Origin of the sequence: Plantimonas leprariae (genome assembly GCF_008802405.1) — a bacterium.
Classification (GTDB): domain Bacteria; phylum Pseudomonadota; class Alphaproteobacteria; order Rhizobiales; family Rhizobiaceae; genus Plantimonas; species Plantimonas leprariae.
Genome location: NZ_VZDO01000027.1, coordinates 1 through 43,772 on the forward strand (window position 1 = coordinate 1; position 43,772 = coordinate 43,772).

A 43,772-nucleotide genomic window follows, 5' to 3' on the forward strand; every position below is an offset into this window, starting at 1 on the left:
ACCTCGACCCCGGCATGCACGTCGTCACCAAACCCTTCACCATGCAAAACCTCAGCAGTAAAATCACCAACCTGATCAGGGGCGAATGAAGCGGCATGGGATCGGGCATGCCGGCGGGCACGAGGCGATGATGAGGGCCGCCGTGGAGCTGACATCGTGAGCGCTGCCGAGGCGGACGTCGCCGTGGTCGGCGCGGGCATCGTCGGGATCATGACGGCGCTCGCCCTGCAGGACGAGGGCCGCAGCGTCGTTTTGATCGACCGGGGCGGCGTCGCGGAAGGCGCGAGCTTCGGCAATGCCGGCGCCTTCGCCTTTTCCGACGTCCTGCCCCTCGCCTCGCCCGGCATCATGCGCCGCGCGCCGCGCTGGTTGCTCGACCCGCTGGGGCCGCTCACCGTGCGTCCCGCCTACGCGCACCGCATCGCGCCCTGGCTGTTCGGCTTCTGGCGGGCGAGCGGCCGGGCGGCCTTCGAGCGCTCGCTGAAAGCCCAGGCCGCGATGATGCGGCTCGCGCGCGCCGAAATGGAGAAAAGGATCGCCGCGGCGGGGCTAGGGAGCATGATCCGCTCGGACGGCTGCCTCGAAGTCTACGAGAGCGAGCGGGAGCTCGAATTCTCGAAAGCCAACTGGGAGCGGCGCGCCGCCGAGGGGATCGGCTTCCGGCACGTCGACCGGGGCGAGATCGACGCGCTGCAGCCGGGCCTCGATCTCCGCTTCGTCCGCGGCACCTTCGTGCCCGAATGGCAGACCGTCTCCGACCCGCACCGTTTCGCCGTGGCGCTGGCGGAAACCGTCTTCGCCCGCGGCGGCCGGCTCGTGAAGGCCGAGGTGCGGCGGATCGAGGCGGTGAACGGCGGCGGCGCGCGGATCGTCCTCGCCGACGGCTCGGCGATCGCGGCGCGCCAGGCGGTGCTCGCGGCCGGGGCCTGGTCGAAGGCGCTCGCCACCGGGCTCGGCGACCGGGTGCCGCTCGACACCGAGCGCGGCTACAACACGACGCTGCCGCCGGGGAGCTTCGATCTGCGCCGCCAGCTCGTCTTCGGCGGCCACGGCTTCGTGGTGACGCCGCTCGAGACCGGCCTCCGGGTCGGCGGCGCGGTGGAGTTCGGCGGCCTGGAACTCGCGCCCAACTTCCGGCGCTCGGAGGCGATGCTGGCGAAGGCGAAGCGCTTCATGCCGGCGCTCCGAACGGAAGGCGGCCGGCAGTGGATGGGCTTCCGCCCCTCGATGCCGGACTCGCTCCCCGTGATCGGGCGCTCGCATGCCGGCGCGACGATCGTCTACGCCTTCGGCCACGGGCATCTCGGCCTGACGCAGTCCGCCGCGACCGGCCGGCTCGTCGCCGACCTTCTGGCCGGGCGCGCGCCCGCGATCGACGCCCGGCCGTTCGACCCCAGACGATTCCGCGAAGGGAACTGACCCGATGGCGCGCCACAGCTTCTTCTGCCTCGACGGCCATACCTGCGGCAACCCGGTGCGGCTCGTCGCCGGCGGCGGCCCGCTGCTCGAAGGCGCGACCATGCTGGAGCGGCGGGCGCATTTCCTCTCCGACTTCGACTGGATCCGCACCGGGCTGATGTTCGAGCCGCGCGGCCACGACATGATGTCCGGCTCGATCCTCTATCCCCCAACAAGGGCGGACTGCGACGTCGGCGTCCTGTTCATCGAGACGAGCGGCTGTTTGCCGATGTGCGGCCACGGCACGATCGGCACGGTGACGATGGCGGTGGAGCACGGCCTGGTGCGGCCGAAGACCGAAGGCACGCTCAACCTCGACACGCCGGCCGGGCTGGTCGTCGCGACCTACGAGAGACAAGGCGAGCACGTCGAGGAGGTGCGGCTCGTCAACGTGCCGGCCTTCCTCCATTCGGAAGGGCTGGAGGTGGAGAGCCCGGCGCTGGGCACGCTCCACGTCGACGTCGCCTATGGCGGCAACTTCTACGCCATCGTCGACCCGCAGAAGAACTTCCGCGACATGGCGGACTTCACCGCCTCGCAACTCGTCCAGATGTCCGGCCAGCTCCGCACCGCCCTGAACCAGCGCTACGAGTTCGTGCATCCCGAGAAGCCGGACATCAGCGGCCTCAGCCACATCCTCTGGACCGGCGCGCCGACGGTGGAAGGTGCGACGGCCCGGAACGCCGTGTTCTACGGCGACAAGGCGATCGACCGCTCCCCTTGCGGCACCGGCACCTCGGCGCGGATCGCGCAATGGGCGGCGAAGGGCAAGCTCCAGCCCGGCGACGACTTCGTGCACGAATCGATCATCGGCTCGCTGTTCAAGGGCCGGGTCGAGCGCGAGGTCCGGGTCGGCGAGCGGAGCGGCGTCGTGCCCTCGATCGCCGGCTGGGCGCGGCTGACGGGCATCAACACGATCTTCATCGACGACCGCGACCCGTTCGCCCGCGGCTTCCAGGTGGTCTGAGGCTGGACGGGCGGTCCGGCGCCTCTAGGATGGGTGCGAGGGAGGGTTCGCAAGGATGACGGATCGGGTGAAGGGTCTCACGGCCGTGGTGACGGCCGCCGGCCAGGGCATGGGCCGCGCCGCGGCGATCGCGCTCGCCCGCGAAGGCGCGCTCGTCACGGCGACCGACCTCGATCCGGATAAGCTCGCCTCGCTGGCCGAGACGCCGAACATCCGGGCGCAAGCGCTCGATGTCCTCGACCGCGACGCGGTCGCGGGTTTCGCCGCGGGGCGGGACGCGCCCGACATCCTGTTCAACTGCGCCGGCTTCGTCCACGACGGCACGATCCTCGACTGCGACGAGGACGCCTTCGACTTCTCGGTCGATCTGAACGTGCGCGCCATGTACCGGATGATGCGGGCGTTCCTGCCCGGCATGGTCTCCCGCGGCGGCGGCACCATCGTCAACATGGCGTCCGTCGCCTCCAGCGTGATCGCCGCGCCGCGCCGCTTCGTCTACGGTGCGACCAAGGCGGCGGTGGTCGGCATGACGAAGTCGGTGGCGCTGGACTTCGTCGGACAAGGCATCCGCGCCAACGCCATCTGCCCCGGCACGGTGGACAGCCCGTCGCTGCACGACCGGATGCGCGCCGTCGGCGACTACGAGACGGCGCGCGCCGCCTTCATCGCCCGCCAGCCAATGGGCCGGCTCGGCACGCCGGAAGAGGTGGCCGAATTGGTGGTCTTCCTCGCTTCGCCAGAGTCCGCCTTCATGACCGGCCAGGCCATCGTCGTCGACGGCGGCTGGTCCAACGCCTGATCTCGACAAGGACAAACCGATGAAGCTCCTGCGCTACGGCCGGAAGGGCTCGGAGAAACCCGGCATCCTCGACGCCGCCGGCCGGGTGCGCGACCTGTCTGCCGAGGTTCCCGACCTTTCCGGTCGCTGGCTGACGCCGGAGGGCCTGGCCGAGATCGCCGCCCTCGACCTTGGCCTCCTGCCGGAAGTCGCCGAGCCGGGCCGCCTCGGGTCCTGCGTCGCCGGGGTCGGCAAGTTCATCTGCGTCGGGCTGAACTATGCCGACCACGCGGCCGAGACCGGCGCGCCGATCCCGCAGGAGCCGATCCTGTTCATGAAGGCGACGAGCGCGATCACCGGCCCGAACGATCCGGTGATCATCCCGCGCGGCTCGACGAAGACCGACTGGGAGGTCGAGCTCGGCGTCGTGATCGGCCGCGAGGCGCGCTACGTGACCCAAGCCGACGCGATGAACCACGTCGCCGGCTACTGCCTCGTCAACGACGTGTCGGAGCGCGCCTTCCAGACCGAGCGCGGCGGGCAATGGACGAAGGGCAAGTCGGCCGACAGCTTCGGCCCGATCGGCCCCTGGCTGGTGACGCGCGACGAGGTGGCCGACCCGCAGAATCTTTCGATGTGGCTGACGGTCGACGGCGTCCAGCGGCAGAACGGCTCGACGAAGACGATGATCTTCCCGGTCGACATGCTGGTTTCCTACATCTCGCAGTTCATGAGCCTGCAGCCGGGCGACGTCATCTCCACCGGCACGCCGCCCGGCGTCGGGATGGGGCTGAAGCCGGAGCCGCAATACCTGAAGCCCGGCCAGACCATCCGGCTCGGCATCGAAGGCCTCGGCGAGCAGACCCAAATCACCGAAGCCGCCGCCTGACTGAGGAAAGACCGCGGCGCGCCGCACTGGGAGAAGCGGCCGCCGGCGCTAGAAGTCTTGGGGGTTGAAGGCGGTGCGCGTCGCCGCCGGCATTCGGGAGGCATCAGCCATGCAATCGAGGACGTTCGGCCGGATCGGCCGCGAGGTGAGCGAGATCGGCTTCGGAGCCTGGGCCATCGGCGCGAGCTGGGGCCATGTCGAGGCCGACGACGCGAAAGCCGCGCTGCACGCCGCGCTGGACAGCGGCATGACCTTCATCGACACGGCCGACGTCTACGGCGACGGGCGCTCCGAGAAACTCATTGCCGAGGTCCTCGCGGAGCGCGGCGGCGAGAAACCCTTCGTCGCGACCAAGGCCGGCCGCCGGCTCAATCCGCACGTAGCGGACGGCTACACGCGTGCGAACCTCGAAGCCTTCATCGACCGGAGCCGGGAGAACCTTCGCACCGACACGCTCGACCTCGTCCAGCTCCACTGCCCGCCGACCGAGGTCTACGATCGCCCCGAGGTGTTCGGCGCGCTCGACGAGCTCGTCGCGGCCGGCAAGCTCAGGAACTACGGCGTCAGCGTCGAGACGGTGGACGAGGCGCTGCAGGCGATCGAGTACCCGAACGTCGCGAGCGTCCAGATCATCTACAACATCATGCGCCAGAAGCCGGCCGAGCGCTTTCTCGGCCTCGCGAAGGAGCGCGGCGTCGGCGTCATCGCCCGCGTGCCGCTGGCGAGCGGGCTCCTGACCGGCAAGTTCAAGCCGGACACCCGATTCGACGAGAGCGACCACCGGCAGTTCAACCGACACGGCGAGAAGTTCGACGTCGGCGAGACCTTCTCCGGCGTGCCCTACGAGACGGGGCTGGAAGCCGTCGAGAAGCTGCGTCCGCTGGTGAAGGGCGACGCCACGATGGCGCAGTTCGCGCTGCGCTGGATCCTGATGAACGACGGCATCACCGTCGCGATCCCCGGCGCGAAGAGTGCGAGCCAAGCCAAGGCGAATGCCGGGGCCGCCGACCTCCCCGCGCTCGACGCCGATACGATGCGCGAGATCGCGGCGATCTACGACACCGACATCGCCCCGCACGTCCATCACCGCTGGTAGGAGCCGCCCGTGACCGCGCCCGTCATCGATGCGCACCAGCACTTCTGGGACCCGGATCGCGGCGACTTCGGCTGGCTGGACGGCCCGTTCCAGCCGATCCGGCGCGTCTTCGGCGTGGCCTACCTCGAACCGCTGGCACGGGAAGCGGGCGTCGAGCGCACTGTCCTCGTGCAGGTGCAGAATGCGGCGGCCGAGACGCGCGAGTTCCTGGAGATCGCCGGGAGCCACGAGCTCGTCGCCGGGGTCGTCGGCTGGGCCGATCTCACCGATCCGGGCGTCGGCGACACGCTGGCCGAGCTCCGCGCGGGTCCGAACGGGCGCTGGCTGGTCGGCATCCGCCACCTGATCCACGAGGAGCCGGACGACGAATGGCTGCTGCGGGACGACGTCCGGCGCGGCCTCGCGGCGGTGGCCGATAGCGGTCTCGTTTTCGACCTCGTGCCGAAGGTGCGGCATCTGCCGGCGGTGCTGCGGACGGTCGCCGACTTCCCGAACCTCCGCTTCGTGCTCGACCACATCGCCAAGCCCGACATCGCGCATGGCGGCTTCGAACCCTGGGCGGCACCGATGCGGGAGTTCGCACCGCATCGCGACCATGTCTGGTGCAAGCTCTCCGGCATGGTGACGGAGGCGGACTGGGCGAACTGGCGGCTGGCCGACCTGAAACCCTATGTCGACGAGGCGCTCCGCATCTTCGGGGTGGAGCGCGCGATGTTCGGCACCGACTGGCCGGTCTGCCTCGTCGCGGCGAGCTATGCGCAAGTGAAGGCGGCGCTGGAGGAATGCCTCGCCGACCGGAGCGAGGCGGATCGCGAGCGCATCTTCGGCCGCAACGCCGTCGAGGCCTACCGCCTGCCGGGACTGGTCTCCGCCTAGAAGGCGTTCGTTTCCGCAGTACGTACCCGTCTACCGAACTCCTGCGTCCTCGGCCGTTGCGCAGGGCGGGACGGCTTCTAGCTCGGCTGGCAAGCACAACCGCGCCGCGCCGGCGCGAAGGGAGAAAACGCATGCGTTTGAAGCTTCTCGCACTTGGGCTCGCGGCCGGCGTCTCGATCGGCACGGGCGCGAACCCGGCCGCCGCGCAGGAAAAGGCCCGGCTCGAGAAGGTCGCCGAGTTCCCGCATCAGGTGACCGGCGTCACCGTCGCTGAGGACGGCCGCATCTTCGTGAATTTCCCGCGCTGGACGGAGGATTCACCGGTCTCCGTCGCGGAAGTCGCGAAGGACGGCTCGGTCAAGCCCTATCCGGACGCCGACTGGAACGCGTGGCGCAACGCGAAGAAGGACGAGCTGGCGCCGCAGCAGCATTTCGTCTGCGTCCAGAGCGTCGTCGCGGACGGACGCGGCAGCCTCTGGGTGCTCGATGCCGCCGCCCCGGCGCAGGCGCTGATCGTCGCCGGCGGCCCGAAGCTAGTGAAGGTGGACTTGAAGACCAACGAGGTGTCGAAGACCATCTCCTTCGACGAGACCGCCGCCCCGCAGGGCTCCTATCTCAACGACGTGCGCTTCTCGCGGGACGGCCGCCACGCCTTCATCACCGATTCCGGCGCGAAGGGCGCGCTCGTCGTGGTCGACCTCGAATCCGGCAAGGCTAGCCGAGTCCTCGACGGCCATCCCTCGACGCAGGTGGAGAAGGGCTTGAAGGTCACGGCGGACGGCAAGCCGGTGGTGCGGCCGGACGGGCGCGGCGTCGAGTTCTCGGCCGACGGCATCGCGCTGTCGAAGGACGGGCAGTACCTCTACTGGCAGGCGATCAAGGGCACGAAACTCTACCGCGTGCCGACGAAGGACCTCGTCGAGACCGGGTTGGGGAAGGGCATGGACGTCGCGGACAAGGTCGAGCCCTTCGGCGAGAACGGCGTCGCGGACGGCCTGCTGATCGGCAAGGAAAGCGGCGACATGTATGTCTCCTCGCCGGAGGACGATTCCGTCAAGCTGCGCGACCTCGACGCCGGGCCGTCGGGCAAGCTGGAGGTGCTGGTGAAGGACGAGCGGCTGAACTGGCCGGACACCTTTGCGGAAGGGCCGGACGGCACGGTCTACGTCACGACTTCGCACATCCCGGAGATGAGCTTCTTCAAGCCGGACGCGCCCGCGAGTCTCCCGACCGAACTTTGGCGCATCGCCCGCTAGCGCATACCGCCGCGACGGCTCGGCGGGCGGGGGAGCGATCTCTCGTCCGTTCGATTCGCGTTTTGCGGCAATAGGTTGCCGGGCAAGGAATAAACCGGGACGCCGCGCCGGATCGCGGAACGGACCCTCGCCTCCGCCCTTCCTCCGCGACGAAAGTCGAATTCCCGGAGGACCCGAATGAACCGCCCCATCCGATATGCGGCGCTGCTACTCGCCGCATCCGCACTGGCGACGCCGATGGCGAGCCCGACGCTGGCGCAGGAGGCGAAGAGCGCCGAAGCTCGAGACGCAAAGCCGAACAGCCAGATGCAGGCGGTGCTGACCGAGCTGAAGCGACTCGACGCCAAGCCCGTCGCGACCTTGAGCGTGCCGGAAGCGCGCATGCAGGCTTCACCCGCCGACGCCGCCGCCGCGGTGCAGCGCGAGAAGGGCGTCTCGCCGGATCCCGAAGCCAAGGTCGCGACCAAGGACTTCGCCATCCCGACCGAGGGTGGCAGCCTCCTTGCCCGGGCATACATGCCGAAGGGCCAAGGACCGTTCCCGCTGGTGGTCTACTATCACGGCGGCGGCTGGGTGATCGCCGACATCAACACCTACGACGCGACGCCCCGCGCCTTGGCGCTCGGCGCGAACGCGGTGGTCGTGTCGGTCGAGTACCGGCACGCGCCGGAGCACTAGTTCCCGGCCGCGCACGAGGACGCCTTCGCCGCCTACAAATGGCTGGTGGAGAACGGCGGGGCGCTCAACGCCGATTCGAAGCGTGTCGCGGTGGCGGGCGAGAGCGCCGGCGGCAACCTCGCCGCCAATGTCGCGCTGATGGCGAAGGAGGCCAAGATCACCACGCCGGTGCACCAGCTTCTGGTCTACCCGGTCGCCGGCAAGGATATGGACACGCCCTCCTATAAGGAAAACCCGAGCACCGTTCCCTTGAGCGCCAAGGATATGGCCTGGTTCTTCAAGGAGGTGCTGCCGGCGAAGTCCGCGGCCGCCGACAAGCGGCTCGACCTCGTGAACCGCGACGACCTCGCCGGCGTCGCGCCGGCGACGGTGATCCTGGCCCAGCTCGATCCGCTGCGCTCGGAAGGCGAGACCTATGCCGGAAAGCTGAAGAGCGCCGGCGTCGAGGTGAACGTGAAGACCTATCCGGGCGTGACGCACGAGTTCTTCGGCATGGGCAAGGTCGTGGACGAAGCGAAACAGGCCGAGGATCTGGCCGCGGCGGACCTCAAGAAGGCTTTCGGAGGCGGAATGTGATGCGGGCAGCAAGGGAGAAACGACCGATGAAGACGATCCATGCCGGCCTCTGCGCCGCCTTCCTCCTCTGCGGCGGCGCGGCAGGTGCCGGGGCGCAAAGCCTCGCCGACGCCAGCAAGGCCGACCCGGCGATGAAGGTTTCGACCGCCGACTTCGCCAAGGCGGCCGCGGCCTCCGACCAGTTCGAGATCCGCTCCAGCGAGATCGCGAAGGAGAAGGCGAAGAGCGCCGAGTTGAAGGAGTTCGCGAGCCAGATGATCGCGGACCACGAAAAGTCGACGAAGGGCCTCAAAGCGGCGCTCGGCGATAAGATGAAGATGGGCGCGAAGCTGAGCCCGAAGCAGGCGGCGATGCTGAAGCAGCTCGAAGCAGCGAAGGCCTCCGAGTTCGAGACGCTCTATGTCGACATGCAGGCGCATTCGCACATGGAAGCCGTCATGCTGTTCCGCACCTATTCCGGCAACGGCGACGACAGCAAGGTCAAGGCCTTCGCGCAGGAAACGCTGCCGGTGATCGAGATGCACGCGGACCACGCGCAAAAGCTCGTCGCCAGCATGTGACGTTGGCCATCGTCCGGCGCGGCGTCTCAGCCGCGCCGGACGAGATGGAGCGAGACCGGGCTGCCGATGCCCCCCTTTTCCGCCACCGGCGTCAGCGCGCCATTTCCCGGATCGATCGCGAAGACCACGATGCTGTCGCTGTCCTGATGGGCGGCGACGAGAAAGCGGCCGTCGTCGGTAAGGATGAAGTCGCGCGGCGTCCGGCCGCCCGACGGCCACCAGCCGAGCGTCCGCAGCGAACAGCCGTCCGCCGCCAGCTCGAAGCCGGCCAGGCTGTCGTGGCCGCGGTTGGAGACGTAGAGGAAGCGCCCGTTCGGATGGGCGCGAATGGCCGCAGCGGCGACCGGACCGGTCCAATCGGGCGGCAGCGTCGCGGCGCTGACGCGATGCTCCAGCCCGGTCCCGTCATAGCCGTAGAGCTCCACCGTTCCGCCGAGTTCCAGGACGACGGCGACAATCTTGCCATCGCCGAGAAAGGCGAGGTGCCGCGGCAGGCCGCCGGGTGGGGTCTGCACGACGAGATCGGGTTCCGGCGCGACGGTCGATCCCGTCAGCGGAAAGCGCGCGATCTCGTCCGCGCCGAGGTCGGCGACGAGGACGTGCCGGCCGTCCGGCGTCGGGACGCCCTGGTGGATGTGCGAGCCTTCCTGCCGCGCCCGGTTCGGGCCGCTGCCGACGCGCCGGATGCGATGCCCCTCGCCGGCCGCCAAGCCGTCGGGTCGCAGCGGATAGGTGATGAAAGTGCCGGCCGCATAGTTGGACACGAACAGGCGGCGCTCGTCACCGTCGAGCGCGACATGGCACGGCGCGCCGCCGAGGGCCGGCAGGCGTTCCAGCAGCGTCAGGGTGGGTGCGGCAGCGTCGAGCCGGTAGATGTCGGCGCTCGCTCCCTCCGCTTCGCCGATCTCCTCCACGGCGTAGAGCCGCGTACCGGCCCGGTTGGCGGTCAGGTAGGTCGGGTTGCGTGAGCCGGGCACCGCCGGTCCGTCGGTGATCGCGCCGGTCCGTCGGTCGAAGCCGAGGAGATGGATGCCGGTGCCACGCGCGGTCACGTGCGGCATCGTCTCGGTATAGGTGCCGACCGCGAGGAGATCGCTCATGCGCCGGCTTACCTATCCAGTCCGAGGAACCGCGCCGTCTCCGGATCGACCGGGATGCCGTCCCGCTCGCGCTCCCGTTCGGTGCGCCATTCCCGGTCGCCCGGCGCCATCACGCTCTCGCCCGGCCGCGCCGGCGCGCCGCGAAGCGCGGCGAGGTAGCTCCGCATACCCGCTTCGAACACGGCCGCGCCGCCGAAGCAGGCGGGATCGATCGCCAGCACGAAATGCCCCATGCCGCGCGGCGTCCGCTTGTCGACCGCCTCGCCGGCCATCGGCAGCATCGCGGGGTCGATCGCCATGCCCTGCAGCACCGCCGAGAGCACAGTCGCGACGCCGGCGAGCCCGGCGCCCTTGAAGCCGAATTCCGGGCCGCCGGCCGGCAGCAGCATCTCCGTCGCCCTGGCGTCCCGCGTCGGCGCGCCATCCCCGTCCGCCGCGACCCCTTCGGGGAGTTCGAGCCCGAGCGTCCGGTAGAGGAAGACGCGGTTGAACGGGATCGAGGAGGTCGCCATGTCGAGGAGCCAGGGCCGCTCCCCGCCGCTGGGAGCGGCGAAGGCGAGCGGGTTCGTGCCGTGGAACGGCGCCGCGCCGCCGAAGAGGGCGACCGCCGAGTCACTGTTGGTGGTGGCGAAACCGACCATGCCCGCATCGGCGACGGCTTTCGCATAGGCCCCCGCCGCGCCGAAATGCGACGAGCGCACGACGCCGACCGCTCCGACGCCCGCTTCCTTCGCCAGGTCCACGGCTTCCCGCGCGGCGCGATAGGCGGCGAAGTGGCCGAGCCCATCGTCGCCGTCGACCACCGCCGTCGCGGCCCCCGTGCGTGTGACGCGAAGCTGCGGGTCGCCGTTCACCCGCCCTTCGCGCAGCACTTCGGCGTAATGGACGACGAGCCGCGCGCCGTGGCTGTCGACGCCGAGCCGCGAGGCGTGCAGGAGCGCCGCGACGCATGCGCCGCGCGAGGCTTCCGAAGCGCCGGCCTCGGCGAGGCAGAGATCGAGCCGCCGGGCGAGATCGGCAGCGGAGGCGCGGATGGTCGCGGCGGCGTTCGACATGGGCGGCTGGCTCCGGTCGCGGTTGCGCTGGCTTGGCTCCTGGAGCATCACAGCCGATATCCGCCGTCAACCGCTCGGGCCGCTCAGTCCGGCCGGCGAGAAGCGGCACCGGCCACCGAAGAAGGCGTCGACCCATGCTGCAGCGCGATCTCCATCCCGGCGACGGCGTGGCCGCCCTCGTCTCGCGGCTGAAGCAACTCCTCGGCGACCGCTGCTCGACCTCGGCCTCGGACCGCGAGCACCACGGCCGGGGCGAGTCCTACCATCCGGCCGCGCTGCCGGACGCGGTCTGCTACCCGCTGACGACGGAAGAGGTCGCCGCGATCGTCCGTCTCTGCAACGAGCACCGGGTGCCGATCGTCGCCTTCGGGGCCGGCACCTCGCTCGAAGGCCATGTCGCGGCGCTGCGCGGCGGCATCTCGCTCGACATGCGCCGGATGGACGCAGTTCTCGCCGTGCACCCGGAAGACCTCGACGCGACGGTGCAGGCCGGCGTCACCCGGAAGGCCCTCAACACGCATCTGCGCGACACCGGCTTGTTCTTCGCGATCGATCCCGGCGCCGACGCGACGCTCGGCGGCATGGCGGCGACGCGCGCTTCCGGCACCGCGGCGGTGCGCTACGGCACGATGCGCGACAACGTCGTCTCCCTCGCCGTCGTCCTTGCCGACGGGCGGATCGTGCGCACCGCGACGCGGGCGAAGAAGTCGTCGGCCGGCTACGATCTGACGCGGCTCTTCGTTGGCTCGGAAGGCACGCTCGGCGTCATCACCGAAGTGACCGTGCGCCTCCACGGCGTGCCGGAGGCGGTGTCCGCCGCGGTCTGCGCCTTTCCGGACATTTCGAGCGCGCTCCGCACCGCGATCGAGACCGTGCAGTGTGGCGTCACGGTCGGGCGGATGGAGTTCCTCGACGCCCGCGCCATCGCCGCCGTGAACCGGCACAGCGGCCTCGGCCTCGCCGAACGTCCGACGCTGTTCTTCGAGTTCGCCGGCAGCCCGGCGGCGCTGGCCGAACAGGCGGAAACGGTGGCGGACCTCGCGAAGACGAACGGCGGCGAGGGCTGGGACCGGGCGACCGGCGCGGAAGACCGGGCGCGGCTCTGGCACGCCCGCCACGAGTTCCACTACGCGATGCTGGCGCTCCGCCCCGGCGCGACCGTCTGGGCGACGGATGCCTGCGTACCGGTGTCGCGCATGGCCGAATGCATCAAGGCCTCGCTGGCGGATGCGGCCGAAGCACCCTTCCCGGTCGCGGCGGTCGGCCATGTCGGCGACGGCAACTTCCACATGAGCTACGTCATCGACACCGCGGACCCGGCCGAGATGGCGGCGGTCGAGCGGCTGAACGCGCGGCTGATCGAGCGAACGCTCGCCCTCGGCGGCACCTGCACGGGCGAGCACGGCGTCGGCTACGGCAAGTCGAAATACCTCGTTGCCGAGCACGGGGCCGAGGCGGTGGAAGTGATGCAGGCGATCAAGGCAGTGCTCGACCCGAACGGCATCCTCAACCCCGGCAAGGTCCTGCCGCCGGCGGCCTGAACGGCGCGATTCAGGGCTGCTCCCAGCCGTTCCGCTCGCTCGAGCGGAAGAAGGCGTCGATCACCCGCATGTTGAGGACGGCATCCTCGATGCCCCATTCGAGGCTCGCCTCGCCCTGGATCACAGCCGAGATGGCGTCGCCCTGCAGCGTGTATTGGTCGGCGACCGGGAACTCGATCGCCTCCGCGCCGGTGCCGTGGAGGTCACGCCCGTCGTCCACGACGATCCGGGTCGGCCGGTCGTTCGGAGCGTTGAACGGAATCTCGACGGTGAGCCGCCCCTTCGTGCCGAGCACCTCGACGCGCTGGACGGGCACGAGCTGCGTCGCGCAGACGAAGCCGAGATGCCGGTTGCCGGGAAACTCGGCGATGCCGGTGGTCATCCGGTCGGTGCCGAACCGCGGATCGCGGTCGATCGTGCCGACGACGCGCTCCGGCTCCGCCCCGAACAGGAAGCGCGCCGTCGCGATGGCGTAGCAGCCGATGTCGTAGAGCCCGCCGCCGCCGATATCGGCCTGGTTTCGCACGTTGCCTGGGTCGTCGAGATAGTAGGCGAAGACGGTCTGGACGGCGCGCGCCTCGCCGATGCGCCCGCTCCGGACGATCTCGCGGGCTTCTCGCCATTGCGGATGATGGCGCACCATGAAGGCCTCGAAGACGAGCTTGCCGGTGCGCTTCGAGGCGTCAACGAGTTGCCCGGCCTCGTCGGCCGTCAGCGCCACCGGCTTCTCGCAGAGGACGTGCTTGCCGGCCTCCAGCGCCCGGACCGACCACGGGACGTGCAGATGGTTCGGCAGCGGGTTGTAGATCGCCTCGATCTCCGGGTCCGCCAGCAGTTCCTCGTAGGAGCCGTAGGCCGTCCCGATGCCGAGCGCATCGGCCACCTTCCGCGCCGTCGCCGCATCGCGCGAGGCGATCGCCGCCACGTGGGAGCGCTCGCCTCGCTGCATGGCGGGGATCACCTTCTCGCGGCCGATCTTCGCCGTCGACAGGACGCCCCATCGCACCTTGCCGGACTCGGTCATGCGGCTTTTCCTCCGATCGATCTCGGGCGGCTGCGGACGGCGAGCGCTCGCAACATCGGTCCCGCGGGTGTCGTGAAGATGGCTCCGCCCGGCCGGGTTTCCACCGCGCTGCCGTGGTTCGCGGGCGGGCGGACCGCCGCAGGCCCCGACTGGCCTTCCTTCGGGCGCTGCGATATAGGGAAGTCCGACCGCGCGGGTGTGGCGGAATCGGTAGACGCAGCGGACTCAAAATCCGCCGTAGCAATACGTGTCGGTTCGAGTCCGACCACCCGCACCATCTCCCCTATCTATCCGGCACGAGGCTCGGCAGTCGGCAAGGGGTGCTTTCTCCCGGCTCAGGCCGCGCGGGAAAGCCGCAAGCCGGCTTCGCCGTCCGGCGTCGGCAGGAGCACGGCGTAGCCCGCGATCGTCGGATGCGCGGTGTCGAAGGCATGCGAATGGGCGGCGGTGACCACCATGACGGCGGCATCGGCCGCTTCCGCGGCTTCGATCCCCGCGGGCGCGTCCTCGAACACCAGGCAGTCGCGGATCGCGACGCCGAGCCGTTCGGCCGCGAGCAGGAAGCAGTCCGGCGCCGGCTTGCCGTTCCGGACGTCGTCGGCCGTGACGAAAACGGCCGGCACCGGCAGCTTGGCGGCCGCGAGCCGTTTCAGAGCCAGTTCCCGCGGCGCCGAGGTGACGATCGCCCAGCGGTCCGGCGGCAGCGCGGCGAGGAACTCCGCCGCGCCCTCGATCGCGAGGATGCCGTCGACATCCGCCATTTCCGCGAGCGTCACCGCCGCCACCTCCCGCTCGATGTCGATCCCCGCGAGGCCGAGGCGGCGGATGTTCTCGGCGGCCCGGATGCCGTGCATGGTCCGCAGGAACCCCTCGACCTCGACGCCGTGCCTTACCGCCCACTCGGCCCAGACCCGGTTCACCACCGCGAGCGAGTTGACGATCGTCCCGTCCATGTCGAACAGGAAGGCGCTGAACGTGCGATCGTGATGGTCGGCCATGAGTCGCTTTCGTGGAAGGAAGTTGCCTCGCGGCGCAGCCTTTAGCGGATATCGCGGCGTTTCGCTCGGGGGCTTTCGCGTCGGGGCGCCGGCGAAGCCGTCAGGCCGCACCGGGACGGGCGGCGAAGTTCAGCATTCGGGCAGGTTGACGGCGAGGCCGCCGAGGGAGGTTTCCTTGTAGCGGTGGTCCATGTCGCGGCCGGTCTGGCGCATGGTCTCGATGCAGTTGTCGAGCGGCATGAAATGCGAACCCTCGCCTTTCATCGCGAGCGACGCCGCCGTCACCGCCTTCACCGCGCCGAAGGCGTTGCGCTCGATGCAGGGCACCTGCACGAGCCCTCCGACCGGATCGCAGGTCATGCCGAGATGGTGCTCCAGCGCGATCTCGGCGGCGTTCTCGATCTGCGCCGGCGAGCCGCCCATGAGGCTCGCGAGGCCCGCCGCCGCCATGGCGGAAGCCGAGCCGACCTCGCCCTGGCAGCCGACCTCGGCGCCCGAGATCGAGGCGTTGCGCTTGATCAGCCCGCCGACCGCCGCCGAGGTCAAGAGGAAGGTGCGCATGTGCGCCCGGCCCGCCTCGGCGTGGAAGTGCCGGAAATACGCCATCACCGCCGGCACGACGCCGGCCGCGCCGTTGGTCGGCGCCGTCACCACGCGGCCGCCGCAGGCGTTCTCCTCGTTCACCGCCATGGCGTAGACGCTCAGCCAGTCGTTCGCCATCAGCGGCTGGAAGACGTTGCGGGCGGCGTCCGCCTGCAGGCGGTCGTGGATCGCCTTGGCGCGCCGGCGCACCCCGAGCCCGCCGGGCATGACGCCCTCCTGGCGCAAGCCCCGCCGGATGCAGTCCGCCATGGCACCGGCGACGGCATCGAGGCGTTCGTCGAGTTCCCGCGCGGAGGTGAAGGCGAGTTCGTTCGCCCGCTGCATGTCGGCGATGGACATGCCGGTGCGGTCCGCCATCGCCAGCATCTCGGCGGCGCTCGCGAAGGGATAGGGCACGCTCTCGCCCTCGCCGGCCGCCGGGACGGCCCCCGACTGCTGGCGCTGCAACTCGTCCTCGTCGACGACGAAGCCGCCGCCGACCGAGTAGTAGACGCGCCGCAGCAGCATCTGCCCGTCCCGCGTCAGCGCCTCGAAGCTCATGCCGTTGGCGTGGCCCGGCAGGGGGTGCTTGCGGTCGAAGACGAGGTCGCGCGCCGGCTCGAAGGCGTAAGGGGGATGCCCCTCCGGCTGGACCGCGCCTTTCGCCGCGACCTCGGCGACGATCGCGTCGACGCGGTCGGGATCGACGCTGGCCGGAACGAAGCCGCAAAGGCCGAGCACCACCGCCCGGTCGGTGGCGTGCCCGACGCCGGTGAAGGCGAGCGAGCCGTGCAGGCAAACGCGCAGCCGGGCCACCACGGCGTCGTGCGGCCGCGGCCAGCGCCCGTCCTTCAGCTCGGCCAGAAACCGTGCCGCCGCCGTCATCGGACCCATCGTGTGCGACGACGACGGCCCGATGCCGATCTTGTAGAGGTCGAAAACACTCAGGAACATCGGCGATCCCGTTCGCGACAAACCGCGCGCCGTTCAGCTTAGAAAGCCGCCCCCGTCAGCGATAGATCGGAAAACGACGGCAGAGGTCGTGTCCCTTCCGGCTACGGCGGCGCGGACACATCGATCGGTTGCGATCGCTGGTGATCCCGGCGCGATTCGAACGCGCGACCCTCAGATTAGGAATATGGGAGTTACGGCGTTTCAGGACGTTGCCATAGGTTTCTTGCGTCTTGTTATTCCTGCGTTTTCCGGCATAGTTTGTTTCCATACGTTTCCCGTGGTCCCACCGATTTTCATCGTTCCGGGACCACGGCGGGACCACGGAGGTGCCGATGCCGCAGCTTGCCCTCACCGATGCCTTCGTCCGCGGCGCGAAGTCCGTCACCGGGAAGCTGGTCGAATGGAACGACACGAAGGAGCGCGGTCTGTCGCTGCGGGTGACGCCGGCCGGCGTGAAGTCGTGGACCTTCCGCTATCGGGACGCGACCGGCGACCGCAAGCGCATATCCCTCGGCCGACTGGACGACGTTCCTCTCTACGATGCCCGAGCCGCTGCGGCAGTCGAGCGGGCGAAGATCCATACCGGCATCGATCCGGCCACCGCGAAGCGGCAGGCGAAGACGAAGGCGGCTGCCGTGCTGCAGGCGCCGACGGTCGCGGAGATCGCCGAGCGCTACTTCCGCGAGGCGCCGCGTGGACGGCACAAGCCGAACGGACGCGAGAAGCGCGGCGGGACGCTCGAGGTCGAGCGCTACTACTACGATCGTCTGATCGAACCGGAGTTCGGCAAGGATAGGATCGGCGAGTTGACCCGGTCACGCATCCAGTCGTTCGTCAACGACGTGGTCGACGAGCATGCGCCGACGACGGCCCGCCAGTGCCGCGTCGTGCTCCAGGCGATCTTCACCTTCGCCGTCTGGCAGGAGGACGTAGACAGAAACCCTTGTCAGTTCGTGGCCGTGCCGCGGCTTAAGGCACGGGAGCGCGTCCTGACCGACGACGAACTGCGGGCCGTCTGGATTGGATTCGCGGAGGCGTCGGACATCGAGAAGGTGCACGTCGGTCGTTCGGTCGCGCTCGCCGTGATGATCGCCGCGACGACCCTACAGCGCCGCGCCGAGGTGACCGGCATGCGCAAGATCGAGATCGACCTAGGCGCCCGGACCTGGACCATTCCCGGCGAGCGGACGAAGAACCACCTGACGCACGTGGTTCCTCTGTCGGATCTCGCCCTTCGCTTGATCAAGGAGGCGCTGCAACTGTCCGGCAACGGCCCCTGCGTGTTCCCTTCCCCTCGCGATCCGGAAAGGTCGATCCTCCCGACCGCGCTGTCCCACGCCTGGCGACGGCTCGTGCCGCACCTGAAGCTCCAGGCGGGCACTCCAACGATCCGGCCCCACGACCTGCGGCGGACCGGCGGAACGCTCCTCACGAGCGAGCGGATCGGCATTCCGCGGTTCGTGCTGTCGAAGGTGCTGAACCACATTTCGGACGCCGGCGGCGGCGCGGCCGTCACCGCGATCTACGACCGCAACGCCTATCTGCCGGAAAAGCGTCGCGCCCTCGACGCCTGGGCGGCGCTGCTGACCGAGATCGTCGAGCTGCAGACCCGCGCGGCCAACGTCGTGAGGATCTCGGCATGAGCCGTGGCGATCTTCGCGGCGTCTTCGTCCGCATGGCGCTCGGCGAACGGCGGCTGGACGATGCCGCCCGCATGATCGCCGAAGCGCTCCGTTCATCGGAACCCTTGGCCGACGATCTCCGGGCGTTGATCGCCGACATGGTCGACCCCGACGGCAAGGGCGATGTGCGCCTGAAGCTGGGAAAACGCGGGCGCGGGCGCTTCGCGAAGCCCGCGTGGATCGAGATCGCGCAGGCGGTCGAAGCCGCGGAGGAGGACATGCCGACGGAAGCCGCCGTCGCCAGCGTCCGCGATCGTTTCAAGCGCGGTAGCAGACCGCTGGCCCGCTCGACGGTGTTCGCCGCGATGTCGCGATACAAGGAGGGGCGCGCGGCCGGAAGAAGCGTCGAGGAGGAGGAACGGGACGACTTCCTTTCCATTGAATGGGATGACTAGGTCCGAAAAATTACTCCAATTTTCGCGACCGCTTTCCGTTTCATTCTTGCCGAAACGAGGATTAATGAGGGTGTCACGCCTGAAACGGGATGTGACATCCGATGCCTGCCGCCATTGAAGGAAGCCCGCCGACCGCGCTTCCACCGCTCCTGACCACCTCCGACATCGTCCGGCTGATCGGCATCTCGCGCGTCACGATCTGGCGCCTCGAGAAGGGCGGGACGTTTCCAAAGCCCATCGTCATCGGCAAGTCGAAGCGCTGGCAGCGTGCCGACGTCGCGGCCTTCCTCGACGCGCACAAGTCGGTCTGACGTCGATGGCGCCAGTATCGAAAGGGGACGCCCCGTTTCCGGAACGTCCCTCGCTCGCCGCACTACGCCACGGGCTTCCGGCCGCACACAGGGTCGCGCGACCGCGAAAGACAATCGCTCGCGCTCCGGCAGCGGGCGGCCGCAGCGATCGAGGAGGCGGCGATGCTCCTTCCTGAAAACGAAACCGCCATCCGATCGGCGAAATCGGATGGCGGGGATGCTGAAACCATATGCGGCGGCTTCGAAGGCAAGACATACGGCGGCGCGTTCGTCGGATCAATCCCTTCGGCCGAGCACGCCGGTCGCATCGCAATGGTCGTCCGTCGCGACTGCTGGCCGTTCGCTGGCACCATATTGGAATGCGCGAGGGGCGCCGCATGAGCGCCAATATCCTCATGTTGCCGGAACCTCGCTGGACGGCTCGCCCGCGAAACGGCGTCTTCCGCGTCTTCCAGTACCGGTCCGGGCTGTGGGCGTTCGAGGACGAATCGAAACGCGTCCTTCGCGACGGACTGACGCGTAGCCAAGCTGTCAACCTCGCGCTGGTAGCTGCGGAGGAACTCGGCTTCGACCTCTTCATAGAAGGGGACGCGGTATGAACGCCCACGCCGCGCCGATCGCGCCAGACGAAGCGACCATTCGGAAGTTCTTCGAAATCCTCCACGAGCATGCCGCGATCGCCCTCTCGGAAGTAGCGGACCCGGGCGTCCTGCAGCTCTCCCGCGTATGGCCGGACGAAAGGAGCAGGCTGACCGTCGTGGGCCGCTTTCCGATCGGCACGGTCGACGCGATGACGGAAGCCGCCATGATAGAGGCGTCCACGGGCCACAACGTCTACGTCGAGGGAAGGACGGTCCGGACCGGGCTCCTTGGGAACGAGCGAGGAACCTTCGAGGACACGCGTGGCGTCTTCGCGCTCGTCTCCGACGCAGATGCGGACAAGGGCAAGGACGCGGAGCTCGGCGACGTCGAACCGTCGATGTCCGTCGAGACTTCGCCCGGCAACTGGCACCACTGGTTCTTCCTGGAACGGGCGATAGCCGTCGGCGACGCCCGAGCGATCGGCGCGGACATGCGCTTGGCCATCGGCGGCGATGCCGACACCGGCAACCCGACGCAGCCCTATCGAGTCGCCGGCACGCCGAACTTTCCCGCGCCGGGAAAGCTGGGACGCGGTCGGGTGCCGACGCCGACCGGCAACATCGTCGAGGGCCGAAGCTGGAACTTCGAAGAACTTCGGACGACCTTCGCACAGGCTCGGCGGGCGCCGCTCCCGGCTTCAGACGCTTCGCCGGTTCGCGATCGGCTCGACCGAGACGCCGAGGAGCTCCTCGCATCGGTTTCCGCCAAGCGTCGGGACGACCTGGCTGCCACGGACGCACCGGATCGAAGCGCGCACTTCCACAAGGTGACGGGATGGCTGAAGGGCGACGGCTTCACCGAAGCGGAAGCGCTCGCGCTCTGGGAAGCGTTCCCGACCGGCGCCGGCGTTTCGAAGTACGGCTTGCGCCTCGAGCGAGAGATCGGTCGCGTCTGGGCGAAGGCGCAGGACGAACCCTACGACGCGGCGGAAGCCACGGCGTTCGCCGAGCGGCTTCGCACGTCCGCGGGACTGGCGTCGGTTCCGCGGACGGCATCGCGCGGCACGCTGATCGACTTCGGCGAGGACCGCCCCTACGTCCACGAGCCCGAGCTGATCCGGGACACGCTGCCGCGAACCGGCTTCGCCTTCGTCGGCGGGCAGTCCGGTGCCGGCAAGTCCTTCCTCGTCAACAAGCTCGCCTCGTGCTTCACGACCGGCGAGCCGTTCGCCGGACGGAAGATCGAGCGGACCGGCGGCGTCCTGATCCTGGCTTCCGAAGGACAGGGAACCCTTGCCGGGCGCATGAAGGCGACGCGCCTGCAACTTCCAGATCCGACGGTACGGCTTCCGATCGCGGCCATCGGCGACTTCGGTTCGATCGCGGCGACGGCGGACTACGTCGCGCTGCATTTCCGGCTTCGCGACGTAGTCCGTTGGATGGAAGAGGAGCACGGCGTGCCGCTGGTGGCCTTCTTCCTCGACACCGTCAGCGCCTTCAACATGATCGCCGAGGACAAGGAGAACGACCCGGCGTCGTGGAACCTTCTCATGGGAAATCTGAAGGCGATCTCCGCGGACGTCGGCGCGCTCGCGATCGGCGTCCACCACTACGGCAAGAACGCATCGGCCGGCCTTCGCGGTTCGAGCGGCGCATGGGCGAATGCCGACGCCGTCCTGTCCGTCACCGGCGAGCGGGACCTCAAGACGGGCGAGGTCTTCGATCGGGCCATCGCGCTCGCCAAGAACCGGAACGGTCCCGAAGGTCCGATCGGCGCCGTCGAACTCCGACCCGTCGCCATAGGCCACAGGGAAGACGGCACGGAAGTACGCTCGCTCGTCTTCGAGATCGATACGGGGGTCAGAACCGTCAACGCCAGGACGATGAAGAGGCCGTCGAAGGCGCAATCGGCCTTCATGGATGCGTTCCGTTCCGCGCTTTCCGACCATTCCCGCGACGAACGCGTCCACGGCACGGCGGATGGCGCCAGGATCAAAGCCGTCGACGTCGTTCAGGTCCGTCGCGAGTTCGCTCTCCGCTACGTCGTCGCGCAGGACGACGACAGGAAGCGCGCCGACACCCTCCGCAAGCAGTTCGAGAATGGGCTGAAGAAGGCGGAGGAAGCGGGCGTCGTCTGTTCAGGAGCGTGGGCCGGGGCGGAATGGATCTGGTCGCTCGAGATCGACGTCGCTGCCTTGAAAGCCAGCCAGAAGGCCAAGGACGAACGACGGAAAGGAACGGAATGATGCGGAATATTCCGGAATATTCCGAGAGCCAGAACCCCGTCCGCCCGCTCGGAACGGCAGCGCAGCGGGCGGCCGCGCTCGAGGCGCGCCGTCCCCGTTCCGAGGCAGGATGGAGGCCGGTTTTCCGAGCCGATTTTGCGGAATGGAATGGAATGAACCCCTATAGGCATTCCGTTCCGCATTCCGCACGTTTTCGACAGGGGGTCGCGGCATGAGGATCGACGACGGTCGGCAGGTGAAGGCGGCCCGCGCCATCCTCGGAATGACGGTCCAGGCGCTCGCCGACGCGGCCGGCCTGCACAAGAACAGCGTCCTCGTCGTCGAGGCGAAGAAGCGCATCCGCCGGCACCGGTTCGACACGAACTCGGGCGTGGCTCGGATCGAACGAGTAGTACAGGAACGCGGCGTCTCCTGCGACATGGTCGACGGCCAGCCGACCGTCCGGTTCGCCACCACGCCCGTGCCGCCGAAGTACCGACGCCGTGCGCCGCGGAGCGAATGATGGACCGCCGGTCGATTTTTCCGTGGTCACAACGCGTGGCCGCAGATCAGGAAAAGGTCCGAGACGAGAAAGGCAGATCGCATCGCCAACATGCTCGCTCGTGCCGGAAGACCGCAACGATCAGAGAAGCGGACACCATCGTCCGCAGTGCGCGTTTGAAAAACAATCAAGGAATTCAAGAAGGCTCGGCATGGCGGGGCATGGACCGCCGACGTTCCGTTCCTCACCGGCAGCTTGGAACGTGAATCGGCAGCCGTTCCTGATGACCGAAGCCGAGGCTGTGTCGCTGAAGGAGGCCGCTCGCCGCGTCCGACTGTCCGTCGACACGATCCGGCGCTTGAACGCCAAGCACGGCATCGGTCGCCAGATGGGGCCGCGCTCGCCGATCGAGGTCTCAATGCCAGCCGTCGTTATGCTGCGGCATGGTGATTTGGAGGCGCTGGAGTTGCTACGCCTTGGCCGACGTCAAGAACCTGCTGTGCGTCGGTATCTGGAACTGGCCGGATCGGTCCAGGGCTAAACGTCCGAACGGGGCGGAGAGAGCTGTCGGTCCGTCATCTCGCCCGACGACTTGCAAGCGGGGAGGGAAAGACTTTCGTCAGCTGGCCATCTTTTGCCAGCCATCCTCTCAATTGAGAATTCAAATAAGCTGGCTTCGAATCTTTCGCTCGCCGGACGATTTTAGGGGCTGTAAATTGAAGTCAGTGCTCTTCTGAGCAGATGCCTGATGGTATCACGGTTCGTCGGGTGGCATGGTCAATATTGACTTGGCGATGCTGCGCTATCCTCTTGTATTCGGCGATAAACCGACGTGTCGATATCTGGCGAAGATCTAACCTTTGTTATCCAGGGACCGGTTCACCACGACAGCTCCTGTGCGACAATCGATACGGCCGCTTCCATCAAGCGCCATTTCCCAGACGGCCGCATAGTCCTCAGCACCTGGAAGGGCGAGGAGACGTCCGGTCTCGATGTCGATGAGATTGTCCTCAACGACGATCCGGGACCGGTCGTGTCGGTGCTCGACGGCCTCGAAATCGTCAACAACATCAACCGGCAGATCGTTTCGACCGCCGCCGGCCTGGCGCGGGCCGAGACGCCCTATGCCGCCAAGGTCCGCTCCGATGCCCTCCTGACCGGAACAGGTTTCCGGTCGCTGTTTGAGGCGTTCCCGCTGCGAGGCCAGGAAGGTCTCGTCTTCGAACGGCGTGTGGTCGTGTCGAAGGAATTCACGCGCAGCGTCCGCTCCTTCGTGCCGATGGCCTACCATCCCGGCGACCTGTTCCAGTTCGGCCTCTCTGAGGACCTTCGCAGCTATTGGGACCTTCCGACGCTGCAGGGCGAGGCGCTCGCGGCCTTCCTGCTCGATGAACCGCCGGCGGTCTGGTACCGCATGTTCGACAGGTTCCGGCACACGACCGAGCAGCACCTCTTCCTGTCGATGCTCCGGCGCTCGGGCATCGAGGTCGAGCACGCGAACTACGCGACAATCGGTCCGAATACGCCGCTCCTCTCGGAAAGGCTGCTTTTCGAGAACTTCATCCCTGCCGAGGCGCATGTATTGGGCGTCAGGCACCCGAAGTTCGAAGGGAGGGCACAGCGCTCCCTCGCGGACGACTGCCTCGGCATCCGCGAGTTCGCGAGCTGGTACGTCTCGAACGCGGTCGGGTTGCCGAGCGACGAGGTCCTCGGCGGCACGGCCCCGGCATTGTCCGCGACGCTGAAGACGGAGCGCGTCGCCCGCGAGGCGCTGAAGCGCAGTTCGCTCATGCGCTCGCTCTACGCGGGGCGTTTCCTCGAACGCGGTGCGAGGAACCGGACGCCATGACGTTCCATGGCGGGCTCGGCCCCGAAATGCGCCTCCCGCTGCCGGAGCCGGCGGTCGGCGACTTCCTCGACGACGCGCCCTGCGGCGCGGCGGAGGGGCTTTTCGCCGATGGAGCGAGGCGCGTCCGCTCGCTGGCCGGGCATTCCGGCTGCGAGGTTAGCCTGATGATCGACGGCGACGACTACTACGTCCGCAAGGTCTCGGCTTCCCCCGCCTACAACGATCGCCTCGTCGCCCAGATGGAGAAGCAGCAGTGCCTCTCGACTCTCATCTCGACGCCGGCCGTCATGCGCCGGGGCGAGGAGGCGGGGCGGTTCTGGTTTGATATGGAGTTCGTGCTGGGCGACGGGTTCCTGACCTTCGCGCCGCTGCAAAGCGTCGCCCGTATTCCGGACTTCGTCCGGCATCTGGTGGAACCGCTGGAGATACTCAGCGCCGCTGGCCGGGGCTACCTCGATCCCGGCCTGTTCGAAGCTAAGCTCGCTGAACTACAGCGGACGGTGCCCGCCTCCGCATGGTTCGGCAGGCACGCCGATAGCCTCGGGAAGGTGTTCGGGAAGCTCGCCTCGTTCGAATGGCGCGGTATCCCGCAGACGCCCTGCCACGGCGACCTCACCGTCGAGAACATGCTGATCGGCAACGACGGCAGCATTGTCTTCATCGACCTCCTCGATGGCGACCTCGAAACCGTCTGGATGGACGCGGCCAAGCTCGTCCAGGACCTCGAGAGCGGCTGGTCCATGCGCGCGGTTCTCTGGAGGCGCGAAACCGACGCTGCGGCGCGGCTCATGCGCATGCTCGGTCAATACCTCAGCGACGAGTTCCAGACGCAAATGGTGGCGCTGCATCCAGACCTCGCGCGGCGGCTCCCCGGGCTGCGCGCCATCCAGGCGTTGCGCGTCCTTCCCTACGTCCAGGACGCGGCGACCTTCGATCACGTCGTCGCCGGCATCGCCGCGATCGAGTTCGAGAGGGGCGCAGAATGACGGCGGTTGGTACTGTCGTGCTTCCCGTGGCCGGGCGCTCGACGCGGTTTCCGGGCCTGCGTCCGAAATGGCTGCTCACCGCGCCAACCGGCGAGCTGATGCTCGAGAAGTCGCTCGCGACGATCCCCGACTGGCGCGGGCATCGGGTGGTCGTCGGCGCGCTCGCCGAGCATCTCGACGGCCAAGGCGGCTTCGATGCACTCCGCCGCGCCTTCGGCGAAACGGTGGAGGTCGTCCGGATCGAAACGCCCACCCGGGGCCCGGCCGAGACCGTCGCGCGGATCCTCGAAGCGGCGCGGGTCGATGGGCCGGTCTTCGTCAAGGATTGCGATTCCTGGTTCGAGCCGCTGGAGGAGGTCTTCTGCGACTGCGTCTGCTTCGGCGACCTGCGCCGCCTTGGCGACGTGCGGAACGTCGCGGCCAAGAGCTTCCTCCACCTCGACGGCAACGGCATCCTGCTCGGCATCATCGAGAAGAACGTCACCTCGAACTTCGTGTCGGTCGGCGGCTACGGCTTCCACGACGCCCGCATCTTCCTCGAATCCTATGCCCGGCTCCTCGCCGGGGGGCACGAGGGCGAGCCCTTCGTCTCGCACGTCATCCTCGACGCCATGCGCGGCGGAGCGGTGTTCAAGGGCGTCGAGACGAAAGCCTACGTCGACGTCGGCACGCTCGAGGCCTGGAACCTCTACCGCCGCGACCACGGGCTCTTCGTGGTCGACGTCGACGGGGTGGTGTTCCGCAACGCCGGACAGTACGGCTCGCCGAACTGGGACGATCCCGACGTGCCGCTCCCGGCCAATGTCGAGGTGCTGCGCCGGATCATCGCGAAAGGCGGGCAGATCGTCTTCATGACGGCCCGGCCCGAGCGCTACCGCGCGAAGACGGAAGCCGCCTTCCGGGAGCTCGGCCTGACCTGGCATGCCGCGGTGTTCGGCCTCAACCACGCGACCCGCACCATCGTCAACGACTTCGCCGGCTCCAATCCCTTCCCGTCCGCCGTCGCGGTGAACCTCGCGCGCAACGACGACAGGCTGGGCGACTTCGTCCGGCCCGACGAGCGGTGACCGCCATGCCGCATCCGCACCGCGTCCCGGAGGCGCCCGCATCGTGAGCATCGAGAACTCCGACGTCACCATCGTCATGCAGGGCGGGCTCGCCGTCGGTTGGGACGTCGCCTATTCCGCCGCCCACCTGCGAACGGTCATGCCGGGCGCCAGGATCGTCCTCGCCACGCAGAAGGCGGCCGCCAAGGGCTACGAGCGCACCGATGCCTTCGACGAGGTGGTCCTCACCGACGATCCCGGCGCGCTGCCGCCGGTGAAGCTGATCGGCGCGCCGCACAACATCAACCGGCAGATCCTTTCGTCGCGGGCCGGCCTCGCCGTCGTCACCACCCCGTACGCGATGAAGCTCAGGACGGATGCGTACCTTCTGTCGCGCAAAGCGGTCGACCTCTGGTCGCGCTGGGGCGAAGGCGGCCGCGGCGACCGGGCGAAGGGCAAGGGGCGCATCCTGGTGATCAACCTCTTCACGCTGAACCCTGGCTTCGACGAACGCCTGCCCTGGCATGTCAGCGACATGTTCCAGTTCGGCAGGACCGAGGACCTCCGAGCCTTCTGGAATGCGCCGCCGATGGATTTCGGCACCAATGTCCACTACGAGACGCACCCCTTCGCCGAAGGCTCGCTCCCGAGGGAGCGCGAGTTCCGCTCGCGCTTCGCCACCGAGCAGTGGCTGACGCTCGGCTGGCTCTACGGCGAGCCGTCCCGCTTCCCGATCCGCTTCCACAACGACGTCTCGTTGGCGATGGTCCGGCAGTTCGAGGCGGATCTCACCGACAACTTCGTGGTGGCGCATCCGACCGACATCGACCTCGAAATGCCGAAGCATCGCTACGTCTACGGCTCGCGCTACTTCAACACGATCTGCTACTCGTTCGAGGACTGGAAGCGTCTGGCCTTCGAGCGCTGCGGGCTGACCGGCGACGACGTCGGCTGGACGCGCTGGCCCCGCACCGAGCGCGACAAGCGCCTCTTCGTCGAGGCCAGGCAGCGCCTTCGCTTTCTCGGCCGCTTCGGCTGGGCCCGGCGCCTGCACGAAATCATCGGATAGGCGGCGGATGACGAACCTTATCGAAAGCCGCGGCACCCCCTCCTCCGCCGAGGCGATGCCGGAGGCCCGCCCGGACGGCTTCGCCGCCGCCCTGCGCGATCTTCGCGACGGCATGGCGCTCACGGAGCTGTGGCTGTATCTCGGCTGGCGCGACGTGCGCCGGCACTACAGCCGCTCCGCCCTCGGGCCGTTCTGGCTGACGCTCTCGATGGGCGTCCTGATCGGCAGCCTCGGCCTGCTCTACTCGCGCATCTTCGGGATGGACATCCACGAATACCTGCCGTTCCTCGCGGTCGGCTTCATCATGTGGAACCTGATCAGCGGCGTGATCGGCGGCGCCTGCCACGTGTTCACCGGCGCCTCCGGCTACATCCGGCAGATCCGGCTCCCCCTTTCGGTCCACATGCTGAAGTTCGTCTGGAACCAGCTCGTCGTCTTCCTCCACAACTTCGCGATCTACGTGGTGGTCGCGATCGGCTTCGGGCTTCGCCCGGGCGTCGGGGTCCTCCTCGCCGTCCCGGCGATCACGCTGATCGCGCTGAACGGCCTTTTCGTCGCGATGATCCTCGGGCCGCTCTCCGCGCGGTTCCGGGACGTGCCGATGATCGTCGGGAACGTCGTGCAGGTCATGTTCTTCATGACGCCGGTGATCTGGCATCCCGAACAGCTCGCCGACCGGTCGTGGTTCGTGCAGCTGAATCCGTTCTACCACTTCATCGAGATCGCGCGGGATCCGCTGCTCGGCGACACCGTGCGCGCCGGCAACTGGATCGCCGTCCTCGCGATCACCGCGGTCCTCGGCGTCTCCGCGACGGCGTTCTACGGCCGTTTCCGCACCCGCATCGCGTATTGGGCCTGACACGATGGCATCGATGGTGCTCCGCGACGTCGTCGTCGACATTCCCGTCTACAACGCCTCGACGCGCTCCCTGAAGAACAACGTCGTGTCGGCGGCGACGGGCGGACGGGTCGTCCTCGGCGGCGGGCGGACGTTCGTGCGCGCAGTCGATGGGCTTTCGCTCGAGCTCGGGCACGGCACGCGCCTCGCCCTCGTCGGCCACAACGGCGCGGGCAAGTCGACCATCCTGAAGGTCATGGCCGGCATCTACCATCCGACGGCGGGCCGCATGCGCTCGGAGGGAACGGTCGCCTCGATGTTCGACATCGGCTTCGGCATGGACGAGGATGCGACCGGCTGGGACAACATCGCGCTCAGGGGCCGGCTCCTCGGCTTCTCGCGCCGCGAGATCGCGAAGCGGACGCCGGAGATCGCGGAGACGAGCGAGCTCGGCCGTTTCCTCGACATGCCGCTGCGGACCTATTCCACCGGCATGGCGACGCGCCTCGCCTTCGCGATCTCGACCGCTATCGATCCCGACATCCTCCTCGTCGACGAGGGCATAGGCGCCGGCGACGCAGCGTTTCTAGAGCGCGCCAAGCAGCGTATGGAAGGCTTCGTCGGCAGGGCCGGCCTTCTCGTCGTCGCCTCGCACTCGGACGACCTTCTTCTGCGCTGGTGCACCACCGGGGCCTGGATGGAACACGGACGCCTCAGGTTGCTCGGTCCCATCCGGGAAGTGCTCGACGCCTATCACGGTCGAGACAGGCGCGAGGCGGCCGAATAGGCTCGTTCCGGGCAGGCTATGGCGTCCGACGTTTGAGCCGGCCGATGAGTCGGATCGTCGGTCGTTCCACGAGGTGGTGGAGCGCGATCGCCGCCGCGACGACAAGCGTGACGCAGAGCGGCAAGGCGAGGAACCAGGGCAGGGCGGTCGTCTGGAGCGCTGCCTGCAGGAAGCTGTAACCCAGGAGCGTATGGCACAGGTACAAGGGGAAGCTGATCGACGCCAGACCGTCCAGGACCAAGAGATCGAAGAAGCTGTTCCGCTTGAGATAGCAGGCGACGAAGATGCCATAGCCTGCAAGGTAGCTCGGCAGGTTGGGGAAATCGGCCTGATGCACTCCGAAGCGCCACGTCACTAGAAACAGGACCAGTTGGACGAACGAGAAGGAAACGCATTCCGCCGTCGAGATCTGCTCTCGGTGGTGGAAATAGAGAAGCGTGCCGGCCAGCATGAAGATCAGCATGTGGATCGTCGTGACGGCGACCTCGACCGAGAAGATGCCGTAGGTCGTCAGGCCGACGTCGAGGAGGCAGCCGGCCGCCGATGCCGCCACGACGACCGCCGCCTGGCCCGCCCGGATCGCCCCGGCGAGCACGGCTGACAGAAGGTAGAACCGCACCTCGATCACGAGCGACCAGTTCACGAGGTCGATGCTGGCGTAGTTGTAATCGTAGTGCAGCAGCGTCGCGTTGAGTACGAACTGCCGGAAGCCGAAGGGATAGGGCCTTCCCCAGAAGCGCGCGCCGAACCAGACGACGAGGCAACCCAGCGCCATACTGGCGACGAGGACCGGGAAGATGCGTATCGCGCGAGCCAGCAGGAACCCGGCACGCGACAAACGTGATACCGAGAACGGGATCACGAAGCCGCTGATGACGAAGAAGATGGCAACCCCTACCAAGCCGAAGCGGAACGGCAGCGGCTCGGTCAGCGCCGTCCAGGGGACCGGGGTCGCACGGAGCGGCGAAGCCGTCTGCGCGCTCACCAGTTCGGGCTCCAGCCAGTAGTTGTAGGTCAGGTGCTGGAACACGACGCAGAGCGCCGCGAGCCCGCGCAACTGGTTGGCGAACACGATCCGTCCATGCGCCCTCGCGGGCGCCTGCGCGACGGTGCTGCGGTCGGTTGCCGGCAGATCGGCGGTCGCGACTTTCATCGGCCTCCAAGGTGGAAGATTTGCAGGTGCCGACGGGCGGATCGACAGCTGGAACACTTGTTCGACAACGGGAGGTTGATGCGTCTCTGACGGCGCATCTCCCAAGCTCAGGTTGGCTGGTGTCGAAACCCGTTTTGGCCGGGACGTCGAGCGCTGATTGCATAGCTACGTGGCGAGTTTCTACGGTTCCGGAACGATGGAACTGCAGCGTCCGACATTTGCCGTCATCGTCAGCAGCCCTTAGGCGACTGCGTTGAGCGCTTCAGCGACATGGACCGTTTGCCTGAACGGCAGTGACGAGAAGCATCGCGCCGAACCAAAGCCTAAGGACATAGGAGAAGACCGAAAGGGCGATGATTCCTAATTCACCCCAAGTCAACGTTGGACGTACAAGCGTCGAGCAATGGGCGATGGAGGCGGCAGCCGAGATCAGCTTGCGTTACGTCCGCTGTCGAGCCATCTCGATCGACCAATGATCGTCCGAGATGGCTCGACAGCCACTTGAGCGCATTCTGCCCATCCATACATAGACGTGCCTAATCCCATACGCGGGCGGCCTGTGCTCTGATCTTCTGAAGACACGGAGGATCGCTGCATGGCTTCGGCCCAACTCTTCCTGAACGGCGCGCGGGTGAACCGCGACTTCCGAGAGGCGCTGTTCGATGCGGCCAACCGCGCCGGCGTGACGCCGAACGAGTTCTGCATCACCGCCGCCGCCGAGAAGCTGATCGCCGGCGGCCGGCGCTTTCCGGGCGTCTTCCAGGTCAACGACTTCGAGATGGTCGGCATGCTGCCGGCCGGCTCGTCGAAGGCTGCCTGATGTCGGCGTCGCAGTTTCGTCCCCTTTCAAGGCCGCGCTCGCTGATCATGCCGTCGGAAACGGTGCTGGACGATCTTCGGCTGCTCGATCGTGAGTTCTGCGCGATCCGGCCGGCGACGAAGGCCGAGCGACGCACGGTGCGGGCGAAGTGGCGAGACGTCGTCTATGCCCTCGTGTTCCGCTCCTGCGCGGGCGTGGACGCGATCGTCACCCTGACCGGCTCGAAGGGAGTGCCGTTCACCGCGAGCCTGCTCCAGAGCCTCGTGATCGACCGGGCGCGCAAACACGGCATCACGCGATCGGCGGCGCTCTACGCGCTCGCGAAAACGCTGTTTCCGAACCTCGACGAGATGCTCACCGGCCTGATGCCGCCCGGCGGCCGCTGCCGGGCCTGCTCGTGCATGTGGCGCGTGGGCGGCCCGCTCGATCCCGCCTCCAACCAATACGTCACCATCGTCGCTATGGCGGCCGACGCCAGGGAAAGGCTTGCCGCATGATCCTCGACGAGATCGTAGCCATTCTCGGGCTCGAATACCGGAGCAACGGTGACGCCGCTCGGTTCGAGCGCGACCTGGATGGCGTCGCGAAGAAGGTGGAGGCCACCTCTCGGGACATCAGCCGCGGGCTGGCCGACTTCGGCGATGGCCTCGTCGAGAAGTTGCGTCCTGTCGCTCTTGCTCTTGGTGCTGCCGCGACTGCGGCCGGCGTCGCGCTCGGCGAAGGCGTGATCGACGCGTCTTCGCAATGGGAGGGCTTCGAGGCGGCGCTGACGACGATCGAGGGCAGCTCGGAGAAGGCGAAGGCATCGCTCGACTGGATTTCCGACTTCGCGAAGCAGACGCCGTACGATTTAGCGGGCGTGACGGACAGCTTCATCAAGCTCAAGAGCTACGGCCTCGATGCTGCCGACGGGACGCTCAAGACGCTCGGCGACGCCGCCTCGGCGATGAATAAGCCGCTGGATCAGGCGGTGGAGGCGTTCGCGGACGCAGCATCCTTCCAGTTCGAGAGGCTTCGGGAGTTCGGCATCGTCGCCAGCCAAGAAGGGCAGAAGGTCACCTTCCAGTGGACGAAGGACGGCAAGACCGTCCGCGAGACGGTGAAGAAGACGGGCGACGAGGTCACCCGCTGGCTGAAGAACAACTTCGAGGGCCGCTTTTCGGGAGCGATGCTGCGTCAGTCGAAGACGTTCGGCGGCATGATGTCGAACCTCGGCGACGCGTGGCAAGACTTCCAGCGCCGGATCGGGCGAGGCGGCTTCTTCGACACGGTGAAGAACCGGCTGGCGGACCTTCTCGACTGGATCGGCCGGCTCGACGCAAGCGGCAAGCTGGACGAGGTGAGTCGCCGCCTGTCGAACGGCTTCACGTGGCTGGCGAACCAGATCACCACCGATGTGCAGAACCTGATCAAGGTGTTCGGCGGCACGGACCTCGAAGGGAAGATCAAACCGTTCCTGACGGTGCTCGGCCTGCTGTTCGCTCGGATGTTCCCGATCGCCACGGCCTTCAGCGTTGCCGCGCTCGCGGTCGAGGACTGGCTTTCGTACATGGCCGGCGGCGACAGTGTGATCGGCGACTTCGTGAAGGCGTTGGCGGACTTCCTCGGGGCCGACCCTCAGACGGTGGCCTCGACGCTCGGCGAGATCGCCAAGGCGGCCGGGTGGTTCGCTGCCGCTGCCGTTGGCCTGACGCTGTTCGCCTCGGCGCTTCGATCGCTGTCCGGGGCGCTCGTGCTGCTCAAGGGCATGCAGTGGGCGGTCGGGCTTCTCAGTTCGCTGGCGGGCATCAGTTGGACTGGCGCCGCGGCCGGTGCCGCTACAGCCGCTGGAGCGGGGGCTGGCGCGGGCGCCGCAGGCGCAGGAGCGGCTGGGACTGCCGGGGGCCTCGCCGTCAGTCCTGCGGCCACCGTGGCGACCGGGAGTGCGGTTCTCGGCGCAGCTTCCATGGGCGTCGTCGGTGCCATGGACACGAAGAAGCGGCGCGATCTCTACGACACGCCGATGGCTGGTGCGATGGGCGGTGACTTCGCCCTCGGTGCCGCCTTCTTCGACCAGGCACAGGAGAACCGCGAAGCCCAGATGGCAGGTCGTGAGGTGGGCGCTCGTGTCCGAGCTTGGTTCCAAAGCGAAGGCGTTCAAAGCCTGATCGGCGGGATGCGCGACGGTCTGGCGAAGTTCACTCCGGCTCTACCACCTCCTCGCGACGACCTAAACGCCATCGTGGGGCGCAACGAGGCCTTTTCGATCAAGCGCCAGTTCGGCGTCGACCCGCAGCGCCTAGCGGAGGTGGCGAAGGCCACGTTGGATATTACGGGCTTCCTCGCTCCTGCGAACGTCGCGAAGGCGATGCTGGCGGACCTCGCCGTCGGCTTCAACGCCAAGGGCACGCTGGATCTCACGCAGTTCAACGCGGCGGCGGATCAGGCGGAAGCCCGGCTCAAGCGGCTGAACGGCGGGTTGAGCGGAAGCGGCGGACGGTTCGACGGGCTGGGGCAGTCCGCCGTCCGACCCCGCCCGCTCGTGACGGCTGGCCCCAGCCTGCCAACTCGTCCGGCGGTCGCGCAATCGCCTGCGAGCCCGTGATGACGATCCACGTCACCGCCCGCGTCGAACACAAGAGCCCCGGCAAGCTGAAGGCGGCGCTGCGGGCGCTGCATGCCCTGGGCCGTGGCCCTCGACAGGTGAAGGTCGGCTTTCCGGCCGGCAAGGCGAACAGCGACATTGTCGCCCGTGCTACGTTCAACGAGTTCGGCACCCGCACCATTCCCGAGCGCCCGTTCATGCGCAACGCGATGCGGGCGAACTGGGAGAAGTACCGGAAGGCAATGGAAGCTGCGGCGCGGGAGATCGTCGACGTAGCGAAGGGTGGCGGGAGTCCTGCCGCGTCCACCCGGAAGGTGCTCGGACGGCTCGGCGCGCTCGCGCAAGGCGACATCCAGTCGGAGATCACCTCGCTTTCCAGCCCGCCGAACGCCCCGTCCACGGTCCGGCAGAAGGGCTCCAGCAAGCCCCTCATCGACACCGGCGAGATGCGGTCGAAGGTGACTTGGAAGGTCGAGGAATGACCGAGACTTCAGAACTTCGGCAGCTTCGGTATCGCCGCCTTCCGGTCGTCGGCGGGCAGGCTGAAGGTGAAGGCGCTCGCATTCTTGTTCAGGACGACATCGAGCCTGCGCACGCCCGATGGAACGCCTCGTAGGGCCTCCACGAAAGAACCGAACTTCGTCACTTCGAAGTCCTTGGATTTCTCCAGCATGCTTGCCGTATAGGTCCCTTCCTCGTCTTCCGATTGAAGGCTCATCGCCTGCGAAGCGGCCTCTTGCGGTCCCGAGCGATGCATCGTCAGCAGAACATCGACAGTCTGTCCGGTATTCGATCGTTGCAGCCAGACGGGGAGCCAAGCCTTCGTGCCGTTGACTGCCGTCATCGCAGCGACGGCGTCTTCGCGGTTCTCGAAGATCAGACGGAAGTTCGTCAGCAGCCCTTCACGGAAGAGAAAGACGTATTCGACGGGCTCGCCTGCGAAGGTCTGGTTCCTGACGCAGAGATTGCCGCTTTCCCCGCACGGGGTTGCTCCTACCGATTGGACGATTTCCTGGCGCTCGGTTCCATATTCGAAGTTCTGGAAAAGCGCCTCTCCCTCCGCAAAGGCTGCGATGGTGCTTAGAAGAAGCGTAGCGGCGGCATAGAAGAGGCGCATGGGGTCGACGATAGGTTCGGATCTATGAGGACAGCAAGCTTGATCCAAACACATCTCGTAGCCAGCGGTCAGAAAAAGAGTGAGCTTCGTCGGATCATCAGTGGAACTCGATATCGAACGCTGAAGATCATATCCGCGATTTATCTGCTTTTGCGTTGGCTCTCGCGCCAGGCTTTCCAGTCGATGGGCTCGCTTTCGACTATCTGAAGATCATCGGGCCCGAGCCGATCGACGAAGAGCACCAAATTCTGGCACGACCAACGGGCGCTCGGCGCCAGTATGCCGTCAAAGCCAAGGAACTGGGCTGCGTCGCCGATCTCTTGGCAGCGATCGTAGTTGAGCGTTTGGTAGCTGTCGCGGCTGACTCCCAAGCCTTCTAATGCCTCAAGATCAGCGATCTTTAGAGTGCGGCTCGTGCGCACGCTTAATCGATGCAACATCGAGCGCAGTTTGGAAGGGAAAACCGGCTGACGACTAAGGTGGAAATGAATTTCGGCGAGCGCGCCGTCGCGCTCTAGTGCGGTGTAGAGCACATCAAAAGTGCCAGGATCCCAGCGTGCACCGGCTGGGTATCCCTGCAGCACGTCGCGTTCTTCGCGGACGATCCGCCAGACATCACCTTCAAAAGGAATGCCATCATGACTGTCGATGAGGTCAAGCAGTTCAAGGTCTCGGGCGCGACGGTCTTGCAACGCTTGAGCCTTACAGGAATGCCCCGGCGTCGAGCCGCTCGATCACCGCCAGCACGTCTTCAGTTCGATCTGCATTGATGAGATCAATCGCTCGCTCGTTGCCGAGCAGGGCATGACGCGAGTGCAGCCACAGCCGCGCCTCGTCCGCAGTGTAGAAGTCCGACAGCCGATCCACGACATAGCGCAGATCAGCCATGACCGTCTGCGTATGAAGGTTAGGCGTTCCGTTACCGTGTGACCAGCGCGAGACGGTGGCTGTCGAGACGTTAACAATGTTCGCGATGTCTTTGCCTTGGAGGCCGCCAAAGGTTCTCAGGTCGTCGAGAATACGGGTGACTGCAGTGGACATGGCTCAACGCCTTACGTGACTGAGTGTGACACGCGCGGAGCGTGACCTCTCCGGCGACGCGGCTCGCGGTGCCCCATCAATCGTGCGTCCCAAATCTTCAAGCACCCCATGCATCTTCTCGAGACGCTCGCTGCTGCGCGTTAACATCTCGACTAAGCTGTCATCTGCTACCTTGAGTTTGGCTGCATTACGGGCCGCCCGTTCGGTTGGCGCGAGTTCCTGATCGAGGAAATGGCGAACACGGCGGCTATCTGGCACACGTGCGATATCAGCGATCTGCCGGGCACGTTGGCGCAGATAATGTGCTTTTGGATCTTTCAGCATATCCTCAAGCCCATGTGGGCAGCAGTGACGGTCGTGGCAGCTAAGCGCCTTGCGTGCCCCTGGCGCGGCCATTAGCGTTTCGAGCTGTTTCACGCTTAGGAGTCGGTCGACCGCACCGATCAGGACACGTCTTTCACGACCGCCGCCACCGGGCTTCGGTGGCTTAGCCCAATCTGAAGCATCGAAACGTTCCCTTTCCGCAACCCCGTGACAAATGCCGCCGGCCGCGCCGAACGCGGCAATCGCAATCGCGGCAAGCCCACCGACCCCATCGGCGACGATCGGCCGGTCGAGGCGAGTGAAATCGAGCATAGCTGCGATGTACCGGCGCAATCCCATCGGCGTAGCATCGGCGCCGAAGCCCGAGACGCGGAACCATACGCTAGCACAGGGGGTGCCAGTCAGTCCTGAGATGAAGGCTCGGCGCTGGACCGGGTCGCGCAGTGAGCCGTTTTTGATGTTGAGTTCGTAATGAATGTCGATCTTTGCCCCGCCCTCGGCGTCGAGAGAGCGTCGCAGCGCTGCAGTAGCATCGCGATCGGTGCCAAATAGAGGGTCGGGTGAGCCTTCGAGAATGTGCGTCGGCGCCAGGACCGCGTGAAACCCCTGCGCGACCGCGAAACGCGCGATCTGACCGATCACGTCCCGATTGGCGTTTGCCTTCATATCGTCTGGGCTGAGCACCGCGGAGGGGTTGGCCCAAGGAGCCTCTCGCGCCGCACCACTAAAACGGCCGAGCGACGAGAGTTCGGCAATGTTGGTATCGAGAATCAGTTCAGCGCCTGCTTCGCGTAAGGACTGGATCAACTCCTGCTGTCGACCTGCGGCTGAGGCTTCGATCACGACGCGATCGGGCATAGTCTTGCCTGCGCCAAGAAGCGTCTCAAGCTGACGATGTCCGGTGGTGCCAACACGCAGAAAATGACCCACAGGGCTCGGTTGCCCGTGCAGGTAGAAGACATTCTCAGCCATTTGCCACCTCCTAGAGATCAATTACGTATCGATTTCATTCTTGTCAATTGGTGAAATTACAATGCAATCGCATCTCTGAAAGTTGCCTCTACCCCGTGCTAAGCAGCGTGGCCTGATGAGCGGACGATCAGTCGGTTTGCATGCCGGACCGGCCGCGTTGGATGTTGGGTTGTCTCAGTTCGATCCGTTTAGAGGAAAAGCGATGCCGACGAAGGCCGCCCATACAAAATCACCAGCCTCATCCTTGGTGTCTGTACGATGTCGTCGAAGGCGCAGCGGTGCTCGGCAAAGTGTTGATTGCGATACCGGTCTGAGATCGAAGGTCGGATATCGCCCCGCGATGCCCCACCTTGCCCCATACATGCGCCGTATCGCCGCCGTGGCCGGTTTGATTTCTATCAAAGGACAATCGAACGCCGGAAGGCGCACCATACGCGTTGCCGCTTTCCAGCCGAACGCCGACCGTGTCGAAGCATCGACAGGAGGCTCACGATGGCAAGGAAAACGCTGACGCAGATCGCGAAGGAGGCGAGGACGCGGACCGAGAAGTGGCGAGAGGACCGAACCGTCCGAAAGGTGCCGGAGGCGCGCCAGGTGGACAAGGCCGTGCTGATGGCGCTGATCCACCTGTCGAAGAACGGCGCCGGGATCGCGATCGACGAGCAGCGGTTCGCGGAGGCGCTGCAGCTCGCCGTCCGGCTTCTCGTCGGCTGGCGATGCGACGGAGCGGAGGCCGTGGCGATGGTCAGGAAGCGGCTTCGGGCGTTCCACGAATCGACCGAGATCGCGGACATGCTCCGACGGCCGACACGCTCCGTCGGCGGCTGACGCGTCACGCCGTAGGGATTTGCCTCCGCAACACCCCCGTTACTCCCTCATACGCCGTATGCAGACGGATCAGCGGAGGTTCAGCCGCTCCAGCGCCTCGGCGAACTCGGCATGCATCCGCCAGCGCCGCGGCCGCGATCGGCTTGCTGTCGGAGTGTTCGGGCAGCGAGAGTTCCAGGTAGTGCGCGACGGCGTCCCCGAGCTTGCCGTAGTGCAGGTTCGCCGAGCCGCGGTCGGTCCCGCTGTCGTCGAGCGAAAGAGGCATGCAGCGATCATCGCAGCGGGAGGTTTCGCGGGCGTTGAACTGCATCGTCAGTACCAGCGCCGCGTGCCGGCCGGCGGCGCCCACGGCTCGACGAGATGCCGGTTGATGTCCTGCACCAGCACCCACCGGACGTAGGTCGCGCGTTCGCCGCAGCTCAGGCAGCGCCAGCGCAGTTCCTCGACCTCGCCGCCCGGCGCGATGTAGCCATAGAGGTCGTGAGCGAGATGCAGCCGGTCGACCCCGCACGGACAGCGCACCCGGATCGCCAGACCCTTTCGCATGCCCTCTGCGAAGTCCCGTATCCGATGCACCATTCCCGTTCGCCCCGATTCAACGGATGAGAACAGAATAGGAACATTTTCTCGACGTCGAGCCTTTCCATCGGCATCATGGGACAGGCGAATCAGGAGAGGCGCAGATGTCGAGACTGGCCGAACGGGTGACGGAGCTGCCGTTCAACGACGATCTGGAGGCAGCGGTCGACGAGGTTCTGCGGTTGTCAGGCGGCGACGCGCGCACCGCGGTCCGAGCCGTGCTGCTCGGCCAGCGCAGCATCGTCGAAAGCTACTCCAGCCTGATCTCGACCGGCTACGCCCGCACGGGAGCGCGGCCATGCTGATGTTTCCGAAGCCCGGCCAGGCAGCAGCGACCGCCGCGCCGGAGCGCGATCCACAGAGGATCGCGATCGACGCGCTCGGCTTCGTCGCCGGCCGCGACGAGCTGGTGCGCCGCTTCCTGGACGTGACGGGGCTGGAAGTCGGCCATTTGCGCGCCGCGGCAGCCGAGCCGACGTTCTTCGTCGGGCTGCTCGACTTCCTCCTGGCGAACGAGGCGGACCTGATGGACTTCGCCGGTGCCGCCGGGCTGGATCCTGCCGAGATCGGACGGGCGCGGGAGGCGTTGGCGAGTTAAGCCGAACTCGCGCAACGACCGACGAAATCGACTGACGCCAGCGTGCGTCGTCAGCTATCGTTGTGCGGACAGGAGAACCTGCATGCGAGACCCGCAACTGCGTCACGATGAGATCGAGAAGATCCGCCGTATCGCGGAGCGGCACGGGTTCGGCGAGGACGCCGGCCGCGTCATGGCACTGGCGATCGCCGCCGGCGGCGGCTCGATGGCGCAGTTCAACCATCCCGAACTCGGCGGCATGGGGCAGTGGACGCGCGGCGGCATGCTGATGATCGGCGCGATGTTCGACGACGCGCTGAAGGCGCGCGTTCGGGCGCTCGCCGACGAGTTGGCCGGTTCGGTCGCCGCCGGCGATCTGCCGGATCGAATGTCGGCCGATCAAACCGCCCCCGGCTCCGTCGCCCCCTCCCGCAACTGGTGGCCGAACGAACTCGGGCAGCCCACGTCGAGCGGCGCGCAGAACGGCTGCCGTTACGCCGTGTTCCCGAACCTGCGGCGCCTGGCTGTCGAGCAGGACGGGAGAACGACCGTCTACGATACGGGCGACCACCGCATCGGCGGCGCGTCGCAGCAGCAGGGCTCGCGCTCGGACCTTTCCTTCTCCAGCCAGCATGGAACCGTTCGGCTTGAGGATCTGCCGATCGTCTGACGGCGGCTGTCAGCCCTGGAACCAACGGCCGGCTATGGGGTTCGTGCGGCGCGCGGACGCTTGTCCCGCTGATCCTTCCTTACCTGAGCCTGCCGATGACCGTCCGCTATAAGCTCGGCTGCGAGTTGACTTACGAAGTCCTGTCGCCGACCGTCTTCATCTTCAACCTGGAGGTCGCCAAGCTCCAGCGGCACATCGATCTCGTCGAACGGATGACGATCACGCCCGATCGGCAGATCCGAACCTACACCGTTCCCGACATCCGCAATCGCTACTTCAGCCTTGTGGCCCAAGCCGGCCCGCTGGAAGTGCGCTACGAGGCGGAAGTGACGCTCGACGTCCACCGTGCCGATCCTGCGACGATCCGAGAGACGCCGGTCGCCGCGTTGCCGCTCGACATCATGCCATTCCTCCTGCCGTCCCGGTTCGTGTCGTCTGATCGCCTCAGCGCCTTTGCGCAACGCGAGTTCGGTCATCTTGAACAGGGCCATTCGCGCGTCACGGCGATCTGCAATTGGCTCTACAGCAACATTGACTACCGGCGGGGATCCTCGAACGAGCAGACCACGGCGGACGAAAGCTTGCTCCTACGCGCCGGCGTGTGCCGCGACTTCGCCCATCTCGGCATCGCCTTCTGCCGCGCGTTGAACATCCCGGCGCGCTTCGTCAGTTGCTACGCCTACGGTCTTGAGCCGCGCGACTTTCACGCGGTGTTCGAGGCCTACCTCGATGGCCGTTGGTGGCTGTTCGACGGGACGCGGCAGGCCAATCTCGACGGATTGGTGCGGATCGGTGTCGGACGCGACGCAGCCGAGATCGCGTTCTCCTGGCCGTTCGGCGAGATCAAGCCCGGCAAGGTCGCGATCACCATCGAGCACACGGATGGTTCGCCGGAAGCAACGGGACGCACCACGGACGCTATCTCGACCGAAGAGCCGGCGCCAAACGCCGGGGCGAGTTGAACTTCGTTCGGAGCTGGCGATCAGGCCGTGCGTGTCCTTTGACGCATGCGCCAGCCGCGTTTGGTCAGGCGAACCCAGAACACGTCGTTCCAGCCGCCGACGACTTCCGCCAGCCCACTCCGCTTCAAGTCGTCGGCTACTGCCATGTCCTCGTCGCTTAAAGATCGAAGCCGGACGCCGAGACTGTCGCCGTGCGGTTGCCCATCGTCGAGGCGCACCAGGAGGCGCAAGCGATCTGCGGAGATCTGATCGACCATCGTTGGCAACTCCGTGTGAGACGAGTGCAAAGCACTCGATACGGTGGCGCCCTCCCAAACGCTGTAGGTCAGTGAACGATCGGGATGGGTTGCCCGTCAAGCCCTGCGTCAGGTTCGGCGATCAGTCTATCCTGCGTTCCCCGCCGATCGCCGTGTTCGGGCGACCTTCGTTCCTGGTGCCTCCGTCGCAGTACGCGAAGGCGCCGACCGGACGTTCGCAGATGACCGATGGCCAGCTATCGCCCGACGAGCAGCGCGCGTTGGCTGCGCTCTGCGCGGACCAGTCCCTTGCCCGCTTTCTGGCGCCGAACTTCATGCGGCATCTGGAAAGCCTTGGGCTCGTCGAGCGCCTGAACGGCGGCGTCATCGTCAGCGACGAAGGGCGACGGCGAGCCGAGGGACTGCGGAGCGCATATTCATTCTAGCCGCTATTGCAGCCGGCCGTTCCGTCGAGCGTCGGCCAAGCGCACCGACACAGCTCTCAGTTTCTCCATCGCCGCTCACCAAGCGTTCCAGCCCTCCCCAGCATGGCGACCGAGCCAGCCGTGCTAAGCTGGAGCTATGGCAGCGGAGAAGCCCGCATGCACCGCAATCCGAAGGAATGGGCTCGTATCCGACGGCTGGTTCTTAAGGACGGCGCCTCGATCCGCGGCATCGCTCGTAGCGAACATCTCAGCCGGAACACGATCCGCAAGATGCTGGCGCAGCCCGAGCCGCCGCAGTCCGCACGGATCGGACGGATGCCGCGCCTCGGGCCGCACGTCGCGGCGATCAAGCGTCGGCTGGCGGAAGCGGAACGGCTCCCACCGAGCGCGAGGCCGTCGATCGTCGACGTCTTCCGTCAGCTTCGCGACGAGGATGGCTACGACGGCAGCTATAGCGGTCTGCGCGATCATCTGCGGGGCTCGGCGGATCGATCGTCCTGCGTCTGGGAACTGGCCTACGATCTGATCTGCGCGCTCGACCGGCGCCGCGCTGTCGACTTCCTGTTCCATCTGTCCCAACCCACAGCGCAGGTGCTTTCGCCCACGCGGGGCGCTGAAACGCTGCGGGACACGGCACGGGTGGTCGCGGTCGGGCCGAGGCCGACGAAGCGGCAGCGTGCCCGTGACGCCGCCTTCGAATGGCTGCGAGCCGTCGGTAGCGGCGAGATCAACCGATGGGCGCTGCTCCGCGATCTGGCGCACGTTCCCGATCTGTCGGAACTGCTGGACCGGCTGACGACGGGATCGCTGGCGCACCGCAAGCGCTGCCTGATGGTGCTCGGCGCGGAGCGCGGTCTGCAGATCCAGGCCGTGCAGGACTGCCTTGGACTCTCGCGAGCGTCGCAGCGCCGCTATCGGCGTCTGTTCCGCAAGGGCGGAGCGCCGGCGCTGTTCTCGCGCAAGGCCAAGCCGCGAAAGCGGCACGACGAGGAACTGAAGGCAGCGGTCTTCCGTCTGCTGCACGAGCCGCCGGCGAACTATGGGATCAACCGGACGAGCTGGCGGATCGCGGATCTCTGCGATCAGCTACGGGCGGCCGGCACGCCTGCTTGCCAGCATGTCGTGTCGCAGATCGTTCGCGACGCCGGCTACAAGTGGCGGAAAGCGCGCGTCGTGCTGACGTCCGCCGATCCCGCCTACTCCGAGAAGCTCGCGCACGTGCAGGCAATCCTGTCGCGGCTGCAGCCCGACGAGGCGTTCTTCTCCATCGACGAGTTCGGCCCGTTCTCGATCCGCACGCGCGGCGGGTCGGCGCTGACGGCGCCAGGCGAGGAACGTACCGTCCCGCAATGGCAGCGATCGCGCGGGCGCCTGATCATGACGGCGGCACTGGAACTGTCGGGAAACCAGGTGACGCACTTCTACAGCGCGAAGAAGAACACGGCTGAGATGATCCGCATGATGGACACGCTCGTCGCCCGCTACGCCGATCGCCGCCGGTTGTATCTGTCGTGGGACGCTGCCTCCTGGCACGTGTCGAAGGCGCTGCAGGCACATATCGAGGCGCACAACGCCGCCGCGGCGGAACATGGCGGACCGACAGTCGAGACGGCGCCGCTGCCGGCCGGCGCGCAGTTCCTGAACGTCATCGAAGCCGTGTTCAGCGGCATGGCGCGGGCTATCGTCCACAACAGCGATTACGGATCGGTCGACGAGGCCAAGGCGGCGATCGATCGCTACTTCGAGAAGCGGAACGCGCATTTCCGCGAACATCCGCAGCGCGCCGGCCGGAAGATTTGGGGCCTAGAGCGCACCCCGGCTGTCTTCTCGGACGCCGCCACCTTCAAGGATCCGGCCTACCGCTGATCGGGGCTGCACACTTCCATGTCGTCCTCATCGAACGCTTGTTCGAAGACGCCGTAAGGCGGCCCTTCGAACCAGCCGATCGCTTCGGCCTCGGCGCGGCCGATCGTGCGCGTCGAGATCGTGTCGCCGTCCTTCGTGGCGATCGTCGCATGGTCGATCCTGATTGCGAGCACGGCGCGCGTGCCAACGTCAGTGCAGCGATACTGCCTGCCGCTGCACCAGAACTCCAAGCCGATACGGAACTCGTCGTGGTTCATGCCGGGCGTTCCTTCCGCAGTCTGACGCCGGCTCCGCCGCCGTTCTCGGCGATGAACTCGACGCCGGCCGCTTCAAGAGCTCGATGCAAAACTTCCAGCGTCGCGTTCCGCGGCTGGGCTGCACCGATCTCGAATTGCCGAACGGTGACGATCCCGACTTTCGCTGCGGTCGCTAGATCCTGCTGGGACATCTGAACGAGCGCGCGGCCGGCACGGCATTGGGCGGGAGAGATCATGTCGAAGCCTTACGTGAAACCGTCGATTAAAAACAGACCTATCGAAAAGAGATTGATCAACCCGTAAATGTCGCTTAAAGATCGAACCATCGAAAAACGACAGAGAGATGGATCGATGAAAAACGACTCCAACGGGGCGACCGGCGAAGCCGTGTCCGTAGAGGTACCCGAAGTCGAATTAGACCTTGTGCTCCATAGGCTGATTGCCATCGCGGAGTGCGCACACGACTTGGCGATGGAGAACTTCATGGGCTCGGGTCCGGCTAGACCGCATCCTGACGCCACTTTCACGCTGCCAGTGACGATCGCTGATCAAATCCTCGCTGTGCTTCGCTTCGGCTGCGACGCCGCCCGCATGCACCCGGAGGGACGGCAGTGAGCGCCGTCCTCGACGCCATCGCGGCGCATCGCGAGACCTTCAAAGCCTACAAGGCCGCACTCGCGC

48 protein-coding genes, 1 tRNA gene and 1 pseudogene are annotated in these 43,772 nt (G+C 67.0%); 36 read left to right on the top strand and 14 right to left on the bottom strand.

Features of this window, described 5'->3' with window-relative positions:
* The first annotated feature begins 156 nt into the window (after positions 1-156).
* The 9 genes and pseudogenes from F6X38_RS22250 (at position 157) to F6X38_RS22290 (ending at position 9,134) form a co-directional block, all read left to right on the top strand.
* Positions 157-1,419 (top strand): NAD(P)/FAD-dependent oxidoreductase, encoded by a 1,263-nt coding sequence (locus tag F6X38_RS22250; RefSeq protein ID WP_150973757.1) that lies wholly within the window; start codon positions 157-159, stop codon positions 1,417-1,419.
* Positions 1,420-1,423: 4 nt separating this feature from the next.
* The gene (locus tag F6X38_RS22255; protein ID WP_150973759.1) at positions 1,424-2,425 is read left to right on the top strand and encodes a 4-hydroxyproline epimerase; all 1,002 of its coding nucleotides are present in this window, start codon (positions 1,424-1,426) and stop codon (positions 2,423-2,425) included.
* Positions 2,426-2,480: 55 nt separating this feature from the next.
* Complete coding sequence (locus tag F6X38_RS22260; protein ID WP_150973761.1) at positions 2,481-3,224, top strand: SDR family oxidoreductase; 744 nt, start codon at positions 2,481-2,483, stop codon at positions 3,222-3,224.
* Between the two features lie 19 nt (positions 3,225-3,243).
* Positions 3,244-4,092, top strand: a complete 849-nt coding sequence (locus F6X38_RS22265; protein ID WP_150973763.1) for a fumarylacetoacetate hydrolase family protein — start codon at positions 3,244-3,246, stop codon at positions 4,090-4,092.
* A 109-nt stretch (positions 4,093-4,201) separates the two neighbouring features.
* Positions 4,202-5,188, top strand: a complete 987-nt coding sequence (locus tag F6X38_RS22270; protein ID WP_150973765.1) for an aldo/keto reductase — start codon at positions 4,202-4,204, stop codon at positions 5,186-5,188.
* Positions 5,189-5,197: 9 nt separating this feature from the next.
* Entirely contained in the window at positions 5,198-6,064 is an 867-nt protein-coding gene (locus F6X38_RS22275; protein WP_150973767.1) for an amidohydrolase family protein, read from the top strand.
* A gap of 131 nt (positions 6,065-6,195) precedes the next feature.
* The gene (locus F6X38_RS22280; RefSeq protein WP_150973769.1) at positions 6,196-7,320 is read left to right on the top strand and encodes an SMP-30/gluconolactonase/LRE family protein; all 1,125 of its coding nucleotides are present in this window, start codon (positions 6,196-6,198) and stop codon (positions 7,318-7,320) included.
* A 516-nt stretch (positions 7,321-7,836) separates the two neighbouring features.
* Positions 7,837-8,574 (top strand): annotated as a pseudogene (locus F6X38_RS23775) (alpha/beta hydrolase).
* 26 nt (positions 8,575-8,600) lie between these two features.
* On the top strand, positions 8,601-9,134 hold the full coding sequence (locus F6X38_RS22290) for a DUF4142 domain-containing protein (protein WP_161992887.1): 534 nt from the start codon (positions 8,601-8,603) through the stop codon (positions 9,132-9,134).
* A gap of 26 nt (positions 9,135-9,160) precedes the next feature.
* On the opposite strand, the gene F6X38_RS22295 is transcribed toward F6X38_RS22290, so the two are convergent.
* Both F6X38_RS22295 and F6X38_RS22300 read right to left on the bottom strand, forming a co-directional pair.
* Complete coding sequence (locus tag F6X38_RS22295; protein ID WP_150973773.1) at positions 9,161-10,234, bottom strand: lactonase family protein; 1,074 nt, start codon at positions 10,232-10,234, stop codon at positions 9,161-9,163.
* A gap of 8 nt (positions 10,235-10,242) precedes the next feature.
* A complete protein-coding gene (locus F6X38_RS22300; protein WP_150973776.1) occupies positions 10,243-11,289 on the bottom strand; it encodes an Ldh family oxidoreductase in 1,047 nt (348 codons plus the stop codon).
* A 134-nt stretch (positions 11,290-11,423) separates the two neighbouring features.
* On the opposite strand from F6X38_RS22300, the gene F6X38_RS22305 reads away from it, so the two are divergent.
* The gene (locus F6X38_RS22305) at positions 11,424-12,830 is read left to right on the top strand and encodes an FAD-binding oxidoreductase (protein ID WP_202618063.1); all 1,407 of its coding nucleotides are present in this window, start codon (positions 11,424-11,426) and stop codon (positions 12,828-12,830) included.
* 10 nt (positions 12,831-12,840) lie between these two features.
* Here the strand turns inward: F6X38_RS22305 and F6X38_RS22310 are convergent, their stop codons facing one another.
* Positions 12,841-13,854, bottom strand: coding sequence for a Gfo/Idh/MocA family protein (locus F6X38_RS22310; RefSeq protein ID WP_150973780.1), 1,014 nt, complete (start codon positions 13,852-13,854; stop codon positions 12,841-12,843).
* A gap of 192 nt (positions 13,855-14,046) precedes the next feature.
* Here F6X38_RS22310 and F6X38_RS22315 point away from each other — a divergent pair.
* A tRNA-Leu gene (locus tag F6X38_RS22315) sits at positions 14,047-14,131 on the top strand.
* A gap of 58 nt (positions 14,132-14,189) precedes the next feature.
* Here the strand turns inward: F6X38_RS22315 and F6X38_RS22320 are convergent.
* Together F6X38_RS22320 and F6X38_RS22325 are read right to left on the bottom strand one after the other, a co-directional pair.
* Positions 14,190-14,852 carry an HAD-IA family hydrolase gene (locus tag F6X38_RS22320; protein ID WP_150973782.1) on the bottom strand — a complete coding sequence of 221 codons (663 nt, stop codon included), beginning with the start codon at positions 14,850-14,852 and terminating at the stop codon, positions 14,190-14,192.
* A 129-nt stretch (positions 14,853-14,981) separates the two neighbouring features.
* Positions 14,982-16,388 (bottom strand): L-serine ammonia-lyase, encoded by a 1,407-nt coding sequence (locus F6X38_RS22325; RefSeq protein ID WP_150973784.1) that lies wholly within the window; start codon positions 16,386-16,388, stop codon positions 14,982-14,984.
* Positions 16,389-16,720: 332 nt separating this feature from the next.
* Here F6X38_RS22325 and F6X38_RS22330 point away from each other — a divergent pair, with 332 nt between their 5' ends.
* The 14 genes from F6X38_RS22330 (at position 16,721) to F6X38_RS22395 (ending at position 28,659) form a co-directional block, all read left to right on the top strand.
* Entirely contained in the window at positions 16,721-18,031 is a 1,311-nt protein-coding gene (locus F6X38_RS22330; RefSeq protein WP_150973786.1) for a tyrosine-type recombinase/integrase, read from the top strand.
* Positions 18,028-18,465, top strand: coding sequence for a hypothetical protein (locus F6X38_RS22335; RefSeq protein ID WP_150973788.1), 438 nt, complete (start codon positions 18,028-18,030; stop codon positions 18,463-18,465). The genes F6X38_RS22330 and F6X38_RS22335 overlap by 4 nt, the downstream gene beginning before the upstream one ends.
* 101 nt (positions 18,466-18,566) lie before the next feature.
* Entirely contained in the window at positions 18,567-18,776 is a 210-nt protein-coding gene (locus F6X38_RS22340) for a helix-turn-helix transcriptional regulator (protein ID WP_150973790.1), read from the top strand.
* 162 nt (positions 18,777-18,938) lie between these two features.
* The gene (locus tag F6X38_RS22345) at positions 18,939-19,157 is read left to right on the top strand and encodes a hypothetical protein (RefSeq protein WP_150973792.1); all 219 of its coding nucleotides are present in this window, start codon (positions 18,939-18,941) and stop codon (positions 19,155-19,157) included.
* On the top strand, positions 19,154-19,375 hold the full coding sequence (locus F6X38_RS22350) for a hypothetical protein (protein WP_150973794.1): 222 nt from the start codon (positions 19,154-19,156) through the stop codon (positions 19,373-19,375). Before F6X38_RS22345 ends, F6X38_RS22350 begins: the two co-directional genes overlap by 4 nt.
* Entirely contained in the window at positions 19,372-21,603 is a 2,232-nt protein-coding gene (locus F6X38_RS22355) for an ATP-binding protein (RefSeq protein WP_150973796.1), read from the top strand. Before F6X38_RS22350 ends, F6X38_RS22355 begins: the two co-directional genes overlap by 4 nt.
* A gap of 211 nt (positions 21,604-21,814) precedes the next feature.
* On the top strand, positions 21,815-22,105 hold the full coding sequence (locus tag F6X38_RS22360; protein ID WP_150973798.1) for a hypothetical protein: 291 nt from the start codon (positions 21,815-21,817) through the stop codon (positions 22,103-22,105).
* 262 nt (positions 22,106-22,367) lie between these two features.
* Positions 22,368-22,625 carry a hypothetical protein gene (locus tag F6X38_RS22365; protein WP_150973800.1) on the top strand — a complete coding sequence of 86 codons (258 nt, stop codon included), beginning with the start codon at positions 22,368-22,370 and terminating at the stop codon, positions 22,623-22,625.
* Positions 22,626-22,916: 291 nt separating this feature from the next.
* On the top strand, positions 22,917-23,933 hold the full coding sequence (locus F6X38_RS22370) for a WavE lipopolysaccharide synthesis family protein (RefSeq protein ID WP_150973802.1): 1,017 nt from the start codon (positions 22,917-22,919) through the stop codon (positions 23,931-23,933).
* Complete coding sequence (locus F6X38_RS22375; RefSeq protein WP_150973804.1) at positions 23,930-24,919, top strand: phosphotransferase; 990 nt, start codon at positions 23,930-23,932, stop codon at positions 24,917-24,919. Before F6X38_RS22370 ends, F6X38_RS22375 begins: the two co-directional genes overlap by 4 nt.
* A complete protein-coding gene (locus tag F6X38_RS22380) occupies positions 24,916-25,986 on the top strand; it encodes an NTP transferase domain-containing protein (protein WP_150973806.1) in 1,071 nt (356 codons plus the stop codon). The genes F6X38_RS22375 and F6X38_RS22380 overlap by 4 nt, the downstream gene beginning before the upstream one ends.
* Before the next feature lie 43 nt (positions 25,987-26,029).
* On the top strand, positions 26,030-27,034 hold the full coding sequence (locus F6X38_RS22385; RefSeq protein WP_150973808.1) for a WavE lipopolysaccharide synthesis family protein: 1,005 nt from the start codon (positions 26,030-26,032) through the stop codon (positions 27,032-27,034).
* 7 nt (positions 27,035-27,041) lie between these two features.
* Positions 27,042-27,893 (top strand): ABC transporter permease, encoded by an 852-nt coding sequence (locus F6X38_RS22390; protein ID WP_246191499.1) that lies wholly within the window; start codon positions 27,042-27,044, stop codon positions 27,891-27,893.
* A 4-nt stretch (positions 27,894-27,897) separates the two neighbouring features.
* Positions 27,898-28,659 (top strand): ABC transporter ATP-binding protein, encoded by a 762-nt coding sequence (locus tag F6X38_RS22395; protein WP_150973811.1) that lies wholly within the window; start codon positions 27,898-27,900, stop codon positions 28,657-28,659.
* A gap of 16 nt (positions 28,660-28,675) precedes the next feature.
* Here the strand turns inward: F6X38_RS22395 and F6X38_RS22400 are convergent, their stop codons facing one another.
* A complete protein-coding gene (locus tag F6X38_RS22400) occupies positions 28,676-29,812 on the bottom strand; it encodes an acyltransferase family protein (protein WP_150973813.1) in 1,137 nt (378 codons plus the stop codon).
* Between the two features lie 595 nt (positions 29,813-30,407).
* On the opposite strand from F6X38_RS22400, the gene F6X38_RS22405 reads away from it, so the two are divergent.
* The 3 genes from F6X38_RS22405 to F6X38_RS22415 all read left to right on the top strand — a co-directional run bounded on the left by F6X38_RS22405 (position 30,408) and on the right by F6X38_RS22415 (position 33,698).
* Positions 30,408-30,632 carry a hypothetical protein gene (locus F6X38_RS22405; RefSeq protein ID WP_150973815.1) on the top strand — a complete coding sequence of 75 codons (225 nt, stop codon included), beginning with the start codon at positions 30,408-30,410 and terminating at the stop codon, positions 30,630-30,632.
* A 148-nt stretch (positions 30,633-30,780) separates the two neighbouring features.
* Entirely contained in the window at positions 30,781-33,216 is a 2,436-nt protein-coding gene (locus F6X38_RS22410) for a tape measure protein (protein ID WP_150973817.1), read from the top strand.
* Positions 33,216-33,698, top strand: a complete 483-nt coding sequence (locus F6X38_RS22415; protein WP_150973819.1) for an HK97-gp10 family putative phage morphogenesis protein — start codon at positions 33,216-33,218, stop codon at positions 33,696-33,698. Before F6X38_RS22410 ends, F6X38_RS22415 begins: the two co-directional genes overlap by 1 nt.
* A gap of 8 nt (positions 33,699-33,706) precedes the next feature.
* On the opposite strand, the gene F6X38_RS22420 is transcribed toward F6X38_RS22415, so the two are convergent.
* From F6X38_RS22420 to F6X38_RS22435, 4 genes are all read right to left on the bottom strand, one after another.
* Complete coding sequence (locus F6X38_RS22420) at positions 33,707-34,333, bottom strand: hypothetical protein (RefSeq protein WP_150973821.1); 627 nt, start codon at positions 34,331-34,333, stop codon at positions 33,707-33,709.
* A 140-nt stretch (positions 34,334-34,473) separates the two neighbouring features.
* Positions 34,474-35,025, bottom strand: a complete 552-nt coding sequence (locus F6X38_RS22425) for an RES family NAD+ phosphorylase (RefSeq protein ID WP_150973823.1) — start codon at positions 35,023-35,025, stop codon at positions 34,474-34,476.
* A gap of 10 nt (positions 35,026-35,035) precedes the next feature.
* Positions 35,036-35,374, bottom strand: a complete 339-nt coding sequence (locus F6X38_RS22430; protein ID WP_150973825.1) for an antitoxin Xre/MbcA/ParS toxin-binding domain-containing protein — start codon at positions 35,372-35,374, stop codon at positions 35,036-35,038.
* A 3-nt stretch (positions 35,375-35,377) separates the two neighbouring features.
* Complete coding sequence (locus tag F6X38_RS22435; RefSeq protein WP_150973827.1) at positions 35,378-36,670, bottom strand: hypothetical protein; 1,293 nt, start codon at positions 36,668-36,670, stop codon at positions 35,378-35,380.
* A gap of 492 nt (positions 36,671-37,162) precedes the next feature.
* On the opposite strand from F6X38_RS22435, the gene F6X38_RS22440 reads away from it, so the two are divergent.
* Positions 37,163-37,498 carry a hypothetical protein gene (locus tag F6X38_RS22440; protein ID WP_150973829.1) on the top strand — a complete coding sequence of 112 codons (336 nt, stop codon included), beginning with the start codon at positions 37,163-37,165 and terminating at the stop codon, positions 37,496-37,498.
* Between the two features lie 4 nt (positions 37,499-37,502).
* On the opposite strand, the gene F6X38_RS22445 is transcribed toward F6X38_RS22440, so the two are convergent.
* Positions 37,503-37,808, bottom strand: coding sequence for a hypothetical protein (locus F6X38_RS22445; RefSeq protein WP_150973831.1), 306 nt, complete (start codon positions 37,806-37,808; stop codon positions 37,503-37,505).
* Positions 37,809-37,810: 2 nt separating this feature from the next.
* The gene (locus F6X38_RS22450; protein ID WP_150973833.1) at positions 37,811-38,044 is read right to left on the bottom strand and encodes a hypothetical protein; all 234 of its coding nucleotides are present in this window, start codon (positions 38,042-38,044) and stop codon (positions 37,811-37,813) included.
* A 137-nt stretch (positions 38,045-38,181) separates the two neighbouring features.
* On the opposite strand from F6X38_RS22450, the gene F6X38_RS22455 reads away from it, so the two are divergent.
* The 4 genes from F6X38_RS22455 to F6X38_RS22470 all read left to right on the top strand — a co-directional run bounded on the left by F6X38_RS22455 (position 38,182) and on the right by F6X38_RS22470 (position 40,286).
* Complete coding sequence (locus F6X38_RS22455; RefSeq protein ID WP_150973835.1) at positions 38,182-38,382, top strand: hypothetical protein; 201 nt, start codon at positions 38,182-38,184, stop codon at positions 38,380-38,382.
* A complete protein-coding gene (locus F6X38_RS22460; RefSeq protein ID WP_246191500.1) occupies positions 38,376-38,675 on the top strand; it encodes a DUF3572 family protein in 300 nt (99 codons plus the stop codon). The genes F6X38_RS22455 and F6X38_RS22460 overlap by 7 nt, the downstream gene beginning before the upstream one ends.
* A gap of 82 nt (positions 38,676-38,757) precedes the next feature.
* A complete protein-coding gene (locus F6X38_RS22465) occupies positions 38,758-39,324 on the top strand; it encodes an SHOCT domain-containing protein (protein ID WP_150973837.1) in 567 nt (188 codons plus the stop codon).
* A gap of 95 nt (positions 39,325-39,419) precedes the next feature.
* A complete protein-coding gene (locus F6X38_RS22470) occupies positions 39,420-40,286 on the top strand; it encodes a transglutaminase-like domain-containing protein (RefSeq protein ID WP_150973839.1) in 867 nt (288 codons plus the stop codon).
* A gap of 20 nt (positions 40,287-40,306) precedes the next feature.
* On the opposite strand, the gene F6X38_RS22475 is transcribed toward F6X38_RS22470, so the two are convergent.
* On the bottom strand, positions 40,307-40,543 hold the full coding sequence (locus F6X38_RS22475; RefSeq protein WP_150973841.1) for a hypothetical protein: 237 nt from the start codon (positions 40,541-40,543) through the stop codon (positions 40,307-40,309).
* Positions 40,544-40,632: 89 nt separating this feature from the next.
* Here F6X38_RS22475 and F6X38_RS22480 point away from each other — a divergent pair, with 89 nt between their 5' ends.
* Both F6X38_RS22480 and F6X38_RS24245 read left to right on the top strand, forming a co-directional pair.
* Positions 40,633-40,968 carry a hypothetical protein gene (locus F6X38_RS22480; RefSeq protein WP_150973843.1) on the top strand — a complete coding sequence of 112 codons (336 nt, stop codon included), beginning with the start codon at positions 40,633-40,635 and terminating at the stop codon, positions 40,966-40,968.
* Between the two features lie 156 nt (positions 40,969-41,124).
* Positions 41,125-42,834 (top strand): IS630 family transposase, encoded by a 1,710-nt coding sequence (locus tag F6X38_RS24245; protein ID WP_343033247.1) that lies wholly within the window; start codon positions 41,125-41,127, stop codon positions 42,832-42,834.
* On the opposite strand, the gene F6X38_RS22490 is transcribed toward F6X38_RS24245, so the two are convergent.
* The gene (locus tag F6X38_RS22490) at positions 42,825-43,091 is read right to left on the bottom strand and encodes a hypothetical protein (RefSeq protein WP_150973845.1); all 267 of its coding nucleotides are present in this window, start codon (positions 43,089-43,091) and stop codon (positions 42,825-42,827) included. The genes F6X38_RS24245 and F6X38_RS22490 overlap by 10 nt on opposite strands.
* 351 nt (positions 43,092-43,442) lie before the next feature.
* On the opposite strand from F6X38_RS22490, the gene F6X38_RS23800 reads away from it, so the two are divergent.
* The gene (locus F6X38_RS23800; protein WP_210248906.1) at positions 43,443-43,706 is read left to right on the top strand and encodes a hypothetical protein; all 264 of its coding nucleotides are present in this window, start codon (positions 43,443-43,445) and stop codon (positions 43,704-43,706) included.
* The last annotated feature ends 66 nt before the right edge of the window (positions 43,707-43,772 follow it).

What these genes read in the sequence shown, in the direction of transcription:
- F6X38_RS22415 (WP_150973819.1), top strand. Translation starts at nt 33,216, where the DNA reads ATGACGATCCACGTCACCGCCCGCGTCGAACACAAGAGCCCCGGCAAG.
- F6X38_RS22335 (WP_150973788.1), top strand. Translation starts at nt 18,028, where the DNA reads ATGAGCCGTGGCGATCTTCGCGGCGTCTTCGTCCGCATGGCGCTCGGC.
- F6X38_RS22345 (WP_150973792.1), top strand. Translation starts at nt 18,939, where the DNA reads ATGCTCCTTCCTGAAAACGAAACCGCCATCCGATCGGCGAAATCGGAT.
- F6X38_RS22445 (WP_150973831.1), bottom strand. Translation starts at nt 37,808, where the DNA reads ATGCAGTTCAACGCCCGCGAAACCTCCCGCTGCGATGATCGCTGCATG.
- F6X38_RS22260 (WP_150973761.1), top strand. Translation starts at nt 2,481, where the DNA reads ATGACGGATCGGGTGAAGGGTCTCACGGCCGTGGTGACGGCCGCCGGC.
- F6X38_RS22455 (WP_150973835.1), top strand. Translation starts at nt 38,182, where the DNA reads ATGTCGAGACTGGCCGAACGGGTGACGGAGCTGCCGTTCAACGACGAT.
- F6X38_RS22300 (WP_150973776.1), bottom strand. Translation starts at nt 11,289, where the DNA reads ATGTCGAACGCCGCCGCGACCATCCGCGCCTCCGCTGCCGATCTCGCC.
- F6X38_RS22270 (WP_150973765.1), top strand. Translation starts at nt 4,202, where the DNA reads ATGCAATCGAGGACGTTCGGCCGGATCGGCCGCGAGGTGAGCGAGATC.
- F6X38_RS22365 (WP_150973800.1), top strand. Translation starts at nt 22,368, where the DNA reads ATGACCGAAGCCGAGGCTGTGTCGCTGAAGGAGGCCGCTCGCCGCGTC.
- F6X38_RS22330 (WP_150973786.1), top strand. Translation starts at nt 16,721, where the DNA reads ATGCCGCAGCTTGCCCTCACCGATGCCTTCGTCCGCGGCGCGAAGTCC.
- F6X38_RS23800 (WP_210248906.1), top strand. Translation starts at nt 43,443, where the DNA reads ATGAAAAACGACTCCAACGGGGCGACCGGCGAAGCCGTGTCCGTAGAG.
- F6X38_RS22255 (WP_150973759.1), top strand. Translation starts at nt 1,424, where the DNA reads ATGGCGCGCCACAGCTTCTTCTGCCTCGACGGCCATACCTGCGGCAAC.
- F6X38_RS22310 (WP_150973780.1), bottom strand. Translation starts at nt 13,854, where the DNA reads ATGACCGAGTCCGGCAAGGTGCGATGGGGCGTCCTGTCGACGGCGAAG.
- F6X38_RS22435 (WP_150973827.1), bottom strand. Translation starts at nt 36,670, where the DNA reads ATGGCTGAGAATGTCTTCTACCTGCACGGGCAACCGAGCCCTGTGGGT.
- F6X38_RS22280 (WP_150973769.1), top strand. Translation starts at nt 6,196, where the DNA reads ATGCGTTTGAAGCTTCTCGCACTTGGGCTCGCGGCCGGCGTCTCGATC.
- F6X38_RS22400 (WP_150973813.1), bottom strand. Translation starts at nt 29,812, where the DNA reads ATGAAAGTCGCGACCGCCGATCTGCCGGCAACCGACCGCAGCACCGTC.
- F6X38_RS22460 (WP_246191500.1), top strand. Translation starts at nt 38,376, where the DNA reads ATGCTGATGTTTCCGAAGCCCGGCCAGGCAGCAGCGACCGCCGCGCCG.
- F6X38_RS22465 (WP_150973837.1), top strand. Translation starts at nt 38,758, where the DNA reads ATGCGAGACCCGCAACTGCGTCACGATGAGATCGAGAAGATCCGCCGT.
- F6X38_RS22395 (WP_150973811.1), top strand. Translation starts at nt 27,898, where the DNA reads ATGGCATCGATGGTGCTCCGCGACGTCGTCGTCGACATTCCCGTCTAC.
- F6X38_RS22305 (WP_202618063.1), top strand. Translation starts at nt 11,424, where the DNA reads ATGCTGCAGCGCGATCTCCATCCCGGCGACGGCGTGGCCGCCCTCGTC.
- F6X38_RS22360 (WP_150973798.1), top strand. Translation starts at nt 21,815, where the DNA reads ATGAGGATCGACGACGGTCGGCAGGTGAAGGCGGCCCGCGCCATCCTC.
- F6X38_RS22440 (WP_150973829.1), top strand. Translation starts at nt 37,163, where the DNA reads ATGGCAAGGAAAACGCTGACGCAGATCGCGAAGGAGGCGAGGACGCGG.
- F6X38_RS22420 (WP_150973821.1), bottom strand. Translation starts at nt 34,333, where the DNA reads ATGCGCCTCTTCTATGCCGCCGCTACGCTTCTTCTAAGCACCATCGCA.
- F6X38_RS22380 (WP_150973806.1), top strand. Translation starts at nt 24,916, where the DNA reads ATGACGGCGGTTGGTACTGTCGTGCTTCCCGTGGCCGGGCGCTCGACG.
- F6X38_RS22430 (WP_150973825.1), bottom strand. Translation starts at nt 35,374, where the DNA reads ATGTCCACTGCAGTCACCCGTATTCTCGACGACCTGAGAACCTTTGGC.
- F6X38_RS22350 (WP_150973794.1), top strand. Translation starts at nt 19,154, where the DNA reads ATGAGCGCCAATATCCTCATGTTGCCGGAACCTCGCTGGACGGCTCGC.
- F6X38_RS22320 (WP_150973782.1), bottom strand. Translation starts at nt 14,852, where the DNA reads ATGGCCGACCATCACGATCGCACGTTCAGCGCCTTCCTGTTCGACATG.
- F6X38_RS22290 (WP_161992887.1), top strand. Translation starts at nt 8,601, where the DNA reads ATGAAGACGATCCATGCCGGCCTCTGCGCCGCCTTCCTCCTCTGCGGC.
- F6X38_RS24245 (WP_343033247.1), top strand. Translation starts at nt 41,125, where the DNA reads ATGCACCGCAATCCGAAGGAATGGGCTCGTATCCGACGGCTGGTTCTT.
- F6X38_RS22490 (WP_150973845.1), bottom strand. Translation starts at nt 43,091, where the DNA reads ATGAACCACGACGAGTTCCGTATCGGCTTGGAGTTCTGGTGCAGCGGC.
- F6X38_RS22265 (WP_150973763.1), top strand. Translation starts at nt 3,244, where the DNA reads ATGAAGCTCCTGCGCTACGGCCGGAAGGGCTCGGAGAAACCCGGCATC.
- F6X38_RS22340 (WP_150973790.1), top strand. Translation starts at nt 18,567, where the DNA reads ATGCCTGCCGCCATTGAAGGAAGCCCGCCGACCGCGCTTCCACCGCTC.
- F6X38_RS22450 (WP_150973833.1), bottom strand. Translation starts at nt 38,044, where the DNA reads ATGCGAAAGGGTCTGGCGATCCGGGTGCGCTGTCCGTGCGGGGTCGAC.
- F6X38_RS22325 (WP_150973784.1), bottom strand. Translation starts at nt 16,388, where the DNA reads ATGTTCCTGAGTGTTTTCGACCTCTACAAGATCGGCATCGGGCCGTCG.
- F6X38_RS22475 (WP_150973841.1), bottom strand. Translation starts at nt 40,543, where the DNA reads ATGGTCGATCAGATCTCCGCAGATCGCTTGCGCCTCCTGGTGCGCCTC.
- F6X38_RS22375 (WP_150973804.1), top strand. Translation starts at nt 23,930, where the DNA reads ATGACGTTCCATGGCGGGCTCGGCCCCGAAATGCGCCTCCCGCTGCCG.
- F6X38_RS22405 (WP_150973815.1), top strand. Translation starts at nt 30,408, where the DNA reads ATGGCTTCGGCCCAACTCTTCCTGAACGGCGCGCGGGTGAACCGCGAC.
- F6X38_RS22390 (WP_246191499.1), top strand. Translation starts at nt 27,042, where the DNA reads ATGACGAACCTTATCGAAAGCCGCGGCACCCCCTCCTCCGCCGAGGCG.
- F6X38_RS22295 (WP_150973773.1), bottom strand. Translation starts at nt 10,234, where the DNA reads ATGAGCGATCTCCTCGCGGTCGGCACCTATACCGAGACGATGCCGCAC.
- F6X38_RS22470 (WP_150973839.1), top strand. Translation starts at nt 39,420, where the DNA reads ATGACCGTCCGCTATAAGCTCGGCTGCGAGTTGACTTACGAAGTCCTG.
- F6X38_RS22355 (WP_150973796.1), top strand. Translation starts at nt 19,372, where the DNA reads ATGAACGCCCACGCCGCGCCGATCGCGCCAGACGAAGCGACCATTCGG.